Origin of the sequence: Neoaquamicrobium microcysteis (genome assembly GCF_008180155.1) — a bacterium.
GTDB lineage: Bacteria > Pseudomonadota > Alphaproteobacteria > Rhizobiales > Rhizobiaceae > Aerobium > Aerobium microcysteis.
This window is the reverse complement of sequence record NZ_VSZS01000062.1, coordinates 57,672-112,614: the sequence shown is the minus strand read 5'-3', so window position 1 is coordinate 112,614 and position 54,943 is coordinate 57,672. Positions and strand designations below refer to the sequence as shown.

Sequence of the window (54,943 nt, the reverse complement as noted above, 5' to 3'; positions counted from 1 at the left end):
CGGGGTCGGGAATGAAGCGCGCCGGCAGGGTGATCTTGCCCGTCCATGAATCCGACAGCGATGCCCAGATGCCGTCATTGATGTAGAGCCGCCTGCCCTTGCGCAAAAGCACCCGCACGATCAGCGAGAACGCGCGCGCCACGATCACGCGGCCCGGCTCCGCCACGAGCGGCGTTTCGCCGAATCCCCATTCCTGAATATCGTTGCGCAGCCGTGACATGATCTGCCCGAGCGAAGGCATCTCTGCCTTCTTCCGGTTGGGGTCGTGGCCGTATTCGGCCGGGAAGCCGCCGCCGACGTCCAGCGCCGCTATGGGCGCGTTGGCGCGGTTGCGCACCCAGTCGGCCGAGGCGAGCGCGCGTTCGTAGGTGTCCGGGTCCTCGATCTGGCTGCCGACATGAAAGCACAGTCCCACCTTGAAGCCGTAGCGCGCCAGCCGGTCCACCAGCTCGACAGCCGTCGCCGGCCCTGCCCCGAATTTCTTCGACAGTTCGTAGGCGGCACTTCCCTTGGTCTGGATGCGCACGAACACGGTGATCGTGCCGGGGTCGATGTCCAGCGCCTTCACCACCCGCGTCAGCTTGACGATCTCGTCCTCGTGGTCGACCGCGATCACGCGGATGCCGTATTCCTCGAGCGCCAGCCTGATATGCGACTGCGCCTTCACCGGGTGCATGTAGAGCATCTCCGCCTCCGGCGCGATCGCGCGCACGTCGGCTATCTCCTGCGGCGAGGCCACGTCGAACGCCGTCACTCCGGCTTCCGACAGCGCCTTCAGCACCATCTTCTCGCCATTGGTCTTCACCGCATAGGCGGTCTTGCCGGGAAACATCGACATGAACTGCCGGCAGTCTTCCTTCAGCACGTCTGGTCGAAAGCAGTAGATGGGATCGTCGGGACGAAGCGCGAGCGCTGCTTCGGTCGCATTGTCGAATCGCTGCAAGGGCAGTGTCTCCTTGTTTGGACGCGAACCTAACAGTCTAGGATGTCATGAAAAAGTGCCGACGCTCGTTCCGGCCAATACCGCCCAACCGCTAGACCAATGCACGAAACGGGTGGCCCGCATCATGGCACGGGCGTAGGGGAAGGCGCGAAACCTTTCACGCCGATTGCCCCGATGACCGATACCACCGCCTCCCAGCCGATCCGGCGCGCGATGAACGCGCGCGACTGGTTCATGCTCGTGCTGCTCGGGGCCATCTGGGGCGGGTCGTTCTTCTTTGCCAAGGTGGCGGTAGCCGAGATCCCGCCCCTCACCCTCGTTCTGTTTCGCGTCGGCATCGCGGCGCTGGCGCTGCATCTCTATCTGGCGGTGGCCGGTCCGTCTTTCAGGCTCGCCTTCTCCATGGCGGGCAGCTTCTTCCTCCTCGCGCTGCTCAACAACATCATACCCTTTACGCTGATGTTCGCCGGCCAGACGGAGATCGGCGCCGGCCTCGCCTCGATCCTCAATGCCACGACCCCCTTCTGGACGATGATCCTCGCCAATCTTCTCACCGACGACGAGAAGCTGTCGTGGAACAAGGTCGCCGGCGTGGGTCTCGGCATGGCAGGCACCGCCGTCATGATCGGGCCGGGCGTGTTCGCCGGGCTGGGCGGGCCGGTATGGGCCAAGCTGGCGTTGATCGGCACGGCTCTTTCCTACGGCTGCGCAGCCATCTTTGCGCGCAGGTTCCGGGCTCTGCCGCCGCAGATCGTTGCCACAGGCCAGTTGACCGCGTCGACCGTCATGATGCTCCCGGTGGTTCTGCTTTGGCATGCGGAAGGCATGTTCACGGCAAGTCCGCAGGCGTGGGCCGCCGTTCTGGGCCTTGCCGTTCTTGCCACCGCCTTCGCCTACATCCTGTTTTTCAGCCTGATCCGCTCGGCCGGCGCCAGCAACACGTCGCTGGTGACGCTCATCGTTCCCGTAAGCGCCATCATTCTGGGCGCGGTGTTTCTCGGCGAGCGGCTGGAGATCTTCGAGGTCGCCGGCATGGTGCTCATCGCCGCCGGGTTTCTCATTATCGACGGTCGGCTGCTCGCCCGAAGATAGCGCGGCGGCCATTTTTTATTCACAGGATCGCTGTTTTCGTTTTGCCAGCAAAATCAACAAAGTGAAGGTGCCGGTGGGTCGTTTTTGCTTCATCCATGTCGCAATGCAGCACAAATATGGCTTGCCACTCCCCCAAACGCCTCTAGAATCTCATTCCATAGTCGTAGAGGAGACTATGCCATGGGACTTGCACGACCAATCAACGCATTGATGATTTGTGCCGCGTTTGCCTTCATTGGCGCCCTCATAATGGGGCTGCTTGCATAGCCACGGCGGGGCTGTCACTTCCCTGAAGCGACATACGAACACGACGGAAAAGGCCGGATGATGCTCCGGCCTTTTTCTTTGTCACGCGGCTGCGGCGGCCGTTCCAACCTGCGGCCTGATACCGATCAAGTGACACATCGCAAAAGCGAGGTCCGCACGGTTCATCGTGTAGAAATGGAACTCCTCGATCCCGCGCTCAACGAGGTCCAGCACCTGCTCGGCCGCAATGGCGGCCGCCACCAGCGCATGGGTTTGCGGGTCTTTTTCCAGCCCGGCGAAGCGCTCCGCCAGCCAGGCCGGTACGTGCGTTCCGCACCGAGCGGAAAAGTTGGCCACCTGCGCGAAATTGTGGATCGGCAGCACCCCCGGCACGATAGGGATATAGATGCCCGCGCGCCGCACGCGCTCGACATACCGCTCATAGAGATCGTTATCGAAGAAGAACTGGGTGATCGCCCGCGTCGCGCCGTTGTCCACCTTTCGCTTCAGCATGTCGATGTCGGTTGCGAAATCCGCACTCTCGGGGTGCTTCTCCGGATAGGCCGAAACCGACACCTCGAAATCGCCGATGCGGCGGATCGCGCCGACAAGCTCGGCCCCGTTCGAATAGCCTTGCGGATGCGGGCGGTAGGCCTCGCCCACGCCTGCCGCCGGGTCGCCGCGCAGCGCCACGAACCTCGTGACACCGAGGCTCGCGAAATCACGCACCACCGCGTCCACGTCCTCGCGGGTGGCGTCCACGCACGTCATGTGCGCGGCGGGCTTCAGGCCGCTGCCCGTCAGGATGCGGCCGATCGTGCGGGCCGTGCGCTCGCGCGTCGAACCGCCGGCTCCATATGTCACCGACACATATTGCGGCGACAGCGGCTCGAGCCGCGTAATCGTCTCCCACAAGCGGCCTTCCATCTCGTCGTTCTTCGGCGGGAAGAACTCGAACGAGACCTTGATCCGGTCGCCGATATCGGTGCGGCGGGAAAGGCGGGGATCGGCCATCAAACGGTCTCCTTGGTGGCGGTGGCAGTTGCTTGGGAAGCGTCGGCGATCAGCAGGCGGCGGTCGCGGGCCAGCCACAGCCGGACCGTCAGGCCCGAAGCTCCGTTCGCTGGCGCAAAGGCGCGCTCGGCCTCCAGGTCCAGCCCGGCCTCGTCCAGCCAGTCCTCGATCTGCCGGTCGGAAAAGCCGAGGCGGACATGGGCATGGTCCTCGCGCAGAAACTCCAGCGCATGCGGCGCGAAATCGACGATCACCAGCCGGCCGGCCGGGCGCAGAAGTCGCGCGGCCTCCCGTATCGCGAGGCCGGGTTCTTCCAGATAGTGCAGCACCTGGTGCATGGTCACGAGGTCGAATGTGTCGCGCTCGACAGGCGGCGCGTAGAGATCGCCCATCCGCACCTGCGCATGCGCCACGTCGGCCTTGTCGAGATTTGCGCGCGCCACCGAAAGCATCTCGCGCGACAGGTCGATGCCGACCCCGCGCCGATAGAGGGGCGAGAAAAGCTCCAGCAGCCGACCTGTGCCCGTACCCAGGTCGAGCATGGACTGGAAGGGCCGTTCGCCCACCAGTTCCTTCAGCGCCGTTTCCACCGCGCCGTCCGGCACGTGCAGCGAGCGGATTTCGTCCCAGCTCGCGGCATTGGCGCTGAAGTAGTCTGCCGCCCTCTCCTGGCGCCGGCGCTTCACCGCCGCCAACCGCTCGAGGTCGCGTTCAACCACTGCATCGCCGCTGTCGATCCGCCCAATGACGCCGTTGAGAAAATCGCGCGCCGATTCGCCGTCCGAAAGCCGGAAATAGGCCCACGACCCTTCCTGGTAGCGCTCGATAAGCTGCGCTTCCATCAACAGCTTCAGGTGGCGCGAGACGCGAGGCTGCGACTGGTTGAGAATGTCGGTAAGGTCGGTGACGGTCAGGTCGCCGCGGGCGAGCAGCAGCAAGATCCTCAGCCGGCTGGATTCGGCAGCCGCCTTCAAGATATCAACCATCATGTTCAGGCCGGTGGAGGAGCGCGTCAGCATTCCGATCTCCAGAAAGACATAAAGATATATTTATATCGATCTCGACGCGCTGGCAAGCGGCGTGTCGCGATCCGAACGAAAAATGCCGCTTCCATTCCGGAAATCAGGTCCATGACTGAAAAGCGCCCCGGCGAGATAGAACTGCCCTTCGACCCGGCCGAAACCGCCTCGGATGCCCGGCTCGTCTTCATCGGCCGCGTCCGCTCGCCATGGACGGACCGGCAGCATTGCCCGAAGAACATGGCCGCGGCCCGCGAAGCGGGCATCCCAGCCTCCGTCGAGATCGACGCTGCATGGCGCGAGGGGCTGGCAGGCCTCGAAAATGTCAGCCACGTTGCGATCCTCACATGGCTAGACCGCTCCGCCCGAAATCTCATCGTGCAGCAGCCGCGCCACGCAAAAAACCCGCGCGGCGTCTTCGCCCTGCGCTCGCCAGCCCGCCCCAATCCCGTGGGCCTTCACATCGTGCGCCTCACCGGCATCGACCTTGTGACCGGCCTGCTGCATCTCGAAGCCATAGACGTGCTCGACGGCACACCCGTCATAGACGTCAAACCCTACTACGCCTCGACCGACGCCGTGCCCGAAGCCACGGTCTCCCAGCCATGAAACCGTCCACAAACCGCCAGCGTGCCATCGCAAAGGCGCTCACCACGCTGCTGCCGATCGCACCCTATGCCGACATCGAAAAGATCAGGGAGATGGCAAGCGCCGCAAAGATGCGCGACCTGCCGGCCTCCATCGCCGTCTGGATCGCGACGACGACCTATGTCCGCCACGAGCATTCCAGCTACGACGCTCTGCTGGCCGAAGGCTACGACCGCGACTCCGCCCGCCATTTCGTCGTCGACGAGATGAACGAGACGCTCACCCGCTGGCGCTCCACGCGCCTGCTGGAAGCCGATGATATGGATGGAGAGTAAGTGGGCGATCAGCTCTCGTCGATGATCCGGACGATCAGGCCGTCGCGGACCTCGAAATAGCTCGCGCCAGAGAATGCCAGCGACTGTCCTGCCTTCCACCCATTCGGCAGGTCGGCCGCGACGGTCGCCTGATAGTCGATGCGGATCATCGTCCGCTCGGCCACGGTGATGGTCTGAGTGACAGACTGGCGACGCGCGCTGAAAGCTCCCGCGCCCATACGGGCAAGCTTCTCGAATTCCGCCTTGCCACGCGTCTCCGTGTCCACATTGCCTGCCGAGATGTTCTGGAAGTGCACGTCGTCGGCAAGGCATGCCAGCATCGCATCGACGTCGATGGCGTTGTAGGCCTCTATGTACGCCGCGATCACGTCCGGCACCTTCATGGCTTGCCCCTTCGCATCGTTACGCGGAATAGATCCACTGCTCGGGCACCCTTACCGACACGTCTTCTCCGGCCTCGATACGCCCGGGCTTTTCCACCCAGGCGACCACGCCGCGAAGGCGGCGTGCTACCTTGGGAAACAGCAACGACCCGGCTTCATGGTCGGCCATGCGCGCATTTTCGGCGATCGAGCGTCCGGCAATGCGGCAGGGCACGTTCTGGCCGTCGACCTTCAGCGTCACCCCGCCCTTGAAGAACAGCATCGTGCCTGCGGGCAGCATCGAAAGCTGCGGAACGCCCTCGATCAGCAGGTTCGCGCCGATCCATTCCGGCTTCACCTCGGCAAGCTCCATCCGGCCGGCGATGACTGCCAGTTCGTCAGGCGCGACGATGGAAAGCTGGCGCTCGTTGCGCATTTCGGTGCCGCGCGGATACCACGGCTCGCGGCCGCCCGAGCGCCGCGTGTAGCCGGCATGGTAATCTCCCGCTATGCCCTCGAAGGAAAGCTCCAGCCCGTCCACCGCCCGCGTCTGGAAATGGTCGAAGGGAGCGACATATGCCCCGGCGACCTTCGCCGCCAGTTTCCGTCCGGGCCGTATTTCGATTTCGTCGTCGCGTCGCGCGAACATGTCGAGCATGGTTGCCTGCCGTTGGTCGTCTGCAAGGCCGCGACCTTGCCCACGCCTTCCCGGCCCGTCCAGCGAAAATCGCTGATGAACCTATTCGCCGGCCTGATGCGCTACATCATCCGCAGCAGCGCTCCGCCGATCGAATAGCCTGCGCCATAGGTGCACAGCAGGCCGTAGTCGCCGGCCTTCAGGTCCTTGTGGTTTTCGTGGAGGGCAACCACCGCCCCGGCCGCTGCCGTGTTGCCCAGCCTGTCCAGCACCATCGGCGCGCGATCGTGGCCCATTTCCCGGCCGAAGGCGAGCTTGAGGATCATCTGGTTCATGCGCGCATTGGCCTGATGCAGCCAGAAGCGGCGCACCGTATCGGGCGTGTGTCCGTGTTCAGCCAGAAAATCCACGATGAAACGATGGCTTGCCACCGTCACGTCCTTGAACACCCGGTTGCCCTGCTGCTTGATGAGGTTGTCGGCCATCGGCACGCGGCTGACGTCTTCTTCCGCCGCGCGGTTCAGATAGCTGAAGTTCGAGCGGATGTTGTTGGAGAACTGCGTCCAGTTGCGCGTGTCGATCACCTCGAACCGCCCGGCCGTCTCGTCCTCCCCGTCCACCGCCTCGATCAGCAGCGCCGTCGCGGCATCGCCGAAGATGAAATGCGTCTGCCGGTCCCGGAAGTTGAGATGCGCGGTAATCAGTTCCGGCGTCACCACCAGGGCACGCCGATGCGCCCCGCTGCGCACGAGGTTGAACGCGACGTGCAGGCCGGCGGCGGCCGAGGAGCAGCCGAGGCTCAGGTCGAAAGCCGCGCCCTGCGCGCCGATTTCCTGCTGTATCTCGATGCCGATCGACGGGTACATGCGTTGCAGATGCGATCCCGCGCAGATCACCAGATCGACGGTCTCGGCTTCCACGCCGGCGTCGGCCAGCGCGTGCCGCGCCGCCGCCGCGCCGAACTCTGCCGTAACCGACAGGTCGTCGTCGTGGCGGACGGCGATGCGCGGCGCCATCCTCGACGTGTCGAGAATGCCGTCACGCGTATGAACGTGGCGGTTGAGAATGCCGGAAGCATGCGCGACGAACTCCGCGCTCGACTTCTGCAGCGGCTCCTGTCCCGCCGCGGCGCGGCGTACATTCTCCTCTTCGACCCAGCCATTGAAGCTTTCGACGAGGTCTTCGTTGGAGATTGATGCCTGCGGGATTTCGACGCCGATGCCGCTGATGATGACGCGCTTCATTCTATCCGTCCCGAATCTGCAGTCATGCGGCTGCGGCGCGACTTTGTGCGTCGCGTCGGGCAAATTTACGGATGCGGTCTTTATGACAGCTTAATTTCGCACATGCAGCATGTAACCGCTGCGTGCAGGCTCAGCGCAAAACAATCTGTGGTGAGCGGCTACCGCGCCAGCGCCAACGCGGCCGCGATCCCCTCTGCGACTTCCTGTTCGGTGTATGGCTTTTGCAGGATCGGCCGGTCGCGCCATTCTTCTGGCAGGCCGCCTCGCCCGTAACCGGTGGCGAATACGATGCGCATGCCGCTGTCGACCAGCGCCCGTGCGTAGTCGAACACCAGCGTCCCGCCGAGATTGACGTCAAGGATGGCCACATCGGCGTCGATGCCGCGTGCGATGCTGGCTTCCAGCTGCGCCGGCCGCATCGCGCTGCCCGCCAGTACGCAGCCCAGATCCTCCAGCATCGCCTCGAGGTTCATCATCACCAGCGCTTCGTCCTCGACGATGAAGACCCGCAGCCCCGAAACCAGGTTTGATCGTGAGGTGTGCATCACAGCACCTGCTCCTCGTATTCGGGATTGGGAACGTCGATGGTGCAGGAAAAGCCTGCCGCGTCGTAGCGCGTCTCGATCTCGCCGCCCAGTTCACCATTGACCACGCGTTCGATGAGCCGAGAGCCGAAGCCACGCCGCTCGGGCGGCCTCGCTGGCGGCCCTCCCCGTTCGGTCCAGTCCAGCATCAGCCTGTCGCCGCGCTTCTGCCAGTCGACGCGAAGCGACCCGTCATCGCCCGCCAGCGCACCGTGCTTGGCGGCGTTCGTCGCCAGCTCGTGCACCACCATCGCTATGGCGATCGACGTCTTGGGCGAAAGCGTCACCGCCGGCCCCTTGGCCGCGACGCGCGAGCTCTCGTAGATGCTCAGTTCCTGGGACAGGATGGTGCTCAGGGACGTGCTCGCCCATTCGCGCTCGCTCAGCAGGTTGTGGGCGTTGGAAAGCGCCCGCAGGCGCGCCTCGAACCTTGTCTTCGCCTCGACCGGGTCGTCGATCGCGCGCAATGTCTGCGAGGCTATCGACTGCACCGTCGCCAGCGTATTCTTGACGCGGTGGTTCAATTCGTCCAGCAGCAGCTTCTGGCGCTGCTGCGTGCGCACGGCTTCCGTGCGGTCCATCCCTTGCACGAATATGCCGGTTATCTCGCCGTCACGGTTGCGGATCGCATCATAGGAGAAGTCGAGATAGGTTTCCTTCGGTGCCTCTTCCGGCCCTCGTTGAAGCATCAGGCGTACCGCCTCTCCACCCGCTGGCTTCCCCGTTCGATAGACCGCGTCCAGCAGCGCGACGAACCCCTGCTCCACCACCTCCGGCAGGGCCTCCTTCACCGGCTGGCCGATGACCGGCCTGTTGCCCACCAGCTTGCCGTAAGCATCGTTGGCGAAGACGAAAACGTGCGTCGGCCCCGAGAGCACCGCGAAGAAGCCCGGCGCAAGCTGGAACAGCCGGCGGAACTCGTCGCTCTCGGCCAGCAGCGCCTGATGCTGCTGCTCGGCCTCGCGGGCGCGCTCCAGCAGCCTCGTTTCGCCCGCCTTTGACGCGAAAGGCAGCGACGCCGCCTGCCTCAGGCGGGCGATATCGGTAACATCGACCGTGTTCTGCACCAGATAAGCGATCGCGCCGTTCTCGTCTGCGAGCGGCGTGTGCACCGCCGTCCAGAACCGCTGCTCCATCCCGCCGCCTTGGGCCTCGGGGCGCGGGATGTCGTATGGGATGTAGGCCAGCGTATCCTGCTTGCCGGTTTCGAACACGCGGGTGAACGATGCGCGCAACCGCTTTCCACCTTCTCCCTCGTTGGGAAACAGGTCGAAGAGGTTGCGACCGATCAGTTCGGAGCCGCTCCGCATGACAACGGCTTCATAGGCGGGATTGACGGCGACGTAGTTGAAATTGTGGTCGAGGACCATATGCGGGCTAGGCAACGCTGCAAACAGCCGCCCGTAGTCGATGCTCATACGTCCCCCATCGTTTTGCGGCGCCTTGCCATCGGCAAGTCGCTCGCGCGGTGGTGGAACGTGCCAGTCGGCAAATGGTTCCGTTGCCGACTGGCCCTTCTCTTCAGCGCGTCAGGCGCTTGTAGGTAACCCGCTTGGGATTGACCGACTCCGGCCCCAGGCGCCGGATTTTGTCCTGCTCGTAATCCTCGAAATTGCCCTCGAACCATTCGACGTGGCTGTCGCCTTCGAAGGCCAGGATATGCGTCGCCAGCCGGTCGAGGAACATGCGATCGTGCGAGATGATGACGGCGCAGCCGGCGAAGTTCTCCAGCGCGTCTTCCAGTGCCGCCAGCGTCTCGGTGTCGAGATCGTTGGTGGGCTCATCGAGCAGCAGGACGTTGCCGCCGGTCTTCAGCATCTTTGCCAGATGCACCCGGTTGCGCTGGCCGCCAGACAGGTTGCCGACCTTCTGCTGCTGATCGCCGCCACGGAAGTTGAAGGACGAACAGTAGGCGCGCGTGTTGGCTTCGTGCTTGCCCAGCTTCACCACTTCCGCGCCACCGGAGATTTCTTCCCACACGGTCTTGTTGGGATCGAGCGCGTCACGGCTCTGATCGACATAGCCGAGCTTCACCGTATCGCCGACGCGGATGGAGCCCTTGTCAGGCTGCTCCTGACCCGTGATCATCTTGAAGAGCGTGGTCTTGCCGGCGCCGTTCGGCCCGATGACACCGACGATGCCGCCGGGCGGCAGCTTGAAGCTCAAATCCTCGACCAGCAGCCTGTCGGCGAAGCCTTTCGAGATGTCCTCGACCTCGATGACGACATTGCCCAGACGCTCGCCATGCGGAATGACGATCTGCGTGTCGGTCGGGCGGCGATTGTCGGCAGCATCCAGAAGGTCCTGGAAAGCCTGGATACGCGCCTTCGACTTGGTCTGGCGTGCCTTTGGGCTGGACGAAATCCACTCGCGCTCGCGGGTGATCGCGCGCTGGCGGGCATCGTCTTCACGGCCCTCCTGCTTTAGGCGCTTGGCCTTGGCTTCGAGGTAGGCGGTGTAGTTGCCCTCGTAGGGAATCCCGCGTCCGCGATCCAGTTCGAGAATCCAGCCCGTGACATTGTCGAGGAAGTAGCGATCGTGGGTGATGATCATCACTGCGCCCTTATAGGCAACCAGATGCTTTTCCAGCCACGCCGTCGTCTCGGCGTCGAGATGGTTGGTCGGCTCGTCGAGAAGAAGCAGGTCGGGCTCCGAAAGAAGCAGCTTGCAGAGCGCGACGCGCCTGCGCTCGCCACCGGAAAGCTTTTCGACGTCGGCATCCTTCGGCGGACAGGCGAGCGCTTCCATCGCCATCTCCACCTGCTGCTCTAGGTCCCAGAGGTTGAGGCGGTCCATCTCGTCCTGAAGATGAGACGACTCGTCGGCCGTTTCGTCCGAATAGTTCATCATCAGCTCGTTGTAGCGCTCGATGATGGCCGTCTTCTTCGCAACGCCTTCCATGATGTTGCCGAACACGTCGAGTTGCGGATCGAGCTGCGGCTCCTGCGCGAGGTAGCCCACGGTCGCGCCATCGGCCAGCCAGGCTTCACCGCTCCATTCCTTGTCGAGACCGGCCATGATCTTGAGGATGGTCGACTTGCCGGCGCCGTTGGGGCCGAGAATGCCGATCTTGGCGTCGGGGTAGAAGGAAAGGTGGACATTATCCAGCACCTTCTTGGCCCCGTAGGCCTTGGTCAGGCCGGACATGTGATAGATGAACTGGCGTGCCATGGCGCGCTGAAACTCCATTGTTCCTGTTGGGGAGATATCGGTTGGCGCGTATGTAGGCGAAAGCGCGCGCAAGGGCAATGTTGTCGCCGGCGTTCAAACTCTCGCCACGGTCGTCGCTCATGGGGCGACGATGATGCGGGCCAGACCACACACCAAGACACCGTCGCTTTGCGCCGTTCTGGCGACATTGGCGCTCGCGTCATGCCAGTCGGGCGGCGGCGACAATGCGGCCGTCGCGGCGCAGGGTTCGTTCGTCGGGCCGATGCAGTGCGCCATGCCGCTGCCGTCCGGCCCGCCCGAAAAGCCCGACCGTCTGCGCGCTTTCGGCACCGCCGCAGCATGGAATGTCGGGCGCAATGTCGGCCGTAACGCCATCACCGGTGCTGGCACGTTTGTCGCAGGCCCGGTCGGCGGTGCGGTTGCGGGCAACCTCGCAGCGCGCGCCCTGCCCTCCGAATTCGACATTCGCGGCCAGTGGAAGATCACCGACGCGACGGCCGATTGCGGCTGCTCTCTGTCCTTTGCTGCCACCGGCAGCTGGACGGGTGCAAACCAGCCGCGCGGCGCCGCAAGTTCTTCAGGCTGCAACAACGCGCTTCTGGCAACCGCCAACGACTGGCGCCTCGACGAGACCATGACCGGTCTCGATGCCGAACTGCTGTTATACGCACAGAACGGCAACCGCATCGCGGTGCTTACGCGCGACGGCCCGAACTATTATTCGGGCAGATTGTCCTCGGGACAGCCGCTTACACTCTGGCGCGACTGACAGGCGATCACTTCCATTGTCGTTCCGATCGACGATCACCATCTTGGGGGCGGGCGATCTGGCACCCCGGAGGCATGGACATCACTGACACGATTGACGTCGAAGGACCGGGAACGTGGTCGGAAGAACAGGACGAGCTTCGTGCACAACGCGGGGCGGCCCTCGCGCGTCTTGATGGGCTCGCAACCTTCCTCGATGCGGAATGGCGCATTCCCGGCACGAAAATCCGCTTCGGCCTGGACCCCGTCATCAGCCTGGTGCCCGTGGCGGGCGATCTCGCCGGCGGCCTCATGGCCGCCTACGTCATTCATCAGGCGGCCCGGCACGGCGCGCCTCGCAGGCTGATCCTCCAGATGATGATGAATGTCGGCATAGATGTCGTGTTCGGCTCCGTGCCGATCGCCGGCACGGTGTTCGACGTTCTTTTCAAGGCGTCCAAGAGAAACGTCCGCCTGCTGCGCAAACATCTCGAAGAGCGCGACATTCTCGATCTCGAAGCCCGAATGTCCGCCCGGCGCGATTGAAAGCCTCCCCGCAAGTTTTCCGGTGAACGCCGGCTGAACGCCCGGTTCAGCGTCGGTTCGAGAGCGCTGCGCGATAGTCGCATCGTTCTCGAAACGAACACACCCTGACCCGGAGCAACAGACATGAACACGAAGTTTTTCATCACCGCCGCAGTCGCAGCAATCATGGGCTTCACCTCGGTTCCCGCCATGGCCAACAGCGTTTGGCTGGAGCAGTTCGGTCACCGCAACGAGGCAGGCGGCCGCCAGACCGGCTACAACAACAACATCGGCGTCCACCAGGACGGCTGGCGCAACAGCGCGATCGGCAACCAGCGCGGCCGCGGCAACACGATCGCCATCGGCCAGAACGGCTCGCGCAACGCCGCCCGTGCAGAACAGCGCGGCCGCTACAACCAGGCCGGCGCGGCGCAGTTCGGCACCAACCACAACTCCATCATCATTCAGGACGGGCGCGGTAACATCGCGGCAGGCGTGCAGGTCGGCAACGGCTGCGACGCCGAAGTTCGCCAGAACGGCAGCGGCAACGTCGCGGCCTTCGTCCAGACCTGCCGCTGAACCTCGGCCGCTGAACCTCGATATGAACCCGCGATAGCCGGAAGGGACGACCCTTCCGGCGGCTCGCCCGAAGACCAAGGAGCAAGACCATGAGCATTGGAAAGAAGCACCTGCCGATCCTCGCCCTCGGCCTGGCGGCAACCGTCGGTGCCGGCTTTGCCACCGCAGGTCAGAAGGCAAATGCCGGCCCGTTGAGCTGCGAGATCGTCACCCGGGCATCGGGCGGCATGACGTCGATCGAAGGCGTCGCCCATGCCGACCGCCAGCTCACCGGCTCCTACCAGCTCCGCATCACCGGCCCCGGCGCCAACATCAGCCAGGGCGGCGACTTCGACGCCTCTCCCGGTCGCGCGGCGACCCTCGGCTCCGTCACGCTCGGGGGCAACGGCAGCAGCTACGACGTGAAGCTCGAGGTCACCGCCGGCGGCAAGACTACCTCCTGCACCGAACGTGTCGGCAAGTGGCTCTGAGCCTGCGCAAATCTGTTTCAAACAAGCCCCGGTTCACCGGGGCTTTTCTTTGCGCGACCACCGGCACGGCCAGATCCGCTGTCTACTCGTGGCGCCGCGGGAGGACGATCCAGCGGACCTCTGAACCATCTAAACGCCACATGAACGACAGGTTCCGAACCCGTTCAGCCGGTGTGGCGCAATATCCCCTCATCGAATTGCAGACCGCCTTTCCAGGGAGACGACCAATGATCCGCACCGTCCGCAAGACCGCCACCGCTGCCCTCGCCGCCACCGTGCTCGCCACCGCTGCGCTGGCCTCCGCGCCTGCGCATGCCAACGGCTCGGTGAGCGTCCACGTCCAGCCGCGCAACGCCGACGAGGAACGCGCCATGCGCGCCGGCTTCGCCATCTACTCCATCGTCAATTCGGTCAGGAGCGGCTCCAGCATCCGCCAGAACGGCAACGGCAATTCCGGCGGCATCGCCCAGGACGGTCGCGGCAATCAGGGCCATGTCTACCAGCGCGGCAACGGCCACAACGGCACGATCACCCAGAACGGCAACAACAACAGCTACGGCCTGTTCCAGTTCGGCCGCAACACGAACGCCAATGTCAGCCAGTACGGCAATGGCGGCACCGGAGCCACCTTCCAGTTCGGCTGGTAGACCCGCGCATCCCCGCAAAAACGCATTGCTGCAATGCAGCAACCCAGCTTGTCGAGTTGAGCGGCGCGTCGTAGCGTCGCTCGTCTCGATTACGCTGGCGGGAGGCCGGCCATCTCAAGGGCGGTACTCCCATGACGGCAGTCGTCACGCCGGAATTCGGCGATCTCGCACCCCGGCAGCACGCCACGACGAAACCATGGCTCGTCATGCTGGCGCTCGGCATGGGCGGTTTCGCCATCGGCACGACCGAGTTCGCCGCCATGAGCCTCCTGCCCTATTTCTCGGCCGGGCTCGCCATCGACGAGGCCACCGCATCGCATGTCATCAGCGCCTATGCGCTGGGCGTCGTGGTCGGCGCGCCCTTGATCGCAGTGCTCGCGGCCCGCGTGTCGCGCCGCACGCTGCTGCTCGGGCTCATGGCGGTCTTCGCCGTCGCCAACTGCCTCAGCGCCCTGTCGCCCTCCTATGGCTGGATGCTCATCTTCCGCTTCATGAGCGGCCTGCCGCACGGCGCCTACTTCGGCGTCGCGGCACTCGTCGCCGCATCGCTCGTACCGCCAAACAAGCGCGCGCAGGCCGTAGCGCGCGTCATGCTGGGCCTCACCATCGCCACCATACTCGGCGTGCCGCTCGCCACATGGCTCGGCCAGACCTTCGGCTGGCGCTGGGGCTTCGCGATCACCGGCCTGCTGGCGCTCGTCACCGTGGCGTTGCTGTGGCTGTACGCTCCCCGCCACGCGCCAGACCCCGATGCGAGTCCGACGCGCGAGCTCACGGCGCTGCGCAACCGGCAGGTCTGGCTCATCCTCGCCACGGCCGCCGTCGGCTCGGGCGGCATGTTCGCGGTCTACTCCTACACCAGCGCGACACTCCTTTCCGTTACGCAGGTTTCCCCGTCCGTCGTTCCTGTCGTCATGGGCATCTTCGGCGTCGGCATGACGCTTGGCACGCTGGCTGCCGCGTGGGCCGCCGACCGATGGCTGATGAAGACCGCGGCGGCACTGCTTGCCTCCAGCGCTGTGGTTCTGGCCTGCTTCCCCTTCGCAGCGCCCCACCTCGGCGCGCTCGCTACCGTCATTTTCATGGTCGGTTTCTGCGGTGGCCTCGGCACCGTACTGCAAAGCCGCCTGATGGACGTCGCGCGCGATGCGCAGACGCTGGCCGCAGCCCTCAACCACAGCGCCTTCAACGCCGCCAACGCGCTCGGGCCTTGGCTGGCCAGCATCGCGATCATGCGCGGCTACGGCTTCGAATCGGCCGGCTTCGTCGGCGCGGGGCTGGCCGTCACCGGCCTGCTGATCTGGCTCATCGCGTGGCACGACGCGCGCCGCACCGTCCCCCAGATCTGAGCTTTAAGCGTTCGCCATCTGGCTGCGGTGCGCCCAGCCGGTCATGCGCATCTCCACCCACGCCATCACGGCGTACATGATGATGCCTTCCACCGCGAGCATGATGAGCCCGGCCCATACCAGCGGCACGTTGAACTGGCTCTGCGCGGCAAGCATCATGTGTCCAAGACCGGAATTGGCCGCCACGGTCTCGGCGATCACCGAGCCCACGAAGGCCAGCGTGATGGCGATCTTCAGCGAGCCGAAGAAATACGGCATCGAACGCGGAATGCCGACCTTCAGCATGATGTCCATCTTCTTCGCGCCCAGCGCGCGCAGCACGTCCTCCATCTCCGGCTCGATGGTCGCAAGCCCCGTCGCGACATTCACCACGATTGGGAAGAACGCGATCAGGAAGGCGGTCAGGATCGCGGGGATCGTGCCGATGCCGAACCAGATGACGAGAATGGGCACCACCGCCACCTTGGGGATGGCGTTGAAGCCGACCATCAGCGGGTAGAGCCCGGCATAGATGAAGCGCGACCAGCCGACGAGGATGCCCAGCGCCAGCCCACCCACCACCGCCAGCGCGAAGCCGACCGTCGTGGTGTAGAGCGTCTGCAGCGAGTTCTTCCAGATCGCCGGCCAGTACTGCCAGATCGCCTGCGCGATCCGCGACGGTGCGGGCAGGATATACTGCGGCAGGCCGAATATGCGCACCGCCAGTTCCCAGATCACGAACAGCCCGATCGTGTACAGCCACGGGGCGGCCTTCACCCAGTCGAACCCTTTGGATGGCGTGCTCATGCTGCCTTCCTCGCGTCGGCGATGTTGCCGCGCAGTTCATGGACTATGTCGTTGAAATCCGACTGGTAGAGGATTTCGAGGTCGCGCGGCCGCGCGAAAGGCACAGTCTGGTTCTTGATGATGCGGCCGGGCCGCGCGCTCATCACGAAGATGCGGTCCGCCAGAAACACCGCCTCGCGCAAATCGTGCGTCACCAGCACGATGGTCACCCCCTGCGCGGCGTGCAGGTCGCGGATAACGCACCACAGTTCCTCGCGGGTGAAGCTGTCCAGCGCGCCGAACGGCTCGTCCAGCATCAGCAGGTCGGGCTCGTGGATCAGCGCGCGGCACAGGTTCGCGCGCTGCTGCATCCCGCCCGAAAGCTGCCATGGAAATTTCTGGCCGAAGCCCTTCAGCCCCACCGTCTCGAGCAGCTTCTCGGCCTTCTCGACATATTCGGCCTTGTTGCGGCGCAGCCGGTGGCGGTGGCGATCCACCACCTCCAGCGGCAGCAGGATGTTGTCCAGCGTCGTGCGCCACGGCAGCATCGTCGGGTTCTGGAACGCCATGCCCACGATGTTCACCGGCTTCGTCACCGGCTCGTCGGCCACCGTCACATTTCCCTTCTGCGGAATGTAGAGCCCGGTCACCAGCTTCATCAGCGTGGACTTGCCGCAGCCCGACGGCCCCACCACCGCGGCAAACTCGCCGGTCGCCACTTCGAGCGTCAGCCCTTCGACCGCCAGCAGGCCTTCCGGCCCGCCATAGCGCATGTCGACATCTTCGATGGTGACGAGTGGCCTGCCCATGTGAACACTTCCCCCTGAAAAATGGCGCGGGAGCCGGCGTTTCCCCGCGCCGGCTCCCGCGTCCCCTCTAGGCCGAGATCAAGGGAGCATTCGCTCTTCTTTCGGCGGCAGATAGGATGCGTCGAACACGTCGGCGGGGCCGACTGCGCCCTTCAGGTTCATCGACACTTTGAGATATTCGATCGACTTGGCGAGCTTATCCTCGTCGATGCCGCCGAAGCCGTTTTCCACGACGTAGGGCGTCTTGATGTTCAGCGCATTGGCCATATCCAGGCGCTCGCGCTCGATGGCGGCGTCCAGCACTTCGTTGCGCTTCATCACGGCGGCGACACCGGCATCGGGATCGGCAACGGCGTCGGCGAAGCCCTTGGCGAGCGCGCCGAGGAAGCCCTTCACCGCATCGGGGTTTGCTTCCGCGAAGTCGGTGTTGATAAGGATCGAGTTGCCGTAAAGGTCGAGCCCGTTTTCGGCCATCAGGATCATGGAGATGTCATCGGCATCCACGCCCTGCGCCTTCAGGTTCAGCACGGAGGAGAACGCGAAGCCGAAGATGCCATCCACCTGGCCCTGCGCCAGCATCGGCTCGCGAACCGGGAAGCCCACGCTCTCGATCGTAACCTTGCTTTCGTCGATGCCAGCGGCCTGCACGAAGGCCGGCCACTGCGCGAACGCGCCATCCGGCGGCGGCGCGCCCAGCTTCTTGCCTTCCACCGACTTGGGGTCTTCCGTCACGCCCTGCGACTTGCGGCCGATGATGGAGAACGGCGGACGCTCGTAGACCACCATCGCGGCGCGGATTTTCTGCGACGGATCTTCGTCGAGGAACTTGATGAGCGAGTTGATGTCGCCGAAGCCCATCTGGTAGGCGCCGGTAGCCACGCGCGGGATCGCCTCGACCGAGCCGTTACCCGAATCGATCGTGACGTTGAGACCGGCTTCCTCGAAATGCCCGTTGTCGATGGCGAGGAAGAAGCCGGCGGCCGGCCCCTCGAACTTCCAGTCGAGCGTGAACTTGATGTCGGTCGTCTGCGCGGCGGCCGGCGCGGCGATGCCGAGCATAGAGCCCGCCATCAGCCCCGCGGCGACGAACGAAAACACTCTGCGAGAAATCATGTGGGAAACCTCACCCATTCTATGTTTGACCGCATAAAAACGGGTAGCTGGACGCATTGCAAGCGCAATCTGCACAAGGGTTCAGCAATTTTGTGCATTGCACAAGATGGTGGCAGAATGCTTGTGCCGCGGTCACTTTACGCCTTCGCAAAAGGCAGGGCACGCTTGACGCAGGCGGCTTTTCGTCTTCCCCTCACCCTGCACAACGGAGGGCAGCACCATGGGCTTCGATCGGCAGAGCGGCATCCTGTCGCCCACCGGCGCGGAAATCAATCTCTATGTGACGCAGTTGTCCGCGCCGCGCGGCGTGGTGCAGGTCAATCACGGCCTCGCTGAGCACGCCGCCCGCTATGCCCGCTTCGCCGAGTTCCTGCGCGGCTACGGCTTCGCGGTCTACGCCCACGATCATCGCGGGCATGGACACACGAAAGCGCCGGGCGCGCCGCTTGGCTCTTTCGGCGCGGAACCTGCAGCGCAAAAGGTCATCGCCGATGTGGCCGCCGTCCACGATCTTATCGCCACGGAGCATGCGGGCGTTCCGGTTATCGTCTTCGGCCACTCGATGGGTTCGCTCATCGCGATGAACTTCGTGCTTGCCCACTCGCACCGCATCGCCGGCGCGGCGATCTGGAACGGCAATTTTTCCGCCGGCCTTTTGGGCGGCCTCGCGCAGGCGGTACTTGCATGGGAAAAGTTCAGGCTCGGTTCCGACGTGCCCTCGCGCATCCTGCCCAAACTCACTTTCGACGCGTGGGCCAAAAAGGCCAGCGATGGCCGCACGCCGTTCGACTGGCTGTCGCGCGATCATGCGGAAGTGGACAAATACATCGCCGACCCGCTTTGCGGCTGGAACGCTTCCGTCGGCATGTGGAAGGCCGTGTTCGATTTCGTCTTTGCCGGCGCGAACGACCGCAACTTCACCGGCGTCAGGCGGGACTTGCCTTTCAACCTTGTCGGCGGCGGCGGCGATCCGGAATCGGAGTTCGGCAAGACGGTGCAGCATCTGGAAAGCCGCATGCGCGCGATGGGCTTTTCGAATCTCGTTACAAGGATTTACGGCGAAACCCGCCACGAATCTCTCAACGAGATCAATCGCGACATCATCATGAAGGACTTCGCCGAATGGGCCGTCCGGGCGGTATCGGCGCGTTGATGCATAAACCGCATGATCCTATTCGGAGTTTTCGGTTAACCGGCGTGGCTCCATCTGATAGGCACCACCTGTAGACAATGGAGCCTTCCGCCATGGCCGAACCGCCGCTCAAAGGCATACGCGTCATCGAGCTCGCCCGCATTCTGGCCGGGCCGTGGGCGGGGCAGTTGCTGGCCGATCTGGGCGCGGACGTCATCAAGGTCGAGAACCCCGACGGCGGTGACGATACCCGCAAATGGGGCCCGCCCTTCATTAAGAGCCATGACGGCGAGAACCTTTCGGCCGCCTACTATCACTCGACCAACCGCGGCAAGCGCTCCATCGCGGTCGATTTTTCCACGCCCGAAGGCGCCGGCGCGATCCGCAGGCTCGCGGCCACCGCCGACGTGCTGATCGAGAATTTCAAGCTCGGCGGCTTGCAGAAATACGGCCTCGACTATGAAAGCCTGAAGGCGATCAACCCACGCCTCGTCTACTGTTCCATCACCGGCTTCGGACAGGACGGCCCCTATGCCCCTCGTGCCGGTTACGACTTCATCATCCAGGGCATCGGCGGGCTGATGTCGATCACGGGAGAACCGGGGCGCGAGCCGCAGAAGGTGGGCGTGGCCGTCTCCGACATCTTCACCGGGCTCTATTCCGTCATCGCCATACAGGCGGCTCTGCGCCACGCCGAGGCAACGGGCGAAGGCCAGCACATCGACATGGCCCTGCTCGACACGCAGGTTTCCATCCTCGGCAACCAAAACCTCAACTATCTCGTATCGGGCAAGGCGCCCGTGCAGATGGGCAACGCCCACATGAACATCGCGCCCTACGAGGTGCTGCCGGTAAAGGACGGGTTCTTCATCCTGGCCGTCGGCAATGACGGCCAGTTCCAGCGCTTCTGCAAGGTGGTCGGGCTCGGCCATCTGGCCACCGACCCCGACTTTGCGACCAACCCTGCCCGCGTGACCAACCGTGTCCGCCTGCGCGAAACGCTCGTCGCGACGCTGGCCGATTGGGAACGCGAAAAGCTGCTGCCGCTGCTCGATGCCGCCGCCGTGCCTGCGAGCCCAATCAATGACATCGCGCAGATGTTCGCAGACCCGCAGGTCGTCGCGCGCGGCATGCGCATGGACCTCGACGACGGCATGGGCAACACGCTTCCCTCGGTGCGCGCGCCGATGGTCATGGGCGGCACGCCGCTACAATACGAGCGCCCCTCGCCCCGGCTGGGGCAGCACACCGAAGAGATACTGGCGGAATTGGAGAAGGCAGGTCGATGAGAACAGGCGGACAACTGGTGGTCGACGCGCTCGAAGCCAACGGCGTCAAGCGCATCTACTCGGTCCCGGGCGAAAGCTATCTGGCCGTGCTCGACGCGCTGCACGATTCGGGCATCGAGAACATCGTCTGCCGGCAGGAAGGCGGGGCCGCCATGATGGCCGATTGCGAAGGCAGGCTTACCGGCAAGCCCGGCATCTGCTTCGTCACACGCGGCCCCGGTGCCACCAATGCGTCCGCAGGCGTCCACATTGCCGCGCAGGATTCCAACCCGATGATCCTCTTTATCGGCCAGGTCGCGCGCGGCATCAAGGAGCGCGAGGCGTTCCAGGAGGTCGACTACAAGGCCTTCTACGGCTCCATCGCCAAATGGGTGGTCGAGATCGACGACGCCGCCCGCGTGCCCGAGCTCGTCACCCGCGCGTTCGCGGTCGCCACCTCCGGCCGCCCCGGCCCGGTCGTCGTCGCCCTGCCCGAAGACATGCTCACCGACGAGGTCGAGGCTCCGCAGCCGCGCCCCTTCACGCCTGTCGAAACCCGCCCAGGCCAGCCGGAAATGGACTGGCTCGTCGAACTTCTCAACGGTGCGGAACGACCGTTCCTCGTTCTCGGCGGCACGCGGTGGACGGAGGAGGCCGTCAAGCAGGTCTGCGCCGGCATCAGCCGCTGGAAGCTGCCGGTGGGCTGCTCCTTCCGCCGCCAGACGCTGTGCGACCAGCTGCACGAATGCTACGCGGGCGACATCGGCATCGGCGCCAACCCGAAGCTGTCGCAATACATCAAGGACAGCGATCTCGTGATCCTCGTCGGCTGCCGCTTCGGCGAGATGCCGTCGGCCGACTACACCCTGCTCAAGAGCCCCTACCCCGACCAGAAGCTGGTCCATATCTTCCCTGATCCCGAAGAGCTCGGCCGCGTCTACCGGCCGGACCTCGCCATCAACGCCTCCAACACCGCCTTTGCCGAAGCCTTCTCGCAAACCGCGCCCGATGCGACGCCCGCTTGGGCGAACCGCACGGAAGAGCTGCACCAGAGCTATCTTCAGTGGTCCACCCCGCCGCAGGACGGCCCCGGCGACGTCAAGATGGGCAGGGTGATGGCGTGGCTGGAGGAAAACCTGCCCGAAGACGTCATCGTCGCCAACGGCGCGGGCAATTTCGCTACGTGGATGCACCGCTTCCACCGCTATCGCCGCTTCAACGGGCAGGCCGCGCCCACCTCGGGCTCCATGGGCTACGGCGTTCCCGCCGGCGTCGCAGCCAAAGGCATCTTCCCGGATCGCGAGGTTGTCATCTGGGCGGGCGACGGCGATTTCATGATGCACGGGCAGGAGTTCGCGACCGCCGTGCAGTACGACCGTCCGGTGATCGTGGTTATCCTCAACAACGGCATCTACGGCACCATCCGCATGCATCAGGAGCGCGACTATCCCGGCCGCGTGTCCGGCACCACGCTGAAGAACCCCGACTTCGCCGCCTACGCCCGCGCCTTCGGCGGTCACGGCGAGACGGTCGCGACGACGGACGAGTTTGCCCCCGCCTTCGAGCGCGCCCGCGCCAGCGGCAAGCCGTCCATCATCGAAATCAAGCTCGACCCCGAGGCGATCACGCCCACCCGCACGCTCACGCAGATACGCGAAGGAAAGTAGCAACCATATCTGTGCGGCATCGTTGACCCCATGCTTCGGGCCGCGTCAACCGGGCGCGGCGGTACGGCGAACGAAGGGATTTTCCCGGTTTCTTCCTTCGGCCAACGAAACGGCAGACGAGCGCCTGTCCCGCCCGGCCCGAAGCCTTTCAGGCGACCTCGGATTGTGGTATGAATCCTTCATACTGGAAGGATGTCGCCATGAACAAGATCGATCGCCGCACCGTCAGCCTGCCGGTCGAACAGGCCGACTATATCGACCGCCTCGTCGCCTCGGGCGAATACGGCTCGGCCAGCGAAGTCGTACGCGCCGGCATACGGGCGCTCCAGAAGCATGACGAGGTCATCGAGCACTGGCTGCAAACGGAAGTGGCCGAGACGTATGACCGGATGCGGAATGATCCCGCCCGGGGCATCCCGCTTCAGACCGTCGCTGAAAAATTCCGCAAAAAGGCTATCGAGCGCCGCAAAGGTGGCGATTGAAACGCCGCGCCATCATCATCTCACCGGAAGCCGATGCTGATCTCGTCGGCATAGAAGAATGGCTTGTTGAAGCCGCTTCAATTGACATTGCCGAGCAGTTTATAGCCCGCATTTTCGCCTTTTGCGAAGCACTGGATATCGCCTCGCAGCGAGGTCACGGGCGTGATGACATTCGACCAGGCCTGCGCATCGTCGGGTTCGAGCGTCGGCTGACGATCGCCTTCGCGGTTCATGACGAGCGCGTCGAGATCCTGCGCATCTTCCGCGCCGGCCGCGACTGGGAAGCCGATCTCTCCGACGATTGACGCCCCCCTACGCCGCGTCGAAATCCAGCACCAGCTTCTTCGAGGTCGGGCGTGTTTGGCAGGCCAGCGTGAACCCCGCCTCGATCTCCCATGGCTGCAGCGAATAGTTCACCGCCATCTCGGCTTCCCCCTCCGCCACGCGGCAGCGGCAGGTGCAGCACATGCCGCCCGCGCATGAATAGGGGATTTCCAGTCCCGCGCGGTGCGCGGCGTCCAGCACCGTGGCATCGGCCTCGCCCATCGGGAACGCTCGGCGCACGCCGTCCAGCACCACCTCGATCTGCACGCCCGCTTCCGCTGCCTGCTGCGCCTCGGCAGATCGCGGCCGCGGCTTGGGCGCGTCGCCGGATGGCGTGAACCGCTCGAACCGTATGCGGTCTTCTTCCACGCCCAGCGTCCTCAGCGATGCCGAAACGTCGTCGATCATCTCGCCCGGTCCGCACAGGAAGACGCCGTCGGCACCCGCCAGGTCGATCAGGCCGCGCCGCGACAGTTCGCCGATCCGCGGGCCGTCGATGCGCCCGTTGAGCAGTTCCACGTCCTGCGCCTCGCGCGACAGCATATGGATCAGCGAGAACCGTCGCATATAGCGGTCCTTCAGGTCCTCCAGTTCCTCGCGGAACATGATCGTGTCGGTCGAGCGGTTGCCGTAGACCAGCGTGATCGTGCTGTCCGCCTCGTGCCCCAGCACCGTCTTGGCGATCGACAGCATCGGCGTGATGCCGGAACCGGCCGCGACCAGCACATAGTCGTGCCGCTCGCCCGTCAGCGAGGTAAAGCGCCCTTCCGGCGGCATCACGCGGATCGTGTCGCCCACCGATAGGGTCTCGTTGACGAAGCTGGAAAACCGCCCGTCCGCCACCCGCTTCACGCCGACGCGCAGCGTCTCGTCGCCCGGCGCAGAGCATATCGAATAGGAGCGCCGCGCCTCCTGCCCGTCGATATCGGCGGCAAGCGTCAGATACTGCCCCGGCCGGAAGGCGAAGGCGTCCTTCAACCCGTCGGGTATCTCGAACGCCACCGCGACCGCTTCGGGCGTCTGGCGCTCGATCGAGGCGACTTTCAGTTCATGGAAACGGGCTGCCATCTCGGTCGCCTATATGCACTTGAAATAATCGAACGGCTCGCGACACGCCGTGCAGCGGTAGAGCGCCTTGCACGCGGTAGAGCCGAACTCGGAAACCCGCTCCGTTTCGCTGGAGCCGCATTGCGGGCAATCGACCTGCGTTTCACCGAACAGCGCGCGGATCGAGTTGGACGATTGCGCAGGCGGCGCGATGCCGTATTCGAGCAGCTTCTCGCGACCCTCCGGCGTGATCCAGTCTGTCGTCCAGGCGGGCGAGATGACCCGCTCGACCCGTGCCTCGAAGCCGGCATCCCGCAACGCCACCTCCACGGCAAGCTCGATCGCCAGCACCGCCGGGCAACCCGAATAGGTCGGCGTCACCTTGGCCACCGCCACGCCGTCGATGATCTCGACCGAGCGCAATATGCCCAGATCGGCCACCGTCACGCACGGCACTTCCGGGTCCGGCACGGCGGCCGCGGCGTCCCACGCTCCACCGCGCGAGGTCTCCCCCGTCCGTTCTGCCGACGTGACAACACCCCCACCCCTTACCCCTCCCCTCAAGGGGGAGGGAGACATATGCGTCGCGCCTGACATTGCAACAATTGTCCCAGGCGTGAACTTTTCAGAATCCCCCTCCCCCTTGAGGGGAGGGGTAAGGGGTGGGGGTGCTGCCTCGCGCTGACCCGAAGATGCCCTCACCACACCGCTCCCGGATAGGTCCGCTGCATATGTTGCAGGTCGGCCAGCAGATAGCCCATCGCCTCGCCATGGCGTCCCTGCCGCCCGCCCGTCTGCGGCCATGCAGCCGCCGGCATCTCCAGCATCGCTTCGGCAAACACGCGCGAGACTGTCGCCTCGAACGCTCCCCGCAGGCTCGCCGGGCTCGGCGCGACCCCCTCCTGCGCCACCGCTTCGCTCACCGCATCCGTCTCGAACAATTCGTCCACATACGGCGCCAGCGCCTCGACGGCCGCCTGCATACGCGCGGCACTTTCCTCCGTGCCGTCGCCCAGCCTTATCACCCACTCGCCGCAATGGCGGATGTGATAGGCCACTTCCTTCACCGCCTTGGCCGCGATGCCGGCAACCGTCTCGTCCGAAGAGGCCGCCGCCTTCTCCCAGAACGCGTGCATGAAGGCCGCGAAATAGAACTGGCGCAGCATGGTGTGCGCGAAATCGCCATTCGGCCGCTCCACCATCAGGCAGTTGAGATATTTGCGCTCGCGCCGCAGATAGGCGAGGTCGTCCTCGCTCCGCCCCCTGCCCTCCACTTCGCCGGCATACTGGAACAGCGCCCGCGCCTGCCCGATCAGGTCGAGCGCGATGTTGGGCATGGCAAGGTCTTCCTCCAGCATCGGCGCATGGCCGCACCATTCCGAAAGCCGGTGGCCGAGGATCAGATGGTCGTCCGCCAGCCGCAGCAGGAGGGTGACGAGGTGCTCGCGCGCAACGCTCATCACATATGCCCCACATCGTCGGGGATTTTGTAGAAGGTCGGGTGGCGATAGACCTTCGAAAGCGCCGGCTCGAAATTCTCGTCCTTGTGTTCGGGGTCCGACGCCACGATCGCCGCCGAAGGCACTACCCAGATCGACACGCCCTCGCCCCGCCTTGTGTAGACGTCGCGCGCCGCGTTCAGCGCCATAACCTCGTCTGCCGCATGCACGGAGCCGCAATGCTTGTGCGACAGCCCGTTGCGCGGGCGGATGAAGACTTCCCACAAGGGTATTTCGTTCTTCGCCATCGTCGTCTCCCCTATTCCGCCGCCATCTTCGCCGCCTCGCGGCGCGCCTTGCGCTTTTCCGCGTGAGCCAACGCTGCCTCGCGCACCCATGCGCCCTCGTCCCAGGCCTTCTGGCGCGCTTCCAGCCGCTCCTTGTTCATCGGTCCGCCGCCCTTCACCACGCGCCAGAATTCGTCCCAGTCGATCGGCCCGAAATCGTAATGGCCGCGCTCCTCGTTCCACTTCAGCTCGGGGTCGGGCAGCGTCAGCCCGATGAACTCGGCCTGTGGCACGGTCGAGTCCACGAATTGCTGGCGCAACTCGTCATTGGTGAAGCGTTTGATCTTCCACCGCATCGACTGGTCGCCGTGCTGGCTGTCGCTGTCGTGCGGGCCGAACATCATCAGCGACGGCCACCACCAGCGGTTCAGCGCATCCTGCGCCAGTTCCTTCTGCTCCGGCGTGCCGTTCGCCAGCGTCATCATGATCTCGTAGCCCTGGCGCTGGTGGAAGCTTTCTTCCTTGCACACCCGGATCATCGCGCGCGCATAAGGCCCGTAGGAGCAGCGGCACAGCGGAATCTGGTTCATGATCGCCGCACCGTCCACCAGCCAGCCGATCGCCCCGATATCGGCCCATGTCAGCGTCGGATAGTTGAAGATGGAGGAGTATTTCGCCTTGCCCGCAAGCAGTTCCTCGGTCATCTGCTCCCGGCTGACGCCCAGCGTCTCGGCGGCCGAATAGAGGTAGAGCCCGTGGCCGCCCTCGTCCTGCACCTTGGCCAGCAGCGCCGCCTTGCGCCGCAGCGAGGGCGCGCGCGTGATCCAGTTGCCCTCGGGCAGCATGCCGACGATCTCGGAGTGCGCATGCTGGCCGATCTGCCGGATCAAGGTGCGGCGATAGCCTTCCGGCATCGGGTCGTTGGGCTCGATCTTTTCCTCGGCGTCGATCCGGCGCTGAAAGGCGGCGAGAAACGCCTCGTCCTCGGTCGTCTCGGTCTTCGCCCCGATGAGGCCCTGGCTGTACATGGCTGTTCCTCCGTGATCGGATGGTATCATATCCGAAGCTGAGCTAATATGTAACGAAAATCATCGCATATTTCAACAATTCGTAACACGTTGAGGGGAAAGCCATGCCACAATCGGCAATCGAGGTCGCGCAAAAGGCGCTCGACACGGTGTTCGCGCCTTGGATCGTAGATCTCGGGCTAAGGCCGGTCAGCTTCGACGAGACGGGCGGAAACTTCCTCCTGCCCGAGAACGCCCGGCTCGTGCATGTCGGCGGCGTGGTCTGCGGGCAGGCCACGGCATCTGCCGCCGACACGGCCTGCGTCGTCACGCTGGCCGCGCTCAACGGCCGCTTCCGCATATGCACGACGGTCGACCTGACGACGCATTTCGTCCGCCCGCTCAAGCCCGGCGACATCGATGTCCGCGTGGAAGTGCTGTCAAACGGCAAGCGCATGGCCTACGCCCGCGTCGAGATGCGCGCTAAAGGCGACCACCGCGTCGCCGTCACCGCCACATCAGCCTTCGCCTATCTGGAGGATTAGGCCCACCGCGCGGCAAACCGCCCAGGATCGCGTGGCGCAGGCAACTCCGCGCTGTCCAGCCAGCGTTCGCTCGGCGCGCGCAACGCCGCATAGATGCCGCGCGCGATCGCCCGCGCTTCCTCGGCAGGCCAGTCCGGCGGCAGCAACCGCGCAGGCAGGCCGGGGTCGCGCAGCACGATGCGCCGCCAGTCGTGGACCAACAGGGTCCGTGCGGCAATGGCATCCAGCGGAACCAGCGACGCGCCGCCTTCCAGCGCGTCGAGCAGCAGACGAAACCTCTCGATGAACGCGCGATACGCCTCCGCAATCTCCTGCGAGGGCCATAGCGCGCGAAAATTGTCGGGATGCTCCGCGCTTTCGCCATGCACCACCAGCATTCCCGCCAGCTCCCCCGACGCATCGGGTGCATCCGCCGTCTCCGGCCGCAGGAACACGCCGCCATTGATGCGCACGAAACCCAGATCGGCAAGGTCGCCGCCCGCCCCGTTTGCGCCCGGCGGGGCGATGGCCACCGTCCACTTTCCGTCCCACGCCGGCGGGCCCGCGGCATAGATGCGGCGCGTTGCGAGGTCGAAGGCGTGGCGGCCGTGCTCGTCGAGGCTAAAGAACGAGTTGCGGCCCTGCCGCTCGCGCGTCACCCACTGGTCGCCCGCCAACCGCGACATCGCAGTGCGCAGCGCGCCGGGCTCCACCCGCAGCCGCGCCATGATCACCTGCAACGTGGAAAGCGCCACGCGCCCCCCGCGCGGCACGATGGCGTCGCCGAAGACGGTAACCACCAGCGACCAGACGCGTAGCCGCCCGCGCTCGTGCAGGCGGTCGATCAGGCTTTCGATAACTGCTGCGGCATCCTTCATCGCCGCATCAGATGCCATGGCGCACGAGCCGCTGGCAAGCTCAGCGCGGCAGGCCCCTCACCCCGCCGACCAGCAATCGCGTCGCGAGCCGCGCATAGTCGCTCCGGCTTACCACTCCGCCGTCGCGGAACCACATATAGGCCCAGTTGACCATGCCGAAGAGGCTCATCGTCACAGGCTTGAGCAGCGGCTTGCCGTCGAACGCTTCGGGGTCCAGCGCCCGCACCGCGTCCGCCACGATGGCGACCATCCGCCGTTCCAGCGCCTTCAGACGCTCCTGCTCGGCATCGGGCAGCAGGTGCAGCGCGTCCACCTGCACCTTGTGCTCGGCGTCGGCGTCGCGATACGCCTCCAGCAGCGCAGCCACCAGCGCCTCAAGCCGCTGCTCCGGCGGCAGCGCGGCGTCGTCGGCCTCTTCCAGCGCTTCAACCAGCGCGCTCAAGTGATTCTGCAGTATGTCGAAAAGCAGCGCCTCCTTCGAGGCGTGGTAGTGATAGAGCAGCGCCTTCGACACGCCGCACTCGGCAGCCAGCCGCGCCATCGAGGCCCGGTCGTACCCGTCGCGCGCAAACGCGCTCGCCGCGCGATGCAGGATAGCCTCGCGCTTTTCGTCATGATCCTTGGCGCGGCTGCGAGCCATCAGGTCTTTGGCCGGTTGTCGACGATGCGTACGGCCTTGCCCTGGCTGCGCGCCACCTGCTCCGGCTCCATCACGTCCACCCGCACCGACACGCCCACCACATCCTTGATCCGCAGCACCAGGTCCGCCGCGCACGCCTTGCGCGCGTCGGCCGCCGAATGCGTGGTCATCGCCTCGACATGCACCACCATCTCGTCCATGCGCCCTTCGCGCAGAAGCTCGATCTGGAAATGCGGGCTGAGCCCCGCCACCTTCAGGATCTGCTCCTCGATCTGCGTCGGAAACACGTTGACCCCGCGCAGGATCATCATGTCGTCGGAACGCCCGGTGATCTTTTCCATCCGCCGCATGGTGCGCGCGGTCCCCGGCAGCAGCCGTGTGAGGTCGCGCGTGCGGTAGCGGATGATCGGGAATGCCTCCTTGGTCAGCGAGGTGAACACCAGTTCGCCCTTCTCGCCATCCGGCAGCACTTCACCCGTCTGCGGGTCGATCACCTCGGGGTAGAAATGGTCTTCCCAGATGTGCAGCCCGTCCTTCGTCTCGACGCATTCGTTGGCCACGCCCGGCCCCATCACCTCCGACAGGCCGTAAATGTCCACCGCGTGCATGTCGAACGCATCCTCGATCTCCGCGCGCATCGCGTTCGTCCACGGCTCGGCACCGAAGATGCCCACCTGCAACGGGCTCTTTCGGGGGTCCAGCCCTTGCGCGCGATATTCGTCGAGGATCGAAAGCATGTAGGACGGTGTCACCATGATGGTGCTCGCGCCGAAATCCTCGATCAGCGTCACCTGGCGCTGTGTCATCCCGCCCGAGACCGGCACCACCGTGCAGCCCAGCCGCTCCGCGCCGTAATGTGCGCCGAGCCCGCCTGTGAACAGCCCGTAGCCATAGGCGATGTGCACGATGTCGCCCGGCCGCGTGCCCGAAGCCCGCATCGAGCGCGCCACGCACTGCGCCCATACGTCGATGTCGTTCTTAGTGTAGCCCACCACGGTCGGCTTGCCCGTCGTGCCCGACGAAGCGTGCACCCGCGCCACCTTCTCGCGCGGCACGGCAAACATGCCGAACGGATAGTTCTCGCGCAGGTCCGACTTCACCGTGAACGGGAACCGCGACAAATCCGACAGCTGCTTCAAATCGTCGGGATGCACCCCGGCAGCCTCGAAGCTTCTGTGATAATGCGGCACGTTTTCGCAGGCATGCTTCAGCGACCATTTCAGCCGATGAAGCTGCAACGCCGCGATTTCGTCGCGCGAGGAAATCTCGATCGGGTCGAGGTCTTCCTTTCTCGGCGTCAGATCCTTCATGTCTCCTCCTCGAAATGCTTGCCGTCGATCACCCGCGAAGCGCCGCGAAACGTGGCGACCACCTTGCCCTCACCATTGGTCACCGTCACGTCATACACGCCGGAGCGCCCCGCCCGCGTCAGTTCCTTCGCCTCCGCGGTCAGGCGCTCGCCCAGCTTTCCCGGCCGCAGGAAGCTGATCGTGTTGTGCTGCGCCACCGCCAGCTGGTTGTAGGAGTTGCAGGCAAACGCGAACGCGCTGTCGGCGAGCGTGAAGATGTAGCCGCCGTGGCAGATGTCGTGCCCGTTGGTGTGGTGCTTCTCGACGGTGAACGAAGTGGTCGCCGTGCCCGGCCCCACCGCGTCCAGGCTCATGCCCAGCCATTTCGACGCGTCGTCGCGCGCCCACATGGCGTCAGCGCTTCTGCGCGCGATTTCCTCGGCCGTCAGCGACATGCGATCCTCCCTTCGCAACCCGCTCTGAGACTTGCATAAACCGACCGGCCGGTCAATAATACTCGCTCAGCGCTGAGGAGGAGCATATGGCGCAGGACACGAAAACGGCGCATGCCGTGATTGCGGATGCATTCGACATCGCGGCACTCCCGACGGGCTTCGCGGAAGACCCGTTCCCCACATACGCCGCGCTGCTCGAACACGCGCCCGTCAAGCGCTTCGCCGACGGCTCGATCATGCTGTCGCGCTATTCAGACCTCGACCGCGTCTATCGCGACACCAGGGCGTTCTCCTCCGACAAGAAGGTCGAGTTCCTGCCCAAGTTCGGCGACACGCCGCTCTACGAGCACCACACCACCAGCCTCGTCTTCAACGATCCGCCGCTGCACACCCGCGTGCGCAAGATCATGATGGGCGCGCTCACGCCCCGCGCCATCGCCGCGATGGAGCCCGGCCTGATCGCGCTGGTCGACGGTTTGCTCGACCGCATGGCCGACAAAGGTGACGTCGATCTGATCGAGGATTTCGCGTCCGCCATTCCCGTCGAGGTGATCGGCAATTTGTTCGTCATGCCGCACGAGGAACGCGGCCCGCTGCGCGACTGGTCGCTCGCGATCCTCGGCGCACTCGAACCGACGCTCACGCCGGAGCAGCACGAGCGCGGCAACCGCGCGGTCACGGAGTTCAAGGCCTATCTCGCCGACCTCGCCGCGCGCCGCAGAGCCAGGCCAGGCGATCCGGCGACCGACGTGCTGACACGCCTCATCGCCGGCAACGAGGGCGAGCAGCTTTCCGACATAGAGCTTCTTCAGAACTGCATTTTCATCCTCAATGCCGGCCACGAGACAACGACGAATCTCATCGGCAATGCGCTCCACGAGCTGCTGCAATGGCCCGACCAGAAGCAGCGTCTGCTGGACGATCCGGCCCTCATCGACACGGCCGTGGACGAGTTCCTGCGCTTCCAGTCGCCCAACCAGCTCGGCAACCGCATGACGGTCGAGCCGGTCGAATTCCACGGGCATGAGATCGCGCCCGGCACGCGCATCCACCTCGCCATCGGCGCGGCCAACCGCGACCCGCGCCAGTATGACGAACCCGACCGGCTCGACATCGCCCGCAAACCCAACCGCCACCTCGCCTTCGCGCAGGGCCCGCATCTGTGCGCCGGCTTCTCGCTCGCGCGCATGGAGGGCCGCATCGCCATCCAGCGTTTCCTCGCCCGCTTCCCGCAATACGCCCCGTCCGGCTCACCCCGCCGCACCGGCCGCGTAAGATTTCGCGGGTTCTCGCACCTGCCCGCGCGCGTGAACTGAAAGGACCTCAAATGACCGTCATTTCCCTCAACAGCTATGCCACCGGCCGCTGGATCGCCCCGTCCGGCAAGATCGCGACGCTTGCCAGCGCCGTCACCGGCGATGCCGTCGCCGAAATCGGCTCCGGCGGCCTCGACTTCGCCGCCATGGCAAACCACGCCCGCACCGTCGGCGGCCCTGCCCTGCGCGCCATGACATTCCACCAGCGCGCCGCCATGCTGAAGGGCGTCGCGCAATATCTCAACGAGCGCCGCGACCCGCTTTACGAGCTCTCATACGAGACCGGCGCAACCAAATCCGACTCGATGATCGACATCGACGGCGGCATCGGCACCATGTTCGTCTACGCCTCCAAGGGGCGGCGCGAACTCCCCGACGACACGATCTACATAGACGGCTCGTTCGAGCAGCTTTCACGCGGCGGCAACTTCCTCGGCCAGCACGTCGCCACCTCGCTGCATGGCGTGGCCGTTCACATCAACGCGTTCAACTTCCCCGTCTGGGGCATGCTGGAAAAGCTGGCGCCCACGCTGCTCGCTGGCGTTCCCGCCATCGTCAAGCCCGCCTCGGCCACCGCATGGCTGGCCGAAGCCGCCTTCCGCATGATGGTCGAATCCGGCCTGCTTCCGGATGGCGCGGTGCAGTTCGTGGCCGGGTCCACCGGCGATCTGCTCGACCGCCTCGGCTCGCAGGACGTGGTGTCGTTCACCGGCTCGGCCGCGACCGCCATGATGCTGCGCGCCAAGCCGAACCTGCTTGAAAACTCCGTCCGCTTCATCGCCGAGCAGGATTCGCTCAACGCGTCCATCCTCGGCCCGGACGCAGCCCCCGGTACGCCGGAATTCGACGCGTTCATCAAAGAAGTCCATCGCGAGATGACGGCAAAGGCCGGACAGAAATGCACCGCCATCCGCCGCATCATCGTGCCTGACGCGCACCGGCAGTCTGTCATCGAGGCGCTGTCGGATAGCCTTGGCAAGACCACCATCGGCAACCCGCGTGACGAGACCACCCGCATGGGCGCGCTGGCCAGCATCGCCCAGCGCGACGACGTGCGCGAGAAGGCCGCCATCATCGCCCGCGAGGCGAAGCTGGTCTTCGGCAACCCCGACACGGTCGATGCGGCAAGCGCCGACACCGAGCGCGGCGCGTTCGTCTCGCCGCTGCTGTTTTCCTGCGACGACCCGGACGGCGCACAGAACGTCCACGCCGTCGAGGCCTTCGGCCCGGTCTCCACCGTCATGGGCTATCGCGATGTCGATCACGCGGCCGCTCTCGCCAATCGCGGCGGCGGCTCGCTGGTCGCGTCCGTCTTCACCCACGATCCGGCCGTCGCGCGGCAGATGGTCGAAGCGTCGGGCGCGTTCCACGGCAGGCTCTATTTCGCCAACCGCGACACCGGCAAGGAGGCGACCGGCCACGGCTCGCCCCTGCCCCACATGGTCCATGGCGGCCCCGGCCGCGCCGGCGGCGGCGAGGAAATGGGCGGCATTCGCGGCGTCATGCACTACATGCAGCGCACCGCGATACAGGCCAGCCCCGACCTGATGACCGCCATCACCAAAGGCTGGGTCGCGGGCTCGCAGACTGCCGAAAAGGAGCAGCACCCGTTCCGCATGCGCTTCGGGGAGCTGGAGATCGGCCATACGCTGTGGACCGATAGCCGAGAGGTCACGCTCGAAGACATCGAGCATTTCGCCGATTTCACCGGCGACACCTTCTACGCCCACATGGACGAGGAAGCGGCAAAGGCCAACCCGTTCTTCCCCGGCCGCGTGGCGCACGGCTATCTCATTCTGTCATTCGCCGCAGGGCTCTTTGTCGATCCCGCCCCCGGCCCGGTTCTGGCCAATTACGGCCTCGACAATCTGCGCTTCATGAAGCCGGTCTCGCCCGGCGACACCCTCAAGGTCCGCCTCACCGCAAAGCACAAGACCCGCCGCAACGACGAGTATGGCGAGGTCCGCTGGGACGTCGCCGTGGTCAACCAAGACGACGAGCACGTCGCCGCCTACGAACTGCTGACGATGAACGCGATGTAGATTTATCCGGCATTCTCAGGGCTTCACCCGTCCAGAAAAAAGGGCGGCCGCATCTCGCGGCCGCCCCTTTTCCTTCACCCCTGAAGACTGTGGCTACTCGGCAGCCACCACGCCCCCGAACGCACCCGCCACGCGGCGGCCCAGCGCATGTGCCGGAGATGGGACCGAGGCGCTGTAGCCGTCGGCCTCGCGCACGCCCGTCCCGCCCTCGACCTTGAACCGCGAGATGAGCTTGGTCAGGTTGGACGACTCGGCCGACAGGCGATGCGTCGCCGCCGTCGTCTCCTCCACCATCGCCGCGTTGCGCTGGGTCACCTGATCCATCTGGTTCATCGCGGTGTTGATCTCGGAGAGACCGGTGGACTGCTCGCCTGCCGCGCTCGCGATGGAATGGACATGCTCGTTGATGTGGACGACATGGTTCTGGATCGTGTCCAGCGCCTCGCCCGTCGCCGTCACGAGGCGGACTCCGGTGGAGACCTCCTCGCCCGACTTGGTGATGAGGTCTTTGATGTCCTTGGCGGCGGTGGCCGAACGCTGCGCCAGCTCGCGCACTTCCTGCGCCACCACGGCAAAGCCCCTGCCCGCCTCGCCGGCACGCGCGGCCTCCACGCCGGCGTTGAGCGCCAGCAGGTTGGTCTGGAACGCGATCTCGTCGATCAGGCTGATGATCTGCCCGATCTCGCCCGATGCCTGCTCGATGCGGCTCATCGCGCTCACCGCCTCGGCCACCACCTTGGTGGACTGCTCGGTCGAGCGGCGTGCCTCGTCGACCATGCGGCTCGCCTCCTGCGCACGCTCGGTCGACTCGCGCACCGTCGCGGTGATCTCGTCCAGCGCAGCCGACGTTTCCTCCAGCGAAGCTGCCTGCTGCTCGGTGCGGCGCGAGAGGTCGTCGGCAGCCGACCGCAACTCGACCGTGTTCGAGCCGATCGTGTCGGAAGTGATGCGCACCTCGCGCAGCGCCGTCCGCAGTGTCGACATGGTGGTGTTCACGTTCTGCTGCAGTTCCGCGAAAGCGCCCTGGAAGGATCCCTCCATCGCTTGCGTCAGGTCTCCCTCGGCAAGGCTGGCGACCACGCGGCGCACCTCTGCGATGCCCGAATCGACGCTTGTGACCAGCTCGTTCACACTGGCGGCAAAACGGTTGAGGTCGGCATCGTCGTAGTCCTTGGTGATGCGGCGCTCGAAATTGCCCCGCACCGCGCTCGACACCACTTCCGCGATGCTGGTCTGGAGGTCGGCGCTCTTGGCCTGCAAGGCAGCCTCCTGCGCATTCAGCTCGCGCACCTTGATGCCGTTCTGCTTGAACACCTCCACCGCCGCAGCCATTTCGCCGATCTCGTCCTTGCGGCCGGCAAACGGCACGTCGGCGTCGAGATGCCCGTCGGCCAGCGTTTTCATGGTTTCCGTCAGGCGGCGGATCGGGCGGCTGAGCTGCGCGGTGCCGATATAGGCGGCCACGCCGGCGCCGGCCATCAGCCCGAATACGACCACGGCCCCGATCAGCAGCGCCATGCGCGACTGGAACGTCTCGATGTCGGCCTTGATGTCGGCCAGCCGCTGCTGGTCGCGCTCCACCACCGCGTCGATCTCGCCCTGGTAGGCGCGGCGGTTGGCACGGTTTTCCTGGTTGTTGCCCTGGGCGTTTGCGCTGGCGGGGTCGACCTCGCGGCCAAGCCGCGCGGTCTCGGTGCGGAAACCGCGAAACTCTGCGGCGCGCGCAACCACCGCGTCGAACGCGGCAAGCCCCTCGGCATCGACCATCGGCCGCCATTCGGCCAGCAGCTCGTCGATCTGGTCGAGGAAGCGCATGATGCCTTCGGCAAACGGCGTCGCTTCCTCGGTTGTGGGCGATGCATAGATGCCCCGCGATTCCATGACCACGGCGGTCACGTAGCGGTTCAGCCGCTCGCCCTTGTGCGCGCGCTCGGCGGCATTCTCGAGCGCGTCCAGCCGCTGGTTGTATTGTGTGATCGTGTAACCGGCCATGCCGCCGATCGCTACTGCGACGAGGCCCATCAGGCCCACGATCGCATAAATCTTGCTACCAATCTTCATGGCAGAAACCCCCAAAGTTTCAAGAAAAAGCGGCCCCGTTCGCCTCCGCCCGGCGCAACCGGAAAGAGAAGACGAACACCGCATCTGCCAGCCATGAGAGAAAACTTGATTGCGATGGAAGCAAAGAGAGGCCCGTCCACCGCGCAATAGCTAGTCTTTTAGTTAATTGAGAATTAAGCCCGGACCGAAAACGTCGATACGGATGCAAAGTCGGCTGATGACGCTGCGTCATCGCCAGTCTTGAAAGGTGATTTTGGTCAACCGGAGGTGCGAGCGAAGGACAGCGAAGCAATCAGTGCTTGCGCATTATTCAAGGATGCGCCGGTCGCAACCGTCATCTGCGGCAGGAGCAGCCATTCCAGCGTCCACGCCGCGCCCGATCGCTCGTTTTCGTGCACGAGCGACTGGTGCATGCCTGCCACCAGCGTCGCGTTGAACCGCGCAAGCGCCACGAGCGTCTCCGCTCCCACCGGGTTCACCTTGTGCGGCATCGCGGAAGACCCGCCGCCCGACGCAAGCTTCACCTCGCCCACTGCGGACTGCGCCATCAGCGCAATGTCCTGCCCCATCTTGCCCAGCGATCCGGTCACCATCGAAAGCCACGAAGCCAGGGCCACCACCCCGTCGCGCTCGTTGTGGCGGGGCCGCGCAAGCGCCCGCAGGCCAAGCGCGCCGGCCAGCCTTTGCGTCACCGCGCCCGACTTGTCGCCAAGCTTTTCCAGCGTGCCGGCCGCGCCGCCGAAATGCAGCACGAGCACGTCGCCCTTCACGGCTTCCAGCCGTTCGCGGTGACGCTCCAGCGGCTCGCGCCAGCTTGCGATCTTGCGCGCTGCCGACACCGGTATGGCGGCCTGCATGCGCGTGTGTCCCATCGTCTGAATGTCGCCGTCGCGGGCCTCGATCTGCGAAAGCGCCTCGATCAGCGCTCCCAGCCGGGCATCCAGCACCCCGACCACGCTTTTCAGCCGCAGCGCCAGACTGGTGTCGATGACATCCTGGCTCGTCGCGCCGAAATGGACATGCGCCGAATGCGGTTCGCCCACCGCGGCGCGCAACTGCCTGACCAGCGCCGGAATGACCACGCCGTCGCGCGTCACACCTTCGCGCAAGCCCGCGACATCCGGCCCGAAGGTCGCAAGCTTCGCCGCGATCAGTTCGGCTGCTTCGGCCGGTATCACGCCCTCGTCCGCCTCGGCCCGCGCCAGCGCCATCTCGAAGGCAAGCATTGCCTCGATGTCGGCCTTGGTGGAAAAGCTGGCGGCAATCTCCTCGTCGCCGAGCAGCCCGGAGAGAAACGGATGGTCGAAGGGCGTTACGGTCACGGCGATCCGCTCAGATGTCGAAGAAAACGGTTTCCTTCTCCCCCTGGAGATGGATGTCGAAACGGTAGCCGCCATCGACCTTGTCGGCAATCAGCGTCGGCACCCGCACGCGATGCTCGATGCGCGCGAGCACCGGGTCTTCCGCGTTCGCCGCTTCCTCGTCGCCGAAATACATGCGCGTCTGCAAGCCGATATTGATGCCGCGCGCTACGATCCAGAACGTGACGTGCGGCGCCATCATCCGCCCGTCCTTGAAAGGCACGCGCCCCGGCTTGATCGTCTCGAAGCGGAACTCGCCGCTCGTCATATCGGTCGGGCAGCGCCCCCAGCCGGAAAAGTTCGGGTCGGCCGAGCCTCGTGTTTCCGAAGGCGAATTGTAGAGCCCGTCGGCGTCCGCCTGCCAGATTTCCACCAGCGCGTCCTTCAGCGGCGTTCCGGTTCCGTCGAAGATGTGACCGGTGATGACGATGCGCTCGCCCTTGGCCTTCTCGCCCGCCATCTGCGTGCCCAGATCTTCGGGATAGACCCCGCCGATCTCCGCGAAATTCGGCGTCAGGCCGATATGGACATACGGGCCCGCGGTCTGCGAGGCGCTTTCCTTCAGGCGGTTCAACGACTGTACCAACTTGCTCTCCTAACGATAGACTTTCGAGCGGTGATCGACATCGATCACTACAACGACAACTCGTTGATCGTGTATCTCGCAGATCACGCGATAATCACCCACCCGATAGCTCCAGAATTCGTTCTTGTTTCCCTGAAGGGCCTTGCCGATCGCACGCGGATCGGCGGAGCCCGCGACCCGTTCGAGGAGAAAACGCGCTACACGCTTGGCGACGACCCGATCCAGCCTCGAAAGCTGTTTCTCGGCCGCGGCCGAGATCTCAATCGTCCAGGCCGAGTTCACGCATCACCTGCTCGAGCGGCTTGGTCGTTTCCTCACCGCGTCGAATACGCTCCGAAACCTCGACAGCGAGATAGTAGTCCTCCAGATCGTCCAGACCTTCTTCGATGAGGTGTCTGAGATAGTAAGCTTTGGTACGGCCTGTCTTCTTGGCCAGCGCGTCCAGCCGGGCCTCGATCTCCGGCTCCAGTCTCACTGATGTAGGCATGGCAGGTGCTCCAGCATCCGATTTGAATACATGTATTCATTGTATTCAGAAATCGCCATGCCGGCAACCTCAGTTCCCCTCCATGCGGTTCTCGAACAGCGTCGAGCGCCGCCCCCTCAGCACGATGTCGAACTTGTAGGCCCGGCTGTCCATCGGCTTCGTCGCCCCCATGTCCAGCACCGCCGTCAGGTCCGAGATCGCGACCGGATCGTTGATCGTCTTGACGATCGGGCACAACGGAATGAGCGGGTCGCCCTCGAAATACATCTGCGTGATGAGCCGCTGCGCAAAGCCGTGGCCGAAGACCGAGAAATGGATATGCGCCGGGCGCCAGTCGTTCGGGCCGTTCGGCCACGGGTATGGCCCGGGCTGGATCGTGCGGAAGGCGTATCCGCCGTCCTCGTCGGTGATCGTGCGTCCGCAGCCGCCGAAATTCGGGTCCAGCGGCGCGATGTAGCCTTCCTTCTTGTGGCGGTAGCGTCCGCCCGCATTGGCCTGCCAGAACTCCAGCAGCGCGCCCGGCACGCCCTTCCCACGCTCGTCCAGCACCCGGCCGTACACGATGATGCGCGGGCCGATGGCGCTTTCGCCCGGCTTGGCGAAATTGTGGATCAGATCGTGGTCCAGTTCGCCCAGAATGTTGTGGCCGAACACCGGGCCCGTAATCTCCGAGATCGTGTTGTCGAGCGACAGCAGCGCCTTTTGCGGCGAGCGCAACACCGAGGTCTTGTACCAGGGCGTGTATCCCTGCGGGTGCCACTCGCGGTCGCGCTGGAAGAACGCGCCGGTCTCCGGCTTGCGGTTGGAGAGCCTGTTCTCGCTCATTTCCCTGCCTCTTTGTCCATCTCGGCCAGCACCTGCTTGACCACTTTTATCGCATGGTTGGCGCGCGGCACGCCGGCATAGATCGCCACGTGCAGCATCACTTCCATGATGTCGTCGCGGGTCGCGCCCGTGTTGGCCGTCGCGCGCGTGTGCAGCGCCAGTTCCTCGTAATTGCCAAGCCCCGCCAGAAGCGCCAGCGTCATCATCGAGCGCTCCCGTTTCGTGATCGTGTCCCGCGACCAGACATGCCCCCAGGCCGCTTCCGTAATCAGCGCCTGGAAAGCCCCGTCGAACTCGGTCTTTGCCGCCTCGGCGCGGTTCACATGGGCGTCGCCCAGCACCGCCCGGCGAGTTGCCATGCCCTGTTCGTGCCGCTTCGACGTATCGTTCATCGACTGCTCCCGCATTGTCTCAGTAAGGCAGGCCTACATAGTTCTCAGCCAGCGAGGTGGAAGCGGCGACCGAGCCTGCCAGATAGTCCAGCTCCGCCTCCTGTATACGCTGCCCGAACGCGCCCTGCTCCGGAAAGCAGTGCATCGTGTTGGTCATCCACCACGAGAACCGCTCGGCCTTCCACACCCGCCTCAGCGCGCGCTGCGAATAGACATCGATCCCGGCGTCGGATTTCTCGGCATAATGCTCCCGCACCCCGTCGAAAAGATAGCGCACGTCGCTAGCGGCCAGATTGAGCCCCTTGGCGCCCGTCGGCGGCACGATATGCGCGGCGTCTCCGACAAGAAACAGCCGCCCGAAGCGCATCGGCTCCGCCACGAAGGACCGCAGCGGCGCGATGCTCTTTTCGATCGACGGGCCGGTCGTCATCTTCTCCGCCGTCTCGGTCGGCAGCCTGCGGCGTATCTCGTCCCAGAAGCGCTCGTCCGGCCACTCCTCCACCTTCTCGTCCAGCGCGCACTGTACATAGTAGCGGCTGCGCGTGTTCGACCGCATCGAGCAGAGCGCGAAGCCGCGCGGATGGTTGGAATAGATCAGCTCGTGGCTCACCGGCGGCACGTCGGCGACGATGCCTAGCCAGCCGAATGGATACACCCGCTCGAAGGTCTCCAGCCCCCGGCCCTCCACCGCCTTGCGCGAGGGACCGTGGTAGCCGTCGCAACCCGCGATGAAGTCGCAGTACAGCCTGTGCTCGATGCCGTCCTGCTCGTAGGTGACGTAAGGCTGCGCGCCGTCGAAGTCTCGCGGCTGCACATTCGCGGCTTCGTAGACGGTCACGCCCCCCGTCTGCGCCCTGCGGTCCATCAGGTCGCGGGTCACCTCGGTCTGGCCGTAGACGATCACATGCTTCCCGGTGAGGCCGAAAAGGTCGATGCGATGGTGGCGGGCGGAAAACGTCAGGTCGAAGCCGTCATGCGGCAGCCCTTCGCGCCGCATGCGCGCGCCGGCCCCCGCTTCGTCCAGCATGCCCGCCATGCCTTCTTCCAGCACGCCGGCGCGGATGCGGCCCAGCACATAGTCCTGAGTCGCGCGTTCGAGGATCACGTTGTCGATGCCCGCATCGGTCAGAAGCTGCCCGAGCAACAGGCCGGAAGGGCCGGAGCCGATGATGGCCACCTGCGTGCGCATGCCGGCTATCCTCCCGAGTTGGCTTCGCGTGCTCTTGTATACTGCCCAGCCAGCGTTCGGCTCTCAATGGACAATCGCGGCAAACGCTTGCACTATCCGCGCATCGTTTTTCGAGCCGGCCATGACGACCTCTATCCCCTCCTACCGTCTTTATCGTGAAGAATCAGGCGAATCCGGCGATTTCTGGATTCACAGCGAGACGATCCCCGAGCGCACGCACCTGCACAATTGGGAGATCGCACAGCACCGTCACGATTCCTTCTTCCAGATATTCCTGCTCACCGCCGGTGAGGGAGAGATCGTGGGCGAGCAGCAGGTTCGCCGTTTCGTCGCGCCCTGCGCCCTGTTCATCCCGCCCGGCGCTGTGCACGGCTTCCGCTTTTCGCGGCAGATCGACGGTCTGGTCGTCACTGCGCTGGGCGACAGGCTGGCCTCCATCGCTGCCGCCGAACGCCGCATCGCCGGTTTCGTGGCGCAGACCCGCATCGTCGCGCTCCATGGTGAGGAGATCGATGCATCCTTCGCCATCGACAGCGTCACCCGTCTTCACGAAGAGCTGCTCGGCCGTGCGCCGGGGCGCATGCTGCTGCTTGAGCCGCTGATGACCGCCGCCGTCGTGGCGCTGGCGCGGGCCGACCGTGGCGTCGAAGCTGCAAGCGAGACCGCTGACGATGGCGGCCGTATCGAGGCGCTGCTGACCATGATCGCTGCCCATTTCCGCGAGCACCCGCCCGTCGCCTTCTACGCCGCGCAGCTTGGCCTCTCGCCAGCCCACCTCAACCGCGTCACGCGCGCCGCCACCGGCTTCTCGGTGCAGGGCCTTGCGGCGCGCCACGTCGTCGAGGCCGCGCGTCGCGATCTCGTCTTCACGCCCACGCCCATTCAGGCAATCGCCTATTCGCTGGGATTCGCCGACCCCGCCTACTTCAACCGTTTCTTCCGCCGCCATGCCGGCGTCACGCCCGGCGCCTTCCGCGAGCGCGAAAGGCGCCGGCTCGCAGTCTAGCTCGCGGCCAGCGCCTGCGCGAGATCGGCGATCAAATCGTCGGGATGCTCCACGCCGATGGAAAGCCGGATCGTCGTGTCCAGAATGCCGATCCGGTTGCGCACCTCCACGGGCACGCCCGAATGCGTCATGGCGGCCGGGTGGCTTGCCAGCGATTCCGTACCGCCCAAGCTCACGGCCAGCTTGATGATTTGCAGCGCGTTGAGAAACCGGAACGCCGCCGCCTCCCCGCCCTCGATGTCGAACGAGAAGGTCGAGCCCGCGCCGGTGCACTGCGCGGCGAAAACCTTGCCCGCCGGCGTTCCCTCGTCGATGAACGGCAGATAGTGCACCCTGGTCACACGCGCGTGGTCCGACAGGAACGCCGCCACCCGCGCCGCATTGGCGTTGGCCTTTTCCATGCGCAGCGCCAGCGTCTCCAGCGAGCGGCCCAGCATCCAGCATGAATGCGGGTCGAGCTGCGTGCCGATGGCCCCACGCAGCGCCTTCACCGGCTTCGTCACCGCCTTCGAGCCCAGCGCCGCACCTGCGATGAGATCGGAATGTCCGCCGACATATTTGGTCAGCGAATAGACGGAGATGTCCGCCCCATGCTCGATCGGCCGCTGAAACACCGGCCCCAGCAGCGTGTTGTCGCACACCACGACCGGGCGCATGCCCTGTCGCTCTTCCAGTTCGGTCGCTATACGCGCCATCAGCGCGATGTCGACCAGCGTGTTGGTGGGGTTGGATGGCGTTTCGATCAGGATCACCGAAACGCGCCCCCTGCTCGCCGCTTCGTCGGCCGCCACCTGGACCATCGCCTCGTCCACGCCGTCGGCAAACGCCACCGCATCGATGCCGAACCCCTTCAGGGTCTTCGCCAGCAGCGTTTCCGTCCCGCCATACAGCGGTTGCGAATGCAGCACCACGTCGCCCGGCCGCGCATAGGCCAGCAGCGTGGTGGCGATGGCCGACATGCCCGACGAAAACAGGATGCACGCCTCCGTGCCCTCGTACACGGCCAGCCGGTCTTCGACGATCTCGCTGTTGGGATGGTTGAAGCGCGAATAAACCAGCCCCGCGCCGGACCCTTCCGGCGGCTCCTTGCGGCCGGCAGTATAGTCGAAGAAGTCGCGCCCCTCCTCCGCCGAATGAAACACGAATGTCGAGGTCAGGAACACCGGCGGCTTCACCGCCCCTTCCGACAGCTCGGGGTCGAAGCCGTAGCTCAGCATCAGCGTCTCGGGATGAAGCCGATGATTTCCGATATGGGTCTTCGAGGGACGTGGAGCGGTCATGGGAGCCTCCTTCTTCCGGCCGGTCGCGGGCATTCTAGCCCAGTCCGGATGGAAGTTCTGCCGGAGGCTCCCGCCGAAAAGATGTCAGCGCCAGCCGAGGCCCGGCGCGACATGCTTCACGATCGATTCGATCACATGCGCGTTGTAGTCGACGCCGAGCTGGTTCGGCACGGTCAGCAGCAGCGTGTCTGCCTCCGCGATCGCCTCGTCGCCGCGCAGCTGCTCGATCAGGACATCGGGTTCTGCAGCATAGGTACGGCCGAACACGGCACGCTTCTCCGGCTCGATGTAGCCGAAATGATCAGTGCTTTCGCCGCCGCGGCCGAAATAGGCGCGGTCCATGTCGTTCACCAGCGCGAAGATCGAACGGCTGACGGAGACACGCGGCTCCCGCGTGTGACCCGCTTCCTTCCACGCCTCGCGATAGGCGCGGATTTGCTTGGCCTGCTGCACGTGCAGCGGCTCGCCGGTCTCGTCGAACTTCAGCGTCGAGCTTTGCAGGTTCATACCCAGCTTCGCCGCCCAGATCGCCGTGGCGTCGGTAGCCGCTCCCCACCAGATGCGGTCGCGCAGCCCTTCCGAGAACGGCTCCAGCCGCAAGAGGCCGGGCGGGTTCGGAAACATCGGGCTGGGGTTGGGCTGGGCGAACCCCTTGCCCTTCAGCAGCTCGAAGAACACTTCCGCATTGCCGCGCGCCATGTCGGCGTCGCTCTGGCCCTCCTGCGGCACGAGGCCGAAATAGCGCCAGCCGTCGATCACCTGCTCGGGCGAGCCCCGGCTGATGCCGAGCTGCAGCCGCCCGCCGGCGATCAGGTCGGCGGCACCGGCATCCTCGGCCATGTAGAGCGGGTTCTCGTAGCGCATGTCGATCACGGCGGTGCCCAGCTCGATCCGGCTGGTCTTGGCGCCCGCCGCGGCCAGCAGCGGAAACGGCGACGCGAGCTGCCGCGCGAAATGGTGCACGCGGAAATACGCGCCGTCCGCGCCCACCTCCTCTGCCGCGACCGCAAGGTCGATCGACTGCAGCAGTGCATCCGCCGCCGAGCGCGTGCCGGATTGCGGAGATGGCGACCAGTGGCCGAACGAGAGAAATCCGATCTTCTTCATAAAAATACCGCCAGAGGCTGGAGAGGAGTTACCACACAGGTAGGCGGTGCAACGCCTTCACTCAATACGTGTGGCCACGACCGCGCGCTACGCTGTGTCTGCGTGACGGCGACAATGCCTCCTCCGACGTCAGGGCTGCCGCAGAACGGCAGGCGCGCGGTACAGACGACGGCTAGAAGCCACCAACGAAAAAGGGGCGGTCGCCCGCCCCTTCCCCGTTCGCAACCCCGAAACGCTTACAGCGCGTCGGTGATGTCGGTCGTGTAGGCGCCTTCCGGCTCCTTCTCGATGATCTTCTGGTCCAGCAGCGCCTTGGCGGTGCGCTCGTACGCCTCGGGGATCAGCTTGGCGTCCGGCTGGTCGATCAGCTTGGCCACCTCGCCCATCATGCGCACCTGGTGCGCCTCGTCCTGGCCGCCATTGTCCATGACGATCCCGGCTGCTTCCTCGGGGTTGGCGATGGCGTATTCCCAGCCCTTCATCGAGGCCCGCACGAACCGCACCATCTTGTCCTTGAACGCCTCGTCTTCCAGCTTGTCGCCCATCACGTAGAGGCCGTCTTCCAGCAGGTCGACGCCCATTTCCGTATAGTTGAAGACGATCAGGTCTTCCGGCTTGTAGCCGGCGTCGATCAGCTGCCAGTACTCGTTGTAGGTCATCACCGAGATGCAGTCGGCCTGCTTCTGGATCAGCGGCTGCACGTCGAAAGACTGCTTCAGCACCGTCACGCCGTCGGCGCCGCCTTCGGTCGGGATGCCCAGGCTGTTCATCCAGGCGTAGAACGGATACTCGTTGCCGAAGAACCAGACGCCCAGCGTGTGGCCCTTGAAGTCGTCGGTGGTTTTCACCGGCCCGTCGGTCGGGCAGACGAGCTGCATGCCGGCCTTCTTGTAGGGCTGCGCGATGTTGACGAGCGGCACGCCCTTGTCGCGCGCGGCCAGCGCCGCCGCCATCCAGGTCACAACCACGTCCGCGCCGCCGCCGGCGATCACCTGCTCGGGCGCGATGTCCGGGCCGCCCGGCTTGATCGTGACGTCGAGGTCTTCTTCCTCGTAAAAGCCCTTGTCCTTGGCCACGAAATAGCCGGCGAACTGCGACTGGGCCACCCATTTGAGCTGCAGCGTCACCGCGTCGGCGGCCCACGCCTGCGCGGCAGCCAGCGACATCGCGCCGGCCAGCATCGATACGATGTATTTCTTCATTTTGTTACCCTCTGGATTTGCGCCTACCCACCACGGATAGACGGATGCCAAAACGTGACGGCTCGCTCGAGGAGAGCAATCACGCCATAAAAGACGGAACCCGCGAGCGCCGCAACCGCGATTTCCGCCCACACCATGTCGACATTCATGCGTCCCACTTCCGTCGAAATGCGGAAGCCCATGCCCACGACAGGCGTCCCGAAGAACTCGGCCACGATGGCTCCGATCAGCGCCAGCGTCGAGTTGATCTTGAGTGCGTTGAAGATGAAAGGCATCGCGGCCGGCAGCCGCAGCTTGAACAGCGTCTGCCAGTATCCCGAGGCATAGGTGCGCATCAGGTCGCGCTCCATATGGCCCGATGCCGCCAGCCCCGCCCCTGTGTTCACCAGCATCGGGAAGAAGGTCATGATGACCACGACGGCGGCCTTCGACTGCCAGTCGAACCCGAACCACATCACCATGATGGGCGCGACGCCGATGATCGGCAGCGCCGATACCATGTTGCCGACCGGCAAAAGCCCGCGCCGCATGAAGACGAAACGGTCAGCCGCGATGGCCGCCAGAAAGCCCGCCCCGCAGCCCATCACATAGCCCACCAGCACCGCCTTGAAGATGGTCTGGTTCACGTCGGCAGCCAGGATCGGCAGCGAGTTGCCGATCCGCGCGGCGATGGCCGATGGCGGCGGCAGGAGCACGAAGGGTATGCCCGCCCCGCGCACGATCGCTTCCCACAGCACCAGTATCCACACGCCGAACAGGAACGGAATGACCAGCCTCAACGCCACCTCGCCCGTCCGGCTGGCGGCGCGGATCGACGACAGCACGCTGACGAGCCGCCACGCCAGCAGCCAGCAGGATACCAGAAGCAGGTAGAACGCCCCGCGCGCCGCGCCATTGACGCTGCCCAGATCGCCCAGCAGCAGGTAGACCCCGGCATGCGCGCCCACCAGCAGCGCGGCTGCCCGCACCATCGTGCCCGCCGGCGCTGCATCCACCGCGATGGCCAGCGCCACCAGCAGCAGGATCGCGGCCGTCACCGAAGGTCCGCCTGCCGACGGCTCGGCAATCGGCAGCATCAGCAGCGCCGCCAGCGCCAGAAGTGCGGCCAGCCCGCCCTGCCATGAAACGCGCAGCCCGCTCATGCCGGTCGCGCTCCCATCGCGCGTTCGACGATGCGCCCGGTCAGGCCAACCGCCGTCACAAGCAGCACCGCCACCACCGATCCGGCCACGAGCGCCGCGAACATGTCGATGGTCTGGCTGTAGTAGGAGCCCGAAAGCAGCTTGGAGCCGATGCCTGCCACCGCCCCGGTGGGCAGTTCGCCGACGATGGCGCCCACCAGGCTCGCCGCGACCGCGACCTTCATCGACGCGAACAGGAACGGCACCGAGGCCGGCAGCCGCAGCTTCCAGAACGTCTCTGCCTTGCTGGCATTGTAGGTCCGCATCAGGTCGAGGTGGATCGCGTCCGGCGAGCGCAGGCCCTTCACCATGCCGACGGCCACGGGGAAGAACGACAGGTAGGTCGAGATCAGCGCCTTGGGCAGCAACCCGGTGATCCCCACCGCCGCGAGCACCACGATAATCATTGGCGCCAGCGCGAGGATGGGGATCGTCTGCGAGGTGATGATCCAAGGCATCAGGCTCCGGTCGAGCGTCGTCACATGCACGATGCCCACCGCGATCACGATGCCCAGCAGGGTCCCCATCGCGAAGCCTGCCAGCGTCGATGAAAGCGTCACCCACGAATGGTAGACGAGGCTGCGCGCCGAGGTGACGGAGCGCAGGAACGTGTTTTCGTAGAAATTCACCGCCACCTGATGCGGCGCGGGCAGCGTGGGCTTCGGCTGCGTCATGGTCTTCACGACGAACTCGGAAAACGTCGGCGTTTCCCCCGCCCTGCGGTCCAGATCGCGCTGGAACGGCGCGTTCAGCATGTACGCCCCGACATACCAGGCCGCCACGATGGCTAGCAGAATGGCCGTCACCGGCAGAATCTTGTCGCGAAAACGGTCCGTCATGTGGCCGTCGCCTCAATCATCATAGCTGTGCCCTGCCCTCAGGCCGTCGCGGACACGGGCCGCGATCGCCAGGAATTCGGGGCTCTCGCGAATGTCGAGCGGGCGCTCTTTCGGCAGGGTGGACTCGATCACGTCCGTCACGCGGCCGGGGCGCGGCGACATCACGACGATCTTGGTCGACAGGTACACCGCCTCGGGGATCGAGTGCGTGACGAAGCAGATTGTCTTGTTGGTGCGGTCCCACAGTTGCAGAAGCTGCTCGTTGAGGTGGTCGCGCACGATCTCGTCCAGCGCGCCGAACGGCTCGTCCATCAAGAGCAGATCGGCATCGAACGCCAGCGCGCGGGCGATCGACGCGCGTTGCTGCATCCCGCCCGAAAGCTGCCACGGAAACTTCTTCTCGAAGCCCTTGAGATTGACCAGGTCGAGCGTGCGGGCGATGCGCTGGGCGATTTCCACCTTCGGATAGCCCATGATCTCCAGCGGCAGCGCGACGTTGCGCTCGATGGTACGCCACGGAAACAGCCCGGCCGCCTGGAACACGTACCCATAGCCCCGCGCCTCCCGCGCCTCGCGCGGCGACAGCCCGTTCACGGTGATGGTCCCGTCCGTCGGCTGCTCGAGGTCTGCGATCACGCGCAGGAAGGTCGTCTTGCCGCAACCCGACGGCCCGATGAACGAAACGAACTCGCCCTTCTCGATGGTCAGGTTGACGTTTGAAAGCGCATGAACCGGCCCGTCATTGGTATTGAAAGTGAGACCGAGGCCTTGGGCTTGGACGACGCTCATACAGATTTCTGTTCCGCTTCAACTACGATTGACTTTCCTACCGCCTTTTCAACGATCAATCGCAGAGCCTCAATCCCTCCTGCTTCATGCTCGATTGCAGCCCTCAGTTTCTGGTCATGACCCGGCAAGAAGCGTCCACCCTTGGTGGGCAGATTATATCCACAGATACAATGCATCGCCCCTCAAACCCCCGTCGCCGGAATGCCCGTGCGCTCTATCTTGCGGGGCGCGACGACCTCTTTCCACGTCGAAAGCGCCTTGTTGACCGCCATGTGCGGCTCGCGAGCGACGAATTCGCCATGGCCGGGTCTCGCCTCGACCTTGCCGTCGTTCACAGCCACCTCGCCCCGCGTGAAGACGTAGCGCGGCAGGCCCTTCACCTCGATGCCCTCGAACACGTTGTAGTCGATCACCGATTGCTGCGCCTTTGCCGAGATCGTCTTGGTCTTCTCCGGGTCCCAGACGATGATGTCGGCGTCCGCCCCTTCGAGGATCGCGCCCTTCTTGGGATACATGTTGAGGATCTTGGCGATGTTGGTCGAGGTCACGGCGACGAACTCGTTCGGCGTCAGCCGGCCGGTGTTCACCCCGAAGGTCCACAGCACCGGCAGCCGGTCCTCCAGCCCGCCCGTGCCGTTGGGTATCTTGGTGAAGTCGCCGACGCCGAAGCGCTTCTGCTCGCTGGTGAAGGCGCAATGATCCGTCGCCACCACCTGCAACGAGCCGGCCGAAAGCCCGGCCCACAGCGAATCCTGATGCTGCTTGTTGCGGAAGGGCGGGCTCATCACGCGGCGCGCCGAATGGTCCCAGTCCTTGTTGAAATACTCGGTCTCGTCGAGCACGAGGTGCTGGATCAGCGGCTCGCCGAACACGCGCATGCCCTTCTGCCGCGCGCGGCGGATCGCCTCGTGGCTCTGCTCGCAGGATGTGTGCACGACATAGAGCGGCACGCCCGCCATGTCGGCGATCATGATGGCGCGGTTGGTAGCCTCGCCCTCCACTTCCGGCGGGCGCGAATAGGCGTGGCCTTCCGGCCCGTTATTGCCCTCGGCCAGCAGCTTCTGCGAAAGCTGCGCCACCACGTCGCCGTTTTCGGCATGAACCAGCGGCAGCGCGCCCAGTTCGGCGCATCGCTGGAACGACGAGAACATTTCGTCGTCGTCCACCATCAGCGCGCCCTTGTAGGCCATGAAGTGCTTGAAGGTCGGAATGCCGCGCTTCACCACCTCCGGCATCTCGTTGAAGACCTGCTCGCCCCACCAGGTGATCGCCATGTGGAACGAGTAGTCGCAGCACGCCCTGCCCGACTTGTTGTCCCACATCTGGATCGCTTCCAGCAGCGACTGCCCCGGCGAAGGCAGGCAGAAATCGACCACCATGGTCGTGCCGCCCGAAAGGGCCGCCCGCGTGCCGCTCTCGAAATCGTCGGCCGAATAGGTGCCCATGAAGGGCATTTCGAGATGCGTATGCGGGTCGATCCCGCCGGGCATCACATAGCAGCCGGTCGCATCGTATTCGTGGTCGCCGTGAATGTCGTTGCCGATGGCGACGATCTTGCCGTCCTTCACCAGCACGTCGGCCTTGTAGGTCCGGTCGGCGGTGACGATGGTTCCGTTCCTGATGACTTTTGTCATTCTTTCGTTCCCCTGATTGTCGGAGCCGGCTTCTGTCGAGCGGCTTCAACGTTCGCGTTCAAGTGATTCAGATTACTCCACGATCTCCGCCGTCTCCACCACCGCGTGGAACAGAACGTCCGCGCCGGCGCCCGCCCATTCCTTGCTGATCTCCTCGGCCTCGTTGTGGCTCAGCCCGTCCACACAGGGGCAGAAGATCATAGACGTCGGCGCGAGCCGGCTGATCCAGCAGGCGTCGTGGCCCGCGCCCGACACGATGTTGCGATGCGTGTAGCCAAGGCGCTCGGCGGCGTCGCGCACCGCCTTCACGCAGGTCTCGTCGAACGTCACCGGCTCGAAATGGCCGACAGCTTCGACCTCGAAGCCGATATCCATCGCCTCGCAGATGGTGGCAATGCCTTCCTCGATGCGCGCGCGCATCTCGGCCAGCACCTGCGCGTCCGGCGTGCGGATGTCGATGGTGAAGACCACCTTGCCGGGGATCACGTTGCGCGAGTTCGGATAGACCTCGACATGGCCCACCGCGCCCACCGCGTCGGGCTGGTAGTCCATCGCCACCTCGTGCACCAGCTCGGTCACGCGCGCCATGCCCAAGCCCGCATTGCGCCGCTTGGGCATCGGGGTCGAGCCCGTATGCGCGTCCTTGCCGGTCAGCGTCACCTGCAGCCACCACAGGCCCTGCCCGTGGGTGACGACGCCGATGTCGATGCCTTCGTCCTCGAGGATCGGCCCCTGCTCGATATGCAGCTCGAAGAAAGCCTTCATCGGCCGCCCGCCGACCTCTTCCTCGCCCTTCCAGCCGATGCGCTCCAGTTCGTCGCCGAAGCGCAGGCCCTTGGCATCCTTGCGGTCGTAGGCCCATTCGAGGTCGTGCTCGCCGGCAAACACGCCCGACGCCAGCATGGCGGGGGCGAAGCGCGTACCTTCCTCGTTCGTCCAGTTGGTCACGACGATCGGGTGCTTCGTCCTGATGTCGAGGTCGTTGAGCGTGCGGATGACTTCCAGCCCGCCCAGCACGCCGAGCACGCCGTCATACTTGCCGCCGGTCGGCTGGGTGTCGAGGTGCGAGCCGACATAGACGGGCGGCAGCGACGGGTCTGTGCCCTCGCGGCGCGCGAACATGGTGCCCATCTTGTCGACGCCCACGGCCATGCCCGCGTCCTCGCACCACTTCTTGAACAGGTGCCTGCCCTCGCCGTCGGCGTCGGTCAGCGTCTGGCGGTTGTTGCCGCCCGCCACCCCCGGCCCGATCTTCGCCATCTCCATGAGGCTGTCCCACAGGCGGTCGGGGTTGATGCGCAGGTTCTCGCCGGGTGCGGCCATAGGCAGGCTTCCTCTCATTCAATGTCATCCGAAAGGCCGGCGGTTCCCGACGCCGGCCCTGCGGTCGAAGGCGACCTCAGTCGATCGCCTTCAGCACGTCTCTTATGCAGTCGACCAGCTCGTCGATCTGGCCTTTTTCGATAATCAGCGGCGGCGACAGCGCGATGATGTCGCCGGTGGTGCGGATCAGGCAACCCTTCTCGAACGCCTTCACGAAGGCAGAGAAGGCACGCTTGGTCGGCTGCCCGTCGATGGGCTTCAGCTCGATCGCGCCGACGAGGCCGATGTTGCGGATATCGATGACGTTCGGCGCATCCTTCAGCGAATGCAGCGCCTCTTCCCAGTACGGCGCCAACTCCGCGCCGCGAGTCAGCAGGCCCTCTTCCTTGTAGGTGTCCAGCGTCGCGATGGCGGCTGCCGACGCGATCGGATTGCCCGAATAGGTGTAGCCGTGGAAGAACTCGATCATGTGTTCCGGGCCGGCCATGAACGCGTCGTGGATTTCCTTCTTCACGAACACCGCGCCCATCGGGATCACGCCGTTGGAAACACCCTTGGCGGTGGTGATGATGTCGGGGATCACGCTGAAATAGTCGGCGGCGAACGGCGTGCCCAGACGCCCGAAACCGGTGATGACCTCGTCGAAGATCAGCAGGATGCCGTGCTTGGTGCAGATGTCGCGCAGGCGCTGGAGATAGCCCTTCGGCGGGATGAGCACGCCCGTCGACCCCGCCACCGGCTCCACGATCACGGCCGCGATGGTCGAGGCGTCGTGCAGGGTCACGATGCGCTCCAGCTCGTCCGCCAGGTCGCCGCCATGCTCCGGCTCGCCCTTGGTGAACGCGTTCTTGCCCGGCAGATGCGTATGCGGCATGTGGTCCACGCCGGTCAGCAGCGTGCCGAACATCTTGCGGTTGGTGACGATGCCGCCCACCGAGATGCCGCCGAAATTGACGCCGTGATAGCCGCGCTCGCGGCCGATCAGGCGGGTGCGGCTGCCCTCGCCCTTCACGCGCTGGTAGGCCAGCGCGATCTTCAGCGCCGTATCGACCGATTCCGAACCCGAATTGGTGAAGAACACATGGTCCATGCCTTCCGGCGCCACGTCCACCAGCCGGTTCGCCAGCTCGAACGCCAGCGGATGCCCCATCTGGAACGCCGGCGCATAGTCCAGCTCGGCCGCCTGCCGCTGTATCGCCTCGGTGATCTTGGGCCGGCAGTGTCCCGCATTCACGCACCACAGGCCTGCCGTTCCGTCCAGCACCTTGCGGCCGTCGGCGGTCGTGTAGTGCATGTCCTTGGCGGCCACCAGCATGCGCGGCTGCTGCTTGAACTGACGGTTCGCCGTAAACGGCATCCAGAATGCGCTGAGATCGTTCGGCGCGACGTTGAGCCTGTTGGACATGACCAAGCTTCCCCTTTGTGTTCCCATTCGTTTCGGCCAACGCTTGGTTCTTCGGGCGCAGATGTGCTACGCAAATTTTTGACCGATTGGACAAACGTTAGCACCGCCACAGGGGCGGTCAAGGGATTACTAACGCAATTGCCTGCGTCGCTTCGCGCTCCACAGGCAAGGCGAAAACTGGTCCAGACGATTGGTCCAGAGCGTGGCGCGCGGCGGCGCATCGAGGGGTGGGAATGCGATGGAGGCGGTGAAACCGAAGCGCAGGACGCGCATCCAGACGGAGAAGCGCGAGATCATCCTTGAGGCTGCTCTGGAAGCGTTCTCCCAGCACGGCTTTCGCGGCGCGACGATAGACCAGATCGCCGATGCCGCAGGCATGTCCAAGCCCAATCTGCTCTACTATTTCCGCTCCAAGGAGGACATTCACGTCACCCTGATGCAGCGGCTGCTAGAAACCTGGCTGGCGCCGCTGCGCGAGCTTGACGACATCGGCGACCCGATGACCGAACTGCGCAGCTACATTCGCCGCAAGCTTGAGATGGCGCGCGATTTCCCGCGCGAGAGCCGCCTCTTCGCCAACGAGATCCTGCAAGGCGCACCGCGCATCCTGCCGATGATCGAGGGCGAACTGAAGACGCTGGTGGACGAGAAGGTCGAGATCATCCGCGGCTGGATGCGCGCCGGCAAGATCGTGCGCACAGACCCCTTCCACCTCATCTTCTCGATCTGGGCGACCACGCAGCACTACGCCGATTTCGACGTCCAGGTCCGCGCCGTGCTCGGCCCCGACCGCGGCGGCGAAGGCCGCTTCGAAGACGCCGCCCGCTTCCTCGAGCAGCTTTTCATCGAGGGGCTTAAGCCGAAGGCGTGAGCGCGGTGTCAGCCGCCTTTCTTTGGCAGTCAGGATGCTCCGCAACGCTGGTTCTTCCCTCGTAAACGGGGGAAGGGGACCACGCGAAGCGTGGTGAAGGGGGCGTTCGGCTGCACGCGAAATTCCGTGTAAATGTGAAAGGCTCTAGCGTGTCCGCCGTTTAACTCAGCTCGTATTCGCCGCTGGCTTCGACATCTACCGGCTGAAGGCTGAGGATCGCCTGTCGCGTCTGTTCGGAGATCGTGGCGCCGGGCAGCGTGCTGACGCTGGGTTTCGACGCCTTGCGGGTCGTGGGCGCTGGCGGCGCGAGGTCTTCGACCGAAACCTCCGCTGGCTCGGCCGAAAGCGAGCGCGCCAGCTTGCGCAGCGTCTTCACATCGTTCGACCCGCTTGCCTTGATGACTATCATACGGCCCCTGGCGCCACCGCTGAACCTTGCGCCAAGCTTGCCGATTTGCGTTAACGATTGGTTTAGACGGCGCCCGTCAGCTGTCGCGCGAGGCCGCCATCACCACCAGCCCCAGCACCGTAACCAGCGCGCCGGCCAACACGGCGGGGCTGGCCCACCCGTGCCCCAGCAGCCCCTCGTAGAGGATGATGAGCGTCGGGCTCAGATAGGTGTAGGCCAGCACCTTGGAGGCAGGCAGCCGCATTGCCGCGAACTGCACCAGGAACGTCGTGCCCGCCCCCGTCACGATGGCGAGGTAGAAGATCGCGATCCACACGATGGGCGGCAGCGAGGTCCAGTCCGTCTCGACGATCTCGCCCGCGCCGTACACGGCAAGGCACAGTCCGATGCTCACCAGCGTCCAGAAGGTGAAGACGGCGGTGTGCTCGCCCCGGTTCAGCCGCCGCACCAGCGGCGCGTAGGCCGCGTGCGCCGCAACGCCGATCAGGAAGATGAGTTCGCCCTGCCCGATCTGGAACGCCAGTATCGCGGCGACATCGCCGTTGAAGATGACCCATATCGAGCCGAGGCCCGCAAATGCGAGGCTGGCCAGCACCACGCCGCGCGGCACCTCGCCCAGGAACACCCAGCCGAAGAACGACGCCATCAGCGGCATCAGCGTGAACACCGCGCCGGCCGACACCGGATCGGTCAGCCGCAGCGCCATGAACATGGTGACGAAGAACGTCGCCATCAGGCTGCCGAGGATCAGGTATCGCCAGCTTGCGCGCGGCTTCGGGATATGCCCGCCCGTCACGATCATCACGGCCGCCCCCATCGTGGCGATGCCGATTACGAACCGCATCGCGTTGATCGCCGCCGGCCCGATCAGGGGCGCGGCCAACGCCCCGATGGAATAGGAAGCCGAGACGAGCGCGGCGAACAGCACCATAGCCAGATGGCCTACGAGCTTGCGCCGCC

At 65.0% G+C, this 54,943-nt stretch carries 59 protein-coding genes (2 of these 59 only partly in view); 19 read left to right on the top strand and 40 right to left on the bottom strand.

Annotated features, from left to right (window positions below; all coding sequences use genetic code 11):
• Positions 1-943, bottom strand: the 5' portion of a protein-coding gene (locus tag FY036_RS11135) for an alanine racemase (RefSeq protein WP_148914801.1). It extends 278 nt beyond the left edge of the window; 943 of the gene's 1,221 nt are visible here — the first part of the coding sequence; its start codon is at positions 941-943; its stop codon lies off the left edge, out of view.
• A gap of 174 nt (positions 944-1,117) precedes the next feature.
• On the opposite strand from FY036_RS11135, the gene FY036_RS11130 reads away from it, so the two are divergent.
• On the top strand, positions 1,118-2,035 hold the full coding sequence (locus tag FY036_RS11130) for a DMT family transporter (protein WP_235897636.1): 918 nt from the start codon (positions 1,118-1,120) through the stop codon (positions 2,033-2,035).
• 348 nt (positions 2,036-2,383) lie between these two features.
• Here FY036_RS11130 and metF read toward each other — a convergent pair whose 3' ends face one another.
• Both metF and FY036_RS11120 read right to left on the bottom strand, forming a co-directional pair.
• Positions 2,384-3,295, bottom strand: coding sequence for a methylenetetrahydrofolate reductase [NAD(P)H] (metF, locus tag FY036_RS11125; protein WP_148914800.1), 912 nt, complete (start codon positions 3,293-3,295; stop codon positions 2,384-2,386).
• Complete coding sequence (locus tag FY036_RS11120) at positions 3,295-4,314, bottom strand: ArsR/SmtB family transcription factor (RefSeq protein WP_148914799.1); 1,020 nt, start codon at positions 4,312-4,314, stop codon at positions 3,295-3,297. The genes metF and FY036_RS11120 overlap by 1 nt, the downstream gene beginning before the upstream one ends.
• A 111-nt stretch (positions 4,315-4,425) precedes the next feature.
• On the opposite strand from FY036_RS11120, the gene tsaA reads away from it, so the two are divergent.
• Positions 4,426-4,923, top strand: a complete 498-nt coding sequence (gene tsaA / locus FY036_RS11115) for a tRNA (N6-threonylcarbamoyladenosine(37)-N6)-methyltransferase TrmO (protein ID WP_148914798.1) — start codon at positions 4,426-4,428, stop codon at positions 4,921-4,923.
• Positions 4,920-5,237, top strand: coding sequence for a DUF2293 domain-containing protein (locus FY036_RS11110; RefSeq protein ID WP_148914797.1), 318 nt, complete (start codon positions 4,920-4,922; stop codon positions 5,235-5,237). The genes tsaA and FY036_RS11110 overlap by 4 nt, the downstream gene beginning before the upstream one ends.
• A gap of 8 nt (positions 5,238-5,245) precedes the next feature.
• Here FY036_RS11110 and FY036_RS11105 read toward each other — a convergent pair whose 3' ends face one another.
• The 6 genes from FY036_RS11105 to ettA all read right to left on the bottom strand — a co-directional run bounded on the left by FY036_RS11105 (position 5,246) and on the right by ettA (position 11,235).
• Positions 5,246-5,620, bottom strand: a complete 375-nt coding sequence (locus FY036_RS11105) for a nuclear transport factor 2 family protein (RefSeq protein ID WP_148914796.1) — start codon at positions 5,618-5,620, stop codon at positions 5,246-5,248.
• A 19-nt stretch (positions 5,621-5,639) separates the two neighbouring features.
• Positions 5,640-6,257 carry an MOSC domain-containing protein gene (locus FY036_RS11100; protein WP_148914795.1) on the bottom strand — a complete coding sequence of 206 codons (618 nt, stop codon included), beginning with the start codon at positions 6,255-6,257 and terminating at the stop codon, positions 5,640-5,642.
• A 101-nt stretch (positions 6,258-6,358) separates the two neighbouring features.
• Complete coding sequence (locus FY036_RS11095; RefSeq protein ID WP_148914794.1) at positions 6,359-7,480, bottom strand: beta-ketoacyl-ACP synthase III; 1,122 nt, start codon at positions 7,478-7,480, stop codon at positions 6,359-6,361.
• Positions 7,481-7,638: 158 nt separating this feature from the next.
• Positions 7,639-8,025, bottom strand: a complete 387-nt coding sequence (locus FY036_RS11090) for a response regulator (protein ID WP_148914964.1) — start codon at positions 8,023-8,025, stop codon at positions 7,639-7,641.
• Positions 8,025-9,482: a sensor histidine kinase gene (locus FY036_RS11085; protein WP_148914793.1), complete on the bottom strand. Its 1,458-nt coding sequence runs from the start codon at positions 9,480-9,482 to the stop codon at positions 8,025-8,027. Before FY036_RS11085 ends, FY036_RS11090 begins: the two co-directional genes overlap by 1 nt.
• 103 nt (positions 9,483-9,585) lie before the next feature.
• Positions 9,586-11,235: an energy-dependent translational throttle protein EttA gene (gene ettA, locus FY036_RS11080; RefSeq protein WP_148914792.1), complete on the bottom strand. Its 1,650-nt coding sequence runs from the start codon at positions 11,233-11,235 to the stop codon at positions 9,586-9,588.
• A 133-nt stretch (positions 11,236-11,368) separates the two neighbouring features.
• Here ettA and FY036_RS11075 point away from each other — a divergent pair, with 133 nt between their 5' ends.
• The 6 genes from FY036_RS11075 to FY036_RS11050 all read left to right on the top strand — a co-directional run bounded on the left by FY036_RS11075 (position 11,369) and on the right by FY036_RS11050 (position 15,552).
• Positions 11,369-12,004: an AprI/Inh family metalloprotease inhibitor gene (locus FY036_RS11075; protein ID WP_161601126.1), complete on the top strand. Its 636-nt coding sequence runs from the start codon at positions 11,369-11,371 to the stop codon at positions 12,002-12,004.
• A gap of 74 nt (positions 12,005-12,078) precedes the next feature.
• Positions 12,079-12,528, top strand: a complete 450-nt coding sequence (locus FY036_RS11070; protein ID WP_148914790.1) for a DUF4112 domain-containing protein — start codon at positions 12,079-12,081, stop codon at positions 12,526-12,528.
• 123 nt (positions 12,529-12,651) lie between these two features.
• Positions 12,652-13,086, top strand: a complete 435-nt coding sequence (locus tag FY036_RS11065; protein ID WP_148914789.1) for a curlin — start codon at positions 12,652-12,654, stop codon at positions 13,084-13,086.
• Between the two features lie 89 nt (positions 13,087-13,175).
• Positions 13,176-13,556 (top strand): curli-like amyloid fiber formation chaperone CsgH, encoded by a 381-nt coding sequence (gene csgH, locus FY036_RS11060; RefSeq protein WP_148914788.1) that lies wholly within the window; start codon positions 13,176-13,178, stop codon positions 13,554-13,556.
• A gap of 227 nt (positions 13,557-13,783) precedes the next feature.
• Complete coding sequence (locus tag FY036_RS11055; RefSeq protein WP_148914787.1) at positions 13,784-14,203, top strand: curlin; 420 nt, start codon at positions 13,784-13,786, stop codon at positions 14,201-14,203.
• A 131-nt stretch (positions 14,204-14,334) separates the two neighbouring features.
• Positions 14,335-15,552: an MFS transporter gene (locus tag FY036_RS11050; protein ID WP_148914786.1), complete on the top strand. Its 1,218-nt coding sequence runs from the start codon at positions 14,335-14,337 to the stop codon at positions 15,550-15,552.
• 3 nt (positions 15,553-15,555) lie between these two features.
• Here the strand turns inward: FY036_RS11050 and FY036_RS11045 are convergent, their stop codons facing one another.
• From FY036_RS11045 to FY036_RS11035, 3 genes are all read right to left on the bottom strand, one after another.
• Positions 15,556-16,338, bottom strand: coding sequence for an ABC transporter permease (locus FY036_RS11045; RefSeq protein ID WP_148914785.1), 783 nt, complete (start codon positions 16,336-16,338; stop codon positions 15,556-15,558).
• Positions 16,335-17,126, bottom strand: coding sequence for an ABC transporter ATP-binding protein (locus FY036_RS11040; protein WP_235897635.1), 792 nt, complete (start codon positions 17,124-17,126; stop codon positions 16,335-16,337). The genes FY036_RS11045 and FY036_RS11040 overlap by 4 nt, the downstream gene beginning before the upstream one ends.
• A 78-nt stretch (positions 17,127-17,204) precedes the next feature.
• Entirely contained in the window at positions 17,205-18,197 is a 993-nt protein-coding gene (locus FY036_RS11035; RefSeq protein ID WP_235897641.1) for an ABC transporter substrate-binding protein, read from the bottom strand.
• Positions 18,198-18,459: 262 nt separating this feature from the next.
• On the opposite strand from FY036_RS11035, the gene FY036_RS11030 reads away from it, so the two are divergent.
• From FY036_RS11030 to FY036_RS11010, 5 genes are all read left to right on the top strand, one after another.
• Complete coding sequence (locus tag FY036_RS11030; protein ID WP_148914783.1) at positions 18,460-19,392, top strand: alpha/beta fold hydrolase; 933 nt, start codon at positions 18,460-18,462, stop codon at positions 19,390-19,392.
• A 92-nt stretch (positions 19,393-19,484) separates the two neighbouring features.
• A complete protein-coding gene (locus FY036_RS11025; RefSeq protein ID WP_148914782.1) occupies positions 19,485-20,660 on the top strand; it encodes a CaiB/BaiF CoA transferase family protein in 1,176 nt (391 codons plus the stop codon).
• Positions 20,657-22,306, top strand: a complete 1,650-nt coding sequence (locus tag FY036_RS11020; RefSeq protein ID WP_148914781.1) for a thiamine pyrophosphate-binding protein — start codon at positions 20,657-20,659, stop codon at positions 22,304-22,306. The genes FY036_RS11025 and FY036_RS11020 overlap by 4 nt, the downstream gene beginning before the upstream one ends.
• A gap of 200 nt (positions 22,307-22,506) precedes the next feature.
• Positions 22,507-22,788: a type II toxin-antitoxin system ParD family antitoxin gene (locus FY036_RS11015; protein WP_148914780.1), complete on the top strand. Its 282-nt coding sequence runs from the start codon at positions 22,507-22,509 to the stop codon at positions 22,786-22,788.
• On the top strand, positions 22,785-23,093 hold the full coding sequence (locus tag FY036_RS11010) for a type II toxin-antitoxin system RelE/ParE family toxin (protein ID WP_148914779.1): 309 nt from the start codon (positions 22,785-22,787) through the stop codon (positions 23,091-23,093). Before FY036_RS11015 ends, FY036_RS11010 begins: the two co-directional genes overlap by 4 nt.
• 7 nt (positions 23,094-23,100) lie before the next feature.
• Here the strand turns inward: FY036_RS11010 and paaE are convergent, their stop codons facing one another.
• The 5 genes from paaE to paaA all read right to left on the bottom strand — a co-directional run bounded on the left by paaE (position 23,101) and on the right by paaA (position 26,913).
• Positions 23,101-24,180, bottom strand: coding sequence for a 1,2-phenylacetyl-CoA epoxidase subunit PaaE (gene paaE, locus FY036_RS11005; protein WP_148914778.1), 1,080 nt, complete (start codon positions 24,178-24,180; stop codon positions 23,101-23,103).
• A gap of 9 nt (positions 24,181-24,189) precedes the next feature.
• On the bottom strand, positions 24,190-24,738 hold the full coding sequence (gene paaD, locus FY036_RS11000; RefSeq protein ID WP_148914777.1) for a 1,2-phenylacetyl-CoA epoxidase subunit PaaD: 549 nt from the start codon (positions 24,736-24,738) through the stop codon (positions 24,190-24,192).
• A 119-nt stretch (positions 24,739-24,857) separates the two neighbouring features.
• Positions 24,858-25,619 (bottom strand): 1,2-phenylacetyl-CoA epoxidase subunit PaaC, encoded by a 762-nt coding sequence (paaC, locus tag FY036_RS10995; RefSeq protein ID WP_148914776.1) that lies wholly within the window; start codon positions 25,617-25,619, stop codon positions 24,858-24,860.
• Positions 25,619-25,906 carry a 1,2-phenylacetyl-CoA epoxidase subunit PaaB gene (gene paaB, locus FY036_RS10990; protein ID WP_148914775.1) on the bottom strand — a complete coding sequence of 96 codons (288 nt, stop codon included), beginning with the start codon at positions 25,904-25,906 and terminating at the stop codon, positions 25,619-25,621. Before paaB ends, paaC begins: the two co-directional genes overlap by 1 nt.
• 11 nt (positions 25,907-25,917) lie before the next feature.
• Positions 25,918-26,913 (bottom strand): 1,2-phenylacetyl-CoA epoxidase subunit PaaA, encoded by a 996-nt coding sequence (gene paaA / locus FY036_RS10985; protein ID WP_148914774.1) that lies wholly within the window; start codon positions 26,911-26,913, stop codon positions 25,918-25,920.
• A 104-nt stretch (positions 26,914-27,017) separates the two neighbouring features.
• Here paaA and FY036_RS10980 point away from each other — a divergent pair, with 104 nt between their 5' ends.
• Complete coding sequence (locus FY036_RS10980; RefSeq protein ID WP_148914773.1) at positions 27,018-27,437, top strand: PaaI family thioesterase; 420 nt, start codon at positions 27,018-27,020, stop codon at positions 27,435-27,437.
• Here the strand turns inward: FY036_RS10980 and FY036_RS10975 are convergent.
• From FY036_RS10975 to paaI, 4 genes are read right to left on the bottom strand one after another with little or no spacing between them, the layout of a single operon-like run.
• Positions 27,434-28,312 (bottom strand): PaaX family transcriptional regulator, encoded by an 879-nt coding sequence (locus FY036_RS10975; RefSeq protein ID WP_235897634.1) that lies wholly within the window; start codon positions 28,310-28,312, stop codon positions 27,434-27,436. The genes FY036_RS10980 and FY036_RS10975 overlap by 4 nt on opposite strands.
• A gap of 22 nt (positions 28,313-28,334) precedes the next feature.
• The gene (locus tag FY036_RS10970) at positions 28,335-28,934 is read right to left on the bottom strand and encodes a TetR/AcrR family transcriptional regulator (protein ID WP_148914772.1); all 600 of its coding nucleotides are present in this window, start codon (positions 28,932-28,934) and stop codon (positions 28,335-28,337) included.
• The gene (gene paaK / locus FY036_RS10965) at positions 28,934-30,244 is read right to left on the bottom strand and encodes a phenylacetate--CoA ligase PaaK (RefSeq protein ID WP_148914771.1); all 1,311 of its coding nucleotides are present in this window, start codon (positions 30,242-30,244) and stop codon (positions 28,934-28,936) included. Before paaK ends, FY036_RS10970 begins: the two co-directional genes overlap by 1 nt.
• A complete protein-coding gene (gene paaI, locus FY036_RS10960; RefSeq protein ID WP_201744743.1) occupies positions 30,241-30,678 on the bottom strand; it encodes a hydroxyphenylacetyl-CoA thioesterase PaaI in 438 nt (145 codons plus the stop codon). The genes paaK and paaI overlap by 4 nt, the downstream gene beginning before the upstream one ends.
• Before the next feature lie 86 nt (positions 30,679-30,764).
• Here paaI and FY036_RS10955 point away from each other — a divergent pair, with 86 nt between their 5' ends.
• On the top strand, positions 30,765-31,994 hold the full coding sequence (locus FY036_RS10955) for a cytochrome P450 (RefSeq protein ID WP_148914770.1): 1,230 nt from the start codon (positions 30,765-30,767) through the stop codon (positions 31,992-31,994).
• 11 nt (positions 31,995-32,005) lie between these two features.
• Positions 32,006-34,036, top strand: coding sequence for a phenylacetic acid degradation bifunctional protein PaaZ (gene paaZ, locus FY036_RS10950; RefSeq protein ID WP_148914769.1), 2,031 nt, complete (start codon positions 32,006-32,008; stop codon positions 34,034-34,036).
• A gap of 93 nt (positions 34,037-34,129) precedes the next feature.
• Here the strand turns inward: paaZ and FY036_RS10945 are convergent, their stop codons facing one another.
• From FY036_RS10945 to pobA, 8 genes are all read right to left on the bottom strand, one after another.
• The gene (locus FY036_RS10945) at positions 34,130-36,097 is read right to left on the bottom strand and encodes a methyl-accepting chemotaxis protein (protein ID WP_148914768.1); all 1,968 of its coding nucleotides are present in this window, start codon (positions 36,095-36,097) and stop codon (positions 34,130-34,132) included.
• Between the two features lie 257 nt (positions 36,098-36,354).
• A complete protein-coding gene (locus FY036_RS10940) occupies positions 36,355-37,419 on the bottom strand; it encodes a 3-carboxy-cis,cis-muconate cycloisomerase (protein ID WP_148914767.1) in 1,065 nt (354 codons plus the stop codon).
• A gap of 10 nt (positions 37,420-37,429) precedes the next feature.
• Positions 37,430-38,044 carry a protocatechuate 3,4-dioxygenase subunit alpha gene (gene pcaG / locus FY036_RS10935; protein WP_148914766.1) on the bottom strand — a complete coding sequence of 205 codons (615 nt, stop codon included), beginning with the start codon at positions 38,042-38,044 and terminating at the stop codon, positions 37,430-37,432.
• A 9-nt stretch (positions 38,045-38,053) separates the two neighbouring features.
• A complete protein-coding gene (locus FY036_RS10930; RefSeq protein WP_201744742.1) occupies positions 38,054-38,326 on the bottom strand; it encodes a type II toxin-antitoxin system RelE family toxin in 273 nt (90 codons plus the stop codon).
• Positions 38,304-38,531, bottom strand: a complete 228-nt coding sequence (relB, locus tag FY036_RS10925; RefSeq protein ID WP_148914765.1) for a type II toxin-antitoxin system RelB family antitoxin — start codon at positions 38,529-38,531, stop codon at positions 38,304-38,306. The genes FY036_RS10930 and relB overlap by 23 nt, the downstream gene beginning before the upstream one ends.
• A gap of 69 nt (positions 38,532-38,600) precedes the next feature.
• Complete coding sequence (gene pcaH / locus FY036_RS10920) at positions 38,601-39,356, bottom strand: protocatechuate 3,4-dioxygenase subunit beta (RefSeq protein WP_148914764.1); 756 nt, start codon at positions 39,354-39,356, stop codon at positions 38,601-38,603.
• Complete coding sequence (gene pcaC, locus FY036_RS10915) at positions 39,353-39,748, bottom strand: 4-carboxymuconolactone decarboxylase (protein ID WP_148914763.1); 396 nt, start codon at positions 39,746-39,748, stop codon at positions 39,353-39,355. The genes pcaH and pcaC overlap by 4 nt, the downstream gene beginning before the upstream one ends.
• Before the next feature lie 19 nt (positions 39,749-39,767).
• Positions 39,768-40,937, bottom strand: coding sequence for a 4-hydroxybenzoate 3-monooxygenase (pobA, locus tag FY036_RS10910; protein WP_148914762.1), 1,170 nt, complete (start codon positions 40,935-40,937; stop codon positions 39,768-39,770).
• Positions 40,938-41,058: 121 nt separating this feature from the next.
• On the opposite strand from pobA, the gene FY036_RS10905 reads away from it, so the two are divergent.
• A complete protein-coding gene (locus FY036_RS10905; protein WP_148914761.1) occupies positions 41,059-41,943 on the top strand; it encodes a helix-turn-helix domain-containing protein in 885 nt (294 codons plus the stop codon).
• Here FY036_RS10905 and FY036_RS10900 read toward each other — a convergent pair.
• From FY036_RS10900 to FY036_RS10860, 9 genes are all read right to left on the bottom strand, one after another.
• Positions 41,940-43,223, bottom strand: a complete 1,284-nt coding sequence (locus tag FY036_RS10900) for a cystathionine gamma-synthase family protein (RefSeq protein WP_148914760.1) — start codon at positions 43,221-43,223, stop codon at positions 41,940-41,942. The genes FY036_RS10905 and FY036_RS10900 overlap by 4 nt on opposite strands.
• An 84-nt stretch (positions 43,224-43,307) precedes the next feature.
• Positions 43,308-44,330 carry an LLM class flavin-dependent oxidoreductase gene (locus tag FY036_RS10895; protein ID WP_148914759.1) on the bottom strand — a complete coding sequence of 341 codons (1,023 nt, stop codon included), beginning with the start codon at positions 44,328-44,330 and terminating at the stop codon, positions 43,308-43,310.
• 236 nt (positions 44,331-44,566) lie between these two features.
• Positions 44,567-45,532 (bottom strand): ABC transporter substrate-binding protein, encoded by a 966-nt coding sequence (locus FY036_RS10890; RefSeq protein WP_148914758.1) that lies wholly within the window; start codon positions 45,530-45,532, stop codon positions 44,567-44,569.
• Positions 45,533-45,555: 23 nt separating this feature from the next.
• Positions 45,556-46,674: an ABC transporter permease gene (locus tag FY036_RS10885; RefSeq protein ID WP_148914757.1), complete on the bottom strand. Its 1,119-nt coding sequence runs from the start codon at positions 46,672-46,674 to the stop codon at positions 45,556-45,558.
• The gene (locus tag FY036_RS10880) at positions 46,671-47,552 is read right to left on the bottom strand and encodes an ABC transporter permease (protein WP_148914756.1); all 882 of its coding nucleotides are present in this window, start codon (positions 47,550-47,552) and stop codon (positions 46,671-46,673) included. The genes FY036_RS10885 and FY036_RS10880 overlap by 4 nt, the downstream gene beginning before the upstream one ends.
• 12 nt (positions 47,553-47,564) lie before the next feature.
• Complete coding sequence (locus FY036_RS10875) at positions 47,565-48,341, bottom strand: ABC transporter ATP-binding protein (RefSeq protein ID WP_148914755.1); 777 nt, start codon at positions 48,339-48,341, stop codon at positions 47,565-47,567.
• Positions 48,342-48,523: 182 nt separating this feature from the next.
• A complete protein-coding gene (gene hydA / locus FY036_RS10870) occupies positions 48,524-49,975 on the bottom strand; it encodes a dihydropyrimidinase (protein ID WP_148914754.1) in 1,452 nt (483 codons plus the stop codon).
• A 72-nt stretch (positions 49,976-50,047) separates the two neighbouring features.
• A complete protein-coding gene (locus FY036_RS10865) occupies positions 50,048-51,298 on the bottom strand; it encodes a Zn-dependent hydrolase (protein WP_148914959.1) in 1,251 nt (416 codons plus the stop codon).
• Positions 51,299-51,374: 76 nt separating this feature from the next.
• Positions 51,375-52,703: an aspartate aminotransferase family protein gene (locus FY036_RS10860; RefSeq protein ID WP_148914753.1), complete on the bottom strand. Its 1,329-nt coding sequence runs from the start codon at positions 52,701-52,703 to the stop codon at positions 51,375-51,377.
• Positions 52,704-52,941: 238 nt separating this feature from the next.
• Between FY036_RS10860 and FY036_RS10855 the strand changes: the two genes are divergently transcribed.
• Complete coding sequence (locus tag FY036_RS10855) at positions 52,942-53,574, top strand: TetR family transcriptional regulator C-terminal domain-containing protein (protein WP_148914752.1); 633 nt, start codon at positions 52,942-52,944, stop codon at positions 53,572-53,574.
• 160 nt (positions 53,575-53,734) lie between these two features.
• Here the strand turns inward: FY036_RS10855 and FY036_RS10850 are convergent, their stop codons facing one another.
• The gene (locus FY036_RS10850; RefSeq protein WP_148914751.1) at positions 53,735-53,983 is read right to left on the bottom strand and encodes a hypothetical protein; all 249 of its coding nucleotides are present in this window, start codon (positions 53,981-53,983) and stop codon (positions 53,735-53,737) included.
• 76 nt (positions 53,984-54,059) lie between these two features.
• A protein-coding gene (locus FY036_RS10845; RefSeq protein ID WP_235897633.1) for a DMT family transporter crosses the window boundary here: on the bottom strand, positions 54,060-54,943 show its 3' portion. Its footprint extends 16 nt past the window's final position; only the last 884 of its 900 coding nucleotides appear in the window; its start codon lies beyond the right edge, outside the window; the stop codon is at positions 54,060-54,062.

Excerpts from the sequence above, each read along its gene's own strand:
- FY036_RS11130 (WP_235897636.1), top strand. The coding sequence starts at position 1,118 with ATGACCGATACCACCGCCTCCCAGCCGATCCGGCGCGCGATGAACGCG.
- metF (WP_148914800.1), bottom strand. The coding sequence starts at position 3,295 with ATGGCCGATCCCCGCCTTTCCCGCCGCACCGATATCGGCGACCGGATC.
- FY036_RS11120 (WP_148914799.1), bottom strand. The coding sequence starts at position 4,314 with ATGCTGACGCGCTCCTCCACCGGCCTGAACATGATGGTTGATATCTTG.
- tsaA (WP_148914798.1), top strand. The coding sequence starts at position 4,426 with ATGACTGAAAAGCGCCCCGGCGAGATAGAACTGCCCTTCGACCCGGCC.
- FY036_RS11110 (WP_148914797.1), top strand. The coding sequence starts at position 4,920 with ATGAAACCGTCCACAAACCGCCAGCGTGCCATCGCAAAGGCGCTCACC.
- FY036_RS11105 (WP_148914796.1), bottom strand. The coding sequence starts at position 5,620 with ATGAAGGTGCCGGACGTGATCGCGGCGTACATAGAGGCCTACAACGCC.
- FY036_RS11100 (WP_148914795.1), bottom strand. The coding sequence starts at position 6,257 with ATGCTCGACATGTTCGCGCGACGCGACGACGAAATCGAAATACGGCCC.
- FY036_RS11095 (WP_148914794.1), bottom strand. The coding sequence starts at position 7,480 with ATGAAGCGCGTCATCATCAGCGGCATCGGCGTCGAAATCCCGCAGGCA.
- FY036_RS11090 (WP_148914964.1), bottom strand. The coding sequence starts at position 8,025 with ATGCACACCTCACGATCAAACCTGGTTTCGGGGCTGCGGGTCTTCATC.
- FY036_RS11085 (WP_148914793.1), bottom strand. The coding sequence starts at position 9,482 with ATGAGCATCGACTACGGGCGGCTGTTTGCAGCGTTGCCTAGCCCGCAT.
- ettA (WP_148914792.1), bottom strand. The coding sequence starts at position 11,235 with ATGGCACGCCAGTTCATCTATCACATGTCCGGCCTGACCAAGGCCTAC.
- FY036_RS11075 (WP_161601126.1), top strand. The coding sequence starts at position 11,369 with ATGCGGGCCAGACCACACACCAAGACACCGTCGCTTTGCGCCGTTCTG.
- FY036_RS11070 (WP_148914790.1), top strand. The coding sequence starts at position 12,079 with ATGGACATCACTGACACGATTGACGTCGAAGGACCGGGAACGTGGTCG.
- FY036_RS11065 (WP_148914789.1), top strand. The coding sequence starts at position 12,652 with ATGAACACGAAGTTTTTCATCACCGCCGCAGTCGCAGCAATCATGGGC.
- csgH (WP_148914788.1), top strand. The coding sequence starts at position 13,176 with ATGAGCATTGGAAAGAAGCACCTGCCGATCCTCGCCCTCGGCCTGGCG.
- FY036_RS11055 (WP_148914787.1), top strand. The coding sequence starts at position 13,784 with ATGATCCGCACCGTCCGCAAGACCGCCACCGCTGCCCTCGCCGCCACC.
- FY036_RS11050 (WP_148914786.1), top strand. The coding sequence starts at position 14,335 with ATGACGGCAGTCGTCACGCCGGAATTCGGCGATCTCGCACCCCGGCAG.
- FY036_RS11045 (WP_148914785.1), bottom strand. The coding sequence starts at position 16,338 with ATGAGCACGCCATCCAAAGGGTTCGACTGGGTGAAGGCCGCCCCGTGG.
- FY036_RS11040 (WP_235897635.1), bottom strand. The coding sequence starts at position 17,126 with ATGGGCAGGCCACTCGTCACCATCGAAGATGTCGACATGCGCTATGGC.
- FY036_RS11035 (WP_235897641.1), bottom strand. The coding sequence starts at position 18,197 with ATGGCGGGCTCTATGCTCGGCATCGCCGCGCCGGCCGCCGCGCAGACG.
- FY036_RS11030 (WP_148914783.1), top strand. The coding sequence starts at position 18,460 with ATGGGCTTCGATCGGCAGAGCGGCATCCTGTCGCCCACCGGCGCGGAA.
- FY036_RS11025 (WP_148914782.1), top strand. The coding sequence starts at position 19,485 with ATGGCCGAACCGCCGCTCAAAGGCATACGCGTCATCGAGCTCGCCCGC.
- FY036_RS11020 (WP_148914781.1), top strand. The coding sequence starts at position 20,657 with ATGAGAACAGGCGGACAACTGGTGGTCGACGCGCTCGAAGCCAACGGC.
- FY036_RS11015 (WP_148914780.1), top strand. The coding sequence starts at position 22,507 with ATGAACAAGATCGATCGCCGCACCGTCAGCCTGCCGGTCGAACAGGCC.
- paaE (WP_148914778.1), bottom strand. The coding sequence starts at position 24,180 with ATGGCAGCCCGTTTCCATGAACTGAAAGTCGCCTCGATCGAGCGCCAG.
- paaD (WP_148914777.1), bottom strand. The coding sequence starts at position 24,738 with ATGTCTCCCTCCCCCTTGAGGGGAGGGGTAAGGGGTGGGGGTGTTGTC.
- paaC (WP_148914776.1), bottom strand. The coding sequence starts at position 25,619 with ATGAGCGTTGCGCGCGAGCACCTCGTCACCCTCCTGCTGCGGCTGGCG.
- paaB (WP_148914775.1), bottom strand. The coding sequence starts at position 25,906 with ATGGCGAAGAACGAAATACCCTTGTGGGAAGTCTTCATCCGCCCGCGC.
- paaA (WP_148914774.1), bottom strand. The coding sequence starts at position 26,913 with ATGTACAGCCAGGGCCTCATCGGGGCGAAGACCGAGACGACCGAGGAC.
- FY036_RS10980 (WP_148914773.1), top strand. The coding sequence starts at position 27,018 with ATGCCACAATCGGCAATCGAGGTCGCGCAAAAGGCGCTCGACACGGTG.
- FY036_RS10975 (WP_235897634.1), bottom strand. The coding sequence starts at position 28,312 with ATGGCATCTGATGCGGCGATGAAGGATGCCGCAGCAGTTATCGAAAGC.
- FY036_RS10970 (WP_148914772.1), bottom strand. The coding sequence starts at position 28,934 with ATGGCTCGCAGCCGCGCCAAGGATCATGACGAAAAGCGCGAGGCTATC.
- paaK (WP_148914771.1), bottom strand. The coding sequence starts at position 30,244 with ATGAAGGATCTGACGCCGAGAAAGGAAGACCTCGACCCGATCGAGATT.
- paaI (WP_201744743.1), bottom strand. The coding sequence starts at position 30,678 with ATGTCGCTGACGGCCGAGGAAATCGCGCGCAGAAGCGCTGACGCCATG.
- FY036_RS10955 (WP_148914770.1), top strand. The coding sequence starts at position 30,765 with ATGGCGCAGGACACGAAAACGGCGCATGCCGTGATTGCGGATGCATTC.
- paaZ (WP_148914769.1), top strand. The coding sequence starts at position 32,006 with ATGACCGTCATTTCCCTCAACAGCTATGCCACCGGCCGCTGGATCGCC.
- FY036_RS10945 (WP_148914768.1), bottom strand. The coding sequence starts at position 36,097 with ATGAAGATTGGTAGCAAGATTTATGCGATCGTGGGCCTGATGGGCCTC.
- relB (WP_148914765.1), bottom strand. The coding sequence starts at position 38,531 with ATGCCTACATCAGTGAGACTGGAGCCGGAGATCGAGGCCCGGCTGGAC.
- pcaH (WP_148914764.1), bottom strand. The coding sequence starts at position 39,356 with ATGAGCGAGAACAGGCTCTCCAACCGCAAGCCGGAGACCGGCGCGTTC.
- pcaC (WP_148914763.1), bottom strand. The coding sequence starts at position 39,748 with ATGAACGATACGTCGAAGCGGCACGAACAGGGCATGGCAACTCGCCGG.
- pobA (WP_148914762.1), bottom strand. The coding sequence starts at position 40,937 with ATGCGCACGCAGGTGGCCATCATCGGCTCCGGCCCTTCCGGCCTGTTG.
- FY036_RS10905 (WP_148914761.1), top strand. The coding sequence starts at position 41,059 with ATGACGACCTCTATCCCCTCCTACCGTCTTTATCGTGAAGAATCAGGC.
- FY036_RS10900 (WP_148914760.1), bottom strand. The coding sequence starts at position 43,223 with ATGACCGCTCCACGTCCCTCGAAGACCCATATCGGAAATCATCGGCTT.
- FY036_RS10895 (WP_148914759.1), bottom strand. The coding sequence starts at position 44,330 with ATGAAGAAGATCGGATTTCTCTCGTTCGGCCACTGGTCGCCATCTCCG.
- FY036_RS10890 (WP_148914758.1), bottom strand. The coding sequence starts at position 45,532 with ATGAAGAAATACATCGTATCGATGCTGGCCGGCGCGATGTCGCTGGCT.
- FY036_RS10885 (WP_148914757.1), bottom strand. The coding sequence starts at position 46,674 with ATGAGCGGGCTGCGCGTTTCATGGCAGGGCGGGCTGGCCGCACTTCTG.
- FY036_RS10880 (WP_148914756.1), bottom strand. The coding sequence starts at position 47,552 with ATGACGGACCGTTTTCGCGACAAGATTCTGCCGGTGACGGCCATTCTG.
- FY036_RS10875 (WP_148914755.1), bottom strand. The coding sequence starts at position 48,341 with ATGAGCGTCGTCCAAGCCCAAGGCCTCGGTCTCACTTTCAATACCAAT.
- hydA (WP_148914754.1), bottom strand. The coding sequence starts at position 49,975 with ATGACAAAAGTCATCAGGAACGGAACCATCGTCACCGCCGACCGGACC.
- FY036_RS10865 (WP_148914959.1), bottom strand. The coding sequence starts at position 51,298 with ATGGCCGCACCCGGCGAGAACCTGCGCATCAACCCCGACCGCCTGTGG.
- FY036_RS10860 (WP_148914753.1), bottom strand. The coding sequence starts at position 52,703 with ATGTCCAACAGGCTCAACGTCGCGCCGAACGATCTCAGCGCATTCTGG.
- FY036_RS10855 (WP_148914752.1), top strand. The coding sequence starts at position 52,942 with ATGGAGGCGGTGAAACCGAAGCGCAGGACGCGCATCCAGACGGAGAAG.
- FY036_RS10850 (WP_148914751.1), bottom strand. The coding sequence starts at position 53,983 with ATGATAGTCATCAAGGCAAGCGGGTCGAACGATGTGAAGACGCTGCGC.